The sequence below is a fragment of the Nocardia sp. NPDC055029 genome (assembly GCF_053608525.1).
On the sequence record NZ_JBSGVQ010000015.1, the window covers coordinates 1 to 56271 of the forward strand.

Sequence of the window (56271 nt, forward strand, 5' to 3'; positions counted from 1 at the left end):
GCCCCTGCGGGGCCGACGGCAGTTGCGGTTTCTCCTTCCGCCAGAGCACACGAACGGTTCGCGACCCACCTTCGGTCATCCTGTTTAGGGCCCGGAATCCGCGGTACCGCCACCAGAAGACAATCACCGACGCCCGACCCGGAAGGAATCGACGATGACCGAACGGACGCTCACAGGAAAGCGGGTCGCCATTCTCGCGACCGACGGGGTCGAACAGGTCGAGTTGGTCCGGCCCCGCGCGGCGGTCGAGGAGGCGGGCGCGACAACCACACTGCTTTCGCTGAAATCCGGCAGCATCCAGGCCATGAACCACGACGTCGAGAAGGGCGACACCTTCGCCGTCGACGGGCGCGTCGCCGACACGAGCCCCGACGATTACGACGCCCTGATCCTGCCCGGCGGCACCACCAATCCCGACAAACTCCGCCAGGATCCCGCCGCGGTGCGCTTTGTCAAAGACTTCGCCGCCACCGGCAAACCGATCGGGGTGATCTGCCACGGACCGTGGACCCTTGTCGAAGCCGACGCCGTCCGTGGCCGCACACTCACCTCCTACCCGAGCGTGCGCACCGACATCCGCAACGCCGGTGGCACCGTTGTCGACGAGGAGGTCGTCGTCGACAACGGCTTGGTCTCCAGCCGCAACCCCCGTGATCTGCCCGCGTTCTGCGCCAAGATCGTCGAGGAGTTCGCCGAGGGCAGGCATCTCGCCGCGACCTAGCCGAGCGCGGGTTTCCAGCCCAGCTCGGGAGCGATCAGCTCGACCGTGTCGTGCAGGATCTGCTCGTAGTCCGCACGGTGGAACTCGTAGGGCAGCTCCAGACGTAGTTCGCTGGTCTGCGCGAGGACGGGATCGGCCCGCAGCTGTTCGAGGATCTGCTCGGCGGTCCCGACGACATCGGGGGCGTAGAGCACCCGCCGCTCGCCCTGCGGGCCGAGGGTGCGGTCGTGGCGGCTCGCGGCATAGGCGCGGTACCGCTCGCGGGTCGCGCGATCGGCGCTGTCGAACGGAACGATCACCCGGCCGACCGCGACGCGCGCCGGTCGCGACGGCTCGATCCGCGCGCGGTAGTCGCTGATCAGGCCCAGCTGCGCGGTCGCGAAATCGTCGCTGCGATCGCCGAAGACGATGTTGCCGCTGAGCAGATTCAGCCCGCTTTCCGCGGCCCAGCGCACCGACCGGGTGCTCCCACCGCCGTACCAGACGCGGTCGGCCAGGCCGGGGCTGTGCGGCTGGAGCCGAGGGCGCTGGGTGTTGCCCGGCGAGTGGATGACGGTGTCGGCGTCGCCGAGGTAGGGGCCGCGCAGGTTCTCGACCAGCCGGGCCACCCGGCCGTAGGACAGGTCGAAACTACGCCAGTCGCCGTCGAAGACCAGATCGCCGATCAGGTCGGCATGCGGTGGGGTCCCCGCGCTGAAGCCAGGCTGCAAGCGGCCCTTCGACAGCACATCGGCCAGCGACAGGTCCTCGGCCAGCCGGAACGGGCTCTCGTAACCGATCGGGATGACCGCCGTGCCCAACTCGACCCGGCTCGTACGCTGGGCGGCGGCGGCCAGAAAGACCGCCGCCGAACCCACGCCGTGCTCGAGATGTCGCTGCCGGACCCACGCGCCGTCGAATCCGAGGCGCTCGCCGAACTCGAACAGCTGCAGCGTGTCCTCGAGACCGCTGTACGGATCGTCGTCGAGGTAGTTGCCCGGGGTCAGGAACGCCAGCGTGCTGATCCGCGGCGCGCTCATCCCTGACGCTCGTAGGGGATCCGCACTCCCGCTTCGACGGCGATCGGCAGCCGGTTCTCGGCGGCCGGCGCTACCTGTGTTGCCATGTCATCGATACAAACCGACGCCTCCGCCGACGAACAGGATTCCGCTCAGCCCGAACGCAATTCGCCACCCACCGTCACTGATGGTTCATGCCCCGGAGTAGCGGAGTTCCTTCATGCCCGTATCGGGCGGATGACGAGTTCAGCGCCGGGAGAGGAAGACCCGTTCCAACAGGGTGTACAGGCGGTCGCGGTCCTGGTCGCCGAGGCTGTTCAGGCCATCCTGGGTGGCGTGCATCTTCGCCCGGATCGCGTCGGTGACACGTTCGCCCTCGGGCGTGATGACCAGACGTGTGACGCGCCGGTCGGAGGGGCTGGCCTCGCGGCGCACGAGGTCACGCTTCTCCAGCCGGTTGATGATGCCGGTGACATTGGAGGCGTCGCAGGACAAGACCTTGGCCAGGGTGCGCATCGCGACGGGCCCGCGGCGGAGCACCGTCAATGTCTTGCCCTGGCTCGCGGTGAGGTTCTCACTCGCCGCCGCGGCTGTGAAGTCCCCGTAGTAGGCGCCGAGCGACACCGAGAGCAGCTCCATGAGCTGGGCCGTGTCGACGCGGGGAGCTTCTGTCATGACACCACTTTATCCGCAGAAACTTGACCATCTCAAATAATTACCTCTACGGTGTCGGTATTGCTTGAAGTTCTCAACCATCGACATTGTCAAGTAGCCACAAGGAGCATCCAGTGATCCTCACCGCGTCCGACGCCTCCCGCACCGCCGAGGTCCTGTCACGGCCCGTTACGTTGAACGGCCTGACCGTCCCGAACCGCATCGTGATGGCGCCGATGACGCGCATGTTCTCCCCGGGCGGCGTCCCCGGTGACGACGTGCGGTCCTACTACGCGCGCCGCGCCGCCGCCGGGGTCGGCCTGATCGTCACCGAGGGGACCTACGTCGGCCACGATTCGGCCGGTCAGAGTGACCGGGTGCCGCGCTTCCACGGCGAGGAGCAGCTGGCGGGCTGGGCGAAGGTCGCCGAGGGCGTGCACGCGGCGGGCGGCACGATCGTGCCGCAGCTGTGGCACATCGGTATGGTCCGCAACCAGGGCGAGCAGCCCTACCCCGACGCCCCGGCCATGGGTCCCTCCGGGATCGGCGCCGACGGCACCGAGGGGGCAGGCAAGACGATGACCCAGCGTGACCTCGACGATGTCGTCGGCGCCTTCGCCGAGGCCGCCGCAGCCGCCGAGCGCATCGGTTTCGACGGCGTCGAGCTGCACGGTGCCCACGGCTATCTGCTCGACCAGTTCCTGTGGGCACAGACCAACCGTCGTGACGATGTCTACGGCGGCGACCCGGTGGCCCGCACGAGGTTCGCGGCCGAGATCGTGGCGGCGGTCCGGGCGGTCGTCTCGCCCGATTTCCCGGTGATCTTCCGATACTCGCAGTGGAAGCAGCAGGACTACCGCGCGCGCCTGGCCGAGACCCCGCAGGAGCTCGAGGCGATCCTTGCCCCGCTCGCCGCGGCAGGCGTCGACGCCTTCCATGCCTCCACCCGCCGCTACTGGCTCCCGGAGTTCGACGACTCGGATCTGAACCTGGCGGGCTGGACCAAGAAGCTCACCGGCAAGCCGACCATCACCGTCGGTTCGGTCGGCCTCGACGGCGACTTCCTCCGCGCCTTCACCGGCGAGGGCGCCGAGCTCGGCAACCTCGACAACCTCCTCGACCGCCTCGAGCGCGACGAATTCGACATGGTCGCCGTCGGCCGCGCCCTGCTCCAGGACCCCGAGTGGGCGGCCAAGGTCGTCGGCGGCCGGATCGACGAACTGAAGCCGTACGACGCGGCAACGCTGAAGACGCTCAGCTAGGCGAGTCCCGCTGTGCGGTAAGGATTCTCGCTGCCGCACAGGGGTGCAGCCCCTCCTGCGTTGCCGAAAATCGTTGGCGCACTGCAAACGTCGCCCGATAGCCTGGTGAGACCACGGATGAGCTCGGGGAGGGGCGAAACGATGTGGAACTGGGGAAAATCTGTCGCCGAACACGCTGCCGCTGCCGCCTGGACCACCTGGCCGCCGGTCGATACACCACCGGTCGTCGTCGATCCTCCGACGTGGGGTCGGTCGGCCGGTGGTGCCGGCCCGAGTGGGAAAGAAGCTACCTGCACGGCAAGTCCGTCGAACTAGTCGGCAGGTGGCGTGGGGCAGGCCCGGTGCTTGCCGCGGGTGGGCGTCGGTGTCCCGCTACCCGGTCATCCGGTGTTGCCGAGGGGCGATTCCGTGGGACTGTGAGGGGTCGAGAACAATCGAGCCAGGAGGTCACCGGAGATGCGGGGAATCAACCACATCGTCTTGTTCGTCGCGGATCTGCCGCGCAGTATCGCGTTCTACGAGGACGTGCTCGGATTCGAGCGGCTCGCCGAAGGATTTCCCGGCGGTGCCTTCCTGCGCCATCCCGGCTCGGCCAACGACCACGACCTCGGGCTCTTCCAGGCCAGGATGCCCGCGGCCGGTCCGGCGGGCTCGGTCGGGCTCTATCACGTGGCGTGGGAAGTGGACACTTTGTCCGAGCTCGCGGCCGTCCGGGACCGGCTGACGGCGGCGCACGCGCTGACCGGGGCGAGTGATCATGGGTCGACCAAGGCGCTCTACGCCCGCGACCCCGACGGCATCGAGTTCGAGGTGTGCTGGCTGGTGCCCGACGAACACGTCGAGGACGCACTGGCCCCTGGCACTTCGATGACCGCGCCCCTCGACCTCGACGCCCAGATCCAGCGGTACGGCGCAGCAACTCCGGGCGGACCGCGCACCGATCCGCAGGTGTGGGTGCGTGTCGCGGCGCGGCGGGCAGCGATGTCCTGACCCCGATTCCGCCCACTCGGCGGCAGAGTTGTCGGTGGGGATCGGTAGCGTCGCGTGCTGTGGAAACTGGGGAACGCATCGAAGAACTCGCCGACCGTATCGTGGCGCTGCGCGACGCCTACTATCAAGGCTCGCCGCTGGTCGCCGACGCCGAGTACGACGCGATCGAAGACGAGCTCCGTGCGCTGATCGCGGCACACCCCGACCTCACGCCCGACCCGAATCCGCTCGAGCAGGTCGGCGCGCCCGCGGTGCTGCACGCGCCGGTCCGGCATTCGCGTCCCATGCTGTCGCTCGAGAAAGCGACCAAACCCGAGCAGGTCGAGGCACTGTTCAACCGCTTCCCCGGTCAGCCGGTGGTGGTGATGCCCAAGCTCGACGGCCTCTCGCTGGCCCTGGTCTTCGAAGACGGGCGCTTCGTGCGAGCCGTGACCCGGGGCGACGGCACCACCGGAGACGATGTGACCATGCTGGTCCGTGCCCTGGTCGACGGCGTTCCCGAGCGGATCGATGTTCCGGGCCGGGTGGAGGTGCGTGGCGAGGCGGTGATGCTGCGTTCGACCTTCGCCGCCTACAACACGGCGCATCCGGACAAACCACTGATCAATCCACGCAACGCCGCGGCAGGCACACTGCGGGCGAAGGATCCGGCGACGGTCGCCGAGCGCCGTCTGCAGTTCTTCGGCTTCGACCTGGACACCTCCGCGGGCGGCGCCGCGGTCGACCTCGCGGAAGGGTTGCGGGCGCTGGGGGTCGAGGGTGCGCGGATGCGCTTGTGCATCGATGCCGTACAGGCTCAGGCGGCGATCACCGCGATCGAGCAGGGCCGCAACGAACTGGATTACGACCTCGACGGCGCGGTGCTGCGGCTGGCCGACCGAAATGCCTACGCGGCGGCCGGAACACGGTCGAACTCGCCGCGTGGCGCGCTGGCGTTCAAGTTCGCCGCCGAGGAGAAGACCACGGTGCTGGCCGATGTGGTCTGGGACGTCGGCAAGACCGGCAAGATCGTTCCGGTCGCGTGGCTGGAGCCGGTTTTCGTCGGTGGCACGACGGTCACGAAAGCGACGCTGGCCAACCAGGAGGTCATCCGCGCCCGTGACATCAAGATCGGTGACACCGTGCTGGTGCGCCGCGCGGGCGATGTGATCCCGTTCGTGGCGGGCGTGCTCGACGCGGCGAAGCGGACGGGCCAGGAGCGCGAGATCGTGGCGCCGACCGTCTGTCCCTCGTGCGGGCAGCCGGTGACCGAACAGGGCAACAGCCGAGAGCTGTTCTGCACCAATGTTTCCTGCTCCGCCCAGACGGTGCGGCGGCTGATCCACTGGGCCTCGCGGGCCGCCGCCGATATCGACGCCATCGGGCAGGTGTGGATCGAACGCCTCGCCGAGGCGGGCATCCTGGAGCGTCCTTCGGACTTCTACACCCTCACCCAGGAGCGCCTGCTCGAATTCGACCGCATCGGCGAGGTCTCGGCCGCGCGGATGATCGAGTCGATCGATGCCAGTCGCCAGGTCGGGCTGCGCCGCGCGCTGATCGGCCTTGCCATCCCGATGGCCTCCGACGGCACCGCGGCTCGTTTGGCCCGGGCGGGATTCGGCTCCCTGGAGGAGGTCGCCGACGCGGGCGAGGAACGACTCGTCGCGGTGGAGGACATCGGACCGAAGGTCGCCGCCTCCCTGGTCGCCCACCTGACTCGCCTGCGCCCGGAGCTGGAGCGGTTGCGTGCGGCGGGTGTCGACCTGGACGTGCGCGCGGAGGACCTCGCCCCGGTCGTCGCGGCAGGCGCGCCCCTGGAAGGTAAGACGGTGGTGATCACCGGCGCCATCAGCGACCCGCGTTCGGGTGAGAAGGTCGCCCGCCCGACATTTCAACGCCTGTGTGAGCAGGCGGGTGCGACGGCGGCGTCCTCGGTCTCGGCGAACACCGACCTGCTCATCACCGGTGCGGGAGTCGGTGACAGCAAGCTGACCAAGGCGGAGAAGCTCGGCGTCGAGGTCGTCGACCAGGGCGAGATCTGGAAAATGCTGATCGATGCCAAGGTCGTCTAGCGGTCCCGGCGACTTTCCGTTGTGACGTGCAGCGATAGTTGGCCACTGCAGGGTTTTGCAACCCCCAGCTATAGATGGCGGCCCCCAGATTTTGTTGGCGGCCGAGGATGGGTGGCGTTCAGCGGTGTCGGTCCGCTGTCGATCGTTTCAGCGAGTGATGTTGCGAGAGTGAGAGTTCGGCCTTGAGGCAAATGTAGTGCGGGCGAGGGGCGGCTGCTTCATGGGCCGGTCGGTAATGCCGGGTCAGATCCGTTGCCAGTCAGATCCTGGCTCATGAATATCGCGATCTCGCCCTCGGCGGGCGTTCCGCGGTACAGCGATGTGTCGAGCCCACAGATGGTGAATCCCATACGGAAGTATGCGTGGATGGCGGGCGCGTTGACATTGGTGACCTCCAGCCACAACGTGTGGGCACCCAGTTCACGCCCATGCTCGATGGCGAGACCGACCAGATTACGGCCGAGACCCTGGCCGCGATGGTTCGGGTCGACTTTGACATCGGCTATGGTCAGATGCCGATTCCACTCCTGATAATCGAGGTCGATAGACCCACAGATATTGCTGTGCGGGTCGACGGCGACGAACCGGACCGGCTCATCCTGGTCTTCACCCGTGTCATCCGGGAAATGCTTGATGATCGGGGGGGACACCTCAACCTCGCATAGCGTGAACCCCTCGCCGGTGTCGCGAATATCGAAGATGGTGCCGGTGGTGAACGATCCGTCGATCCTGTCCACCGCACCGTCGTCGTCACGGCCACCTGGACGGAAGGAGACTGCCACCGCTTGTGGTACTCGGCTTTCCCGATGTTCGATCACCCGACGATGCTTACACAGCGCTCCTGTGTCGCCGAACCCGCGTCATGCGATCGGCCGCATCGAGAATGGTCGCCTCCTTGTGGATCATGCCTGCTCCGAACGTCCTGTAGCCACACATCGCGCGTCCGGCACCGGTCGGCGCAGATCCTGGACGTAGCCGCCAAGAAGACCTGGCAACACTCGCCATCTACACCTGGGATCGGGCGGGAAGCAGGCCCTCAGCCCTCTCGCCGCCGCCATCTAAAGCTGGAAGTCGCAGCTTTGCGCGATTCTTCGACTTCGAATCGGGTTGGGCAACACGAGGTTACGGTGTGCGGGTGCGGTCCGACCAGTGCCGAGTGAATGACCTGATCGCCGTGTCCGAATTGCCGGAATCGGTTCGGCAGCGGCTCGGATGCAAGACAGGGTGGACGTCGCGGTGGAGGACAGCTCTTGGCAGTATCAGGGTGACGAGATCTCTTGTGCAGTGCGGGATCTGGCTGCCATGCCGGTAGAGGGTTCGCAGCCGGTTCGGCGGTTCGGCTGGCGTGCGCGTCACAAGGATCGGCCGGGGTTGCAGTTTCTGGTGTCCACGGGCCGTCATCATGGCTTCGACTCTCTCGATGAGCAGCGGCTGCTGTTGGCGCTGGATTTCGCTGGAGCGGTGATTGAGTCTCTGCCGCAACCGTTCCGGTTGTCCTACGAGACCGCGGCCGGTGGTCGCGGTGAACATATTCCGGACTTCCTGGCCGTCTCCGAGGACGGTGGCGGGTGGCTGTTCGATGTCCGGCCCGGCGAGTTGATTGGCGATGACGACGTGACGGAATTCGCGGCCGCGCATGAAACAGCGCTGGCCAACGGCCGGCACTACAGCGTGGTGGCCGGATGGGGCCCGCATGTGGGGAGCGTGCTGGATGCTTTCTCGGCGCAGCGCCGCGAGTTGGTCGACCGCCTCGGTCTCGCGGACCAGTTGCTAAACACTGCGGTGGCCGGTCCTCGTCGTTTCGTGGATCTGGTGAACGCGAACCCATCCCAGCCATGCAGCCCCCGGAAGTCCAGCAAGTCTGGAAACGGAAACTGAAAGGCTTTTGGCACCTTATGCACGGCCGCCGCTCCCTCCCGCATTACATCAACCTCAAAGCCGGACTCGACAGCTTTGCAACCGCGCTCGCCCACCAGATCGACTCGCTTCCAGCCGAGAATCAGCTGGCGACAATGGCTGCCAGCCGCCACCAATAGGGGTTCCGGGCTGGCAAGGGCTCGTAATCAACTGTCGACTTATCTATTCGCAGCGGTTCGTGGTCGAGGTGCCCAACCGGACGGTTTCCGGGCTCGTGGGCCGGAGGCGTAGCGGGTCCAGTCGGCCACAGGGTGGGCAGCGGCGCGAGTAATTGATTTGTGGTGGTAGCCGAGGGCGTCGGCGACGACGGGTGCGGGCAGTTCGAGGACATGCTGGTGCAGCGCGCCGACCCGGCCTGCGATGCTGGGAACGCCGAGGGCTCTGATCAGTGCCCCGAGGGTTTCGGGGTGCATCGGCTGACCGGCGCGGCGCTGGGAACAACCAACGGGATTCGCGATTGGTGGCGGTATTCGGGTTCCGGTAGAACTCGCCGAATTTTGGGCGGATATGAGTCCGCCTGACTGTCCGGTGTCGACTATGGACTCAGCAGAGGCCGGGACATGTCAGAAAGATGCTGGTAGACGGACGGTCAGACTGTCTCCGTCTCTCCGCCGAGGCGGACTCCAGTCCCACCGACTACCAGCTCGGGAACAGGCTCTGACCAGCATTTCCGTTGTATTTTCGGCGAGTTCTACCGGGACCTCAGATACCTCAGCGACCCCCTGGTGTCGTAGGCGCCGACCAGCGGCGCGCCGAGTTCTCTTTGCCCGGTGATCGGTGTCCATGCGCCGATCAGGACGTCCACGGTGTCGCGCAGGGGTGTCTTGATCCACCGGTGAGCGTCTGCCCGGTTGGTAGCGCGAGGACGGGCCGTGTGGAGGTGGCGATGTCGTGAACACCCTCGAACAACGCGTAGACGGCCAGGAGACTTGAATCAGTTCCCGCCGATTGGCGGTTCGTTGCCGGGGACGGGCAGGCAGGTGAACGTAACCAAGCGTTCGGACTCGAACCCAGGGGCGCGCGCGAACAGGGTCAGGCGGTGCGTACCTGGCCCGGGTGCGTCGAACCACTCGTCATCGCCGTCGCCGAGATCCTTCTCGTCGAGCACCCAGTGGTACGAAGCATCGGGGAGTGGTCTGCCGCTTGTATCGGCAACCGACCCCAAGACTCGGAGCGGGCCGCCTGCGACCAGTACCCCGTCCTGTTCTGGCCATAAGATGACGACTTCAGGCGTGCGCAGCGGGACTTGGACCGCGACCGCGTCGGATGCAACCGTATCGAAGCCGTTATGAACCATGATCCGTACAAGTACGCGACCACTGGGCACCGACGCGATATCGACCACCGGATTTGCGCCTCTGATGCCAGTCGCGAGTCCTTCCCAGTTCACACCGTCGTCTGTGGAGTACTGCACCCAGGCCTCCAGCTCTTCGTTCGTCGGGCCGGCCTGCCAATGTATTTCGAGGTTGTCGCCGGTTGCCTTCGCTTCGAATCGCTCGATCGACGGTCGTTGCTGTGGCGCCGTTCGCCGCCACAGGACCGCACCGCCGCCCGCGGTGTCATCGATGACGAGCTCTGCTCCTCGCGCGGCGTCGGGCAGATAGGCTTCGAAGAAGTACCCCGACGAGAAGTCGTCCGAGTTCGCCGCGTCGCAGCAGCAGCTCTGGGAAATCGACCTGAGCAGCTTCCCGCGCGCGAGTGTCTGCCCTTCAGATCCGATCAGACGAGCGATCATGGTTGTGCGTTCGCCGGGTGGGCGTCCGGCCGCGGGAACCCGCACGACCGATCGCACGTCGACATGACCGGCATCGTCCACGATCCCACTGACGGCGATGACTGGATGGAATTGCATTTCAGCCCGAAAATACCGTTCGCCACCCGATCCGGAAACAAGTTCAGCATCGGAGTACCGCTTCAACCGAGGGTCCCACTCCACTGGGATATCGATGTCGACATCTTCCGGCGCCAGGAACTGGTGTCCGATGAGAGCTTTGTGCCGGAAGGTCGACATCCACCGCGTAGTGCACCGCCCCATGAAGTCTCCCGTCGTATCAGGCGGGAGAATCGTTCCGTCGGCTACATCCAGGCCGAATTCCCCGATCGAGCCGATAAAGTACGGCTCGAATTGTGGGAAGTTGGGGTCGGTGGTGCCGGTCATTCCGCAACCGGCTGTGTGTTGGAACCCGCATACGTGCCCCACCTCGTGTAGCAGCGTTCGTTGGTTACCAGCCGCACCCGCGCCGACCGCAGATTGCCGACAACCGACGACGGGGCCGACCGGGGTGCCGGTTGGCAACAAGCCGTAATACACGACATTGGGGCGGTTTCCGTCATTATTGCGAGCGTCTACAAGTTGAGTCATGAGCGCGTTCCAGTTCAGCGAGCATCCACCGACGGACGGAGGTGGATCGTCCAGTGGAAGATTCCACGGAATGCGTCCGGCGAAGCCCAGATCTGCTTCGCTTCGCACCGGCAACGCGCGAGTGGCGAGCGCGGCGGTGGTACGCAGGTCGGCCATGGTCGGAGGCGCGAGGTTGAGAGTGGTTGTCGGAGCCGATGAGGAGTCCGCACCGTTGTAGCTCACCAAAATTCCGCGCAGCCGCAACGTTTGACGCAGTGTCGCGTGGACGAGCAAGGTCTTGGTGTCGTAGGTGTTGCCAGCGAGGTCGGTCAGCGTGAAGGTAAGGCGCATGCGCCCTCGAAACTTGTCCGCTGGGACAACAAAATTCAGTGTGTTAGTGACTGTGCTTCGTCGTGCCACGAAGTCTCTGACGGAGGCATCGACCGAGGCAGGCCACCGTGGTGACAACGTAGCCGTGTGGTGAAAAAGACCATCATTTCCAAGGGTTTCGACTTCCAGGACCCCGCTCAGGCGCAAACCGAGAAGTCCGGGATCAGCGTATACCCGAACCCACGCGGGCTTGGACGCGACCAGACGCAAGGAGTTGTCCGGTCCCCGATCCGATGGATCGGTGAGATGTTGGCTCGCTCGAAAGAACTGGATGGACTGCGTAACCTCGATGCCGTCCACGTAAGGCAGGATGGGGAAAAGGGTCACGGGCCGTATGGCACGAATCAAATCCGGACGCAGCAGGGACTGACGAATAACTCTCGTCGCTCGTGGCAGCGTATGTATCCAGTCCAGCATGTCGACTCCTTGGTCGGGACGTGAGATTTCCGACTCTTCCGCGGGTCGCGCTCAATTGTTGGTCAGGCGACCCAGTTGTGTACTCAGGAGACACTGATCTATCGCGTTTTGCGGCTGGATCTTGCTGGTTCGTGGTGTGTGCATACACAGTACTCGGCGATCGCGTTCGCCGAAACCGGAATCCGAGGCTGCGACGCGCCCACCTTCAGGGCGCGAATCTGCGAAGCGCGACGTTGAAGGACGTGGATTCCAGAGTTCTGCGTGGACTCCGTCACTGGGCCCTGACACAATGTCCTGCCGGATCTTCGACGCGAGTTCTCTCGACCATGGCTCGCGCCGCCAGAACAAATCAGGGGTCGGCATCCGCTGACCGGTGTCCATCGTGGCGATGCCGGTGCTGGCGCGGGCCAAACACAAGGCGGGAGTGGCGATCGGCTCGCTCCTGGTGATGGCCGACGCCGCCGAGACCCGGCTGTGCGCATGGCTGTCGGTGTCGACCTTCGCTGGGCTGGTCGGCTACGCCGTGGCGGGCTGGCTCTGGATCGACCCGGTCGCCGGCTTCGTCATGGCCGCATACGCTCGTGAACCCGGCTGTTTGCCAGTTCAGGCGAACTTCGTTGGTTTTTCCGCGATCTCACCAGTCCGGTACCCCCAAATCTCACCAGAGCGATCCCCACGGTTACGGCCTGATCTTCGCTACGGTGCCCGCCCTTTCCACCGCTGTCGTCACCGTGATCGCGCGGCCGCGGGCTGTTCCACCCCGAGGTTGTCGATCTGTTCGCGGAGGATGTCGCCGTGACCGGCGTGCCTGGCGAACTCCTGGACCATGGCGAGCAGTGTCCAGCGCATGCTGACCTTTCCCTCGCGGGGAATGTCCACGGTGTCGTCGAGGTCGAAACGGGACGCGATCTCCCGTGATCGCCGGCTGGCGCGCTCGAACTCGGCGATGACATCGGCCAGGGACTCGTCGTCGGTGACGGCGAAGGTGCCCTCGTCGCGGCGGGAGTATCCGTCGCATTCGGATTCGTCCAGTCCCGCCCAGAATCGCTGAAACCAGATCCGCTCCGCGGCGGCGGCATGCTTGAGCAAGGAGATCGGTGTCGTCAGCGACGCGACGAGTCGCCTGCGGGCGTCGGCCTCGGACAGGCCGCGTGCGGTCTCGATCAGTGCGGCGCGGTTGCGGTCGAGCATGTTCTCGATGATCGCTCGCTCGGCACCATCGGTAATTCCATGGGTACTCATGGGCTTTCACTCCATTCTGTTGGGGTCGAGGCCGTGCAGTGTGTATCGATCGGCCGACACACGGTGGTGCGGCGATCGATCTCGGGAAAGGGGAGACATCCGGCGTCAGAGAACAACCGGGAAGAAGAAGGCATTCGATCTGGTGGTCGCGCTGATTGCGCAGGGATCGTGCCGAGAGGCGGTGACTCCGCAGCCCAAGCCTGTCAGAAGGCGCTGCTGCCTGGGCCAGCATAGCGCGGTTCCAGCGACCAGACGCCGTCCGATGAAGTTCACCTGACACGGGTGAGGTGGGCGATGTGCGGAACCGGCATCATCGGTCCGAACGCGCCATGTTCGAGGCGGGCCGTGATTGCAAGGACGTGGTCACCCAGCCGGCCACTGTTTCTGCGCCTGTCCTGACCGAAAGGAATCCGCTATGGAGCTGGCCCTGTCGACCACCCTGCACACCACCTTCGACGACGCGATCGAGCGCACCCGAACGGCGTTGGCCGCCCAGGGATTCGGCATCCTCACCGAAATCGATATGCGCGCGACCATGAAAGCCAAACTGGATGAGGAGATGGAGGACTATCTCATTCTCGGCGCCTGCAATCCGGCCCTGGCTCATCGCGCTGTCGACATCGACCGGCAGATCGGACTGCTGCTGCCGTGCAACGTGGTCGTTCGCCGCGACCGCACCGCGAGCGACACCGACACCGTCATCGTCGAGGCCATGAACCCCGAGCTGATGGCGAGGATCACCGGTGAGCCCGCGCTCGATCCCGTCGTCGCCGATGCCACCGCGCGGCTGCGCGCGGCGATCGGCGAGCTTGCCGCGGGTTGAGCACCCAGGGGCAGGACCTGAAGGGCTAGGCCATCATGCTCAGCAGCCCGAGGTTCTCGGCCAGCGCGCCGTCCTGGCCGAGCGCGGTGAAGTCGGCCTCGACGTCGGTGCGGGCGAGCTTGCCCGCCCGTACCGCTCGATAGCGCACAAACGACCAGAGGAAAACGTCGAGGTTGTCGAAACGGGTCCCGCCCTCGAGCACCTCCTCCTCGTGGAACCACACCGCGACTTGGCCGTTGGTGAGCACGACGTAGAGGTTGCCGCCGCCGTCGGCGCCGAGGGAGAACACGTCCTCGTCGGTGAGTTCGGTGGTGTAGTCGGCATCGAGAATGGCGCAGTCGTTGCCGGCGAAGTCGAACGCGTAGGACCAGTCGAAGATGTCGAGGAACTGGGGGAGCGTGCCGGAGCGGACCCGGCGGTCGAAGGCTGCCAGTGCGGCGGCATCGGCAGGGGCCAGCTTCTCGAGAAACGGGGCCACCGAACGGGTTTCGGCGGGGATGACGACGGGGTCGGCGTCAGGGAACCAGCGGGCGAGATCGGTGTCGAGACCGCGATCGGTGTAGCCGACGAGATCGGCGAGGGTGAGCGTCACGCCCCGGAGTGTAGAAACCGGGTCCGACATTCGCGCGCCGCATCGACATCTGACCTTACAGATCGAGAACGAGAGTGTCTCCGTGGCAACGGGATACACACGCGAGTGTGTTTCCCTCGGCACGGTCGGAGTCGGTGAGAACGGTGTCGCGGTGGTCGGGGGAGCCGGCGACGACCCGGACGACGCAGGTGCGGCAGAAGCCCTGGCGGCAGGAGTAGGGCTGGTTCGGGCGGGCTCGCAGGATGGCGGTCAGCAGGGTTTCGTCGGCGCCGACCTCGAGGACCTCGCCGGTGGCGGCGAGGTGCACGGTGAAGGGGTCACCGTCGACGACCGGGGCGGGTGAGAAACGCTCCGAATGGAATTCGACGCCGTCCAAGTCCCGGATCGCGCTCAGGAGCGCGGCGGTCATGACGGTCGGTCCGCAGCAGTACACCGCGGTGTCGCCGTCGACGCCGGCGAGCAGATCGGCGGCGGTGGGGATGCCGTGGTCGGCGTCGGTGCGCACCGTGACGCGGTCACCGAACTCGGCGATCTCGTCGAGGAACGGGATGGTGTCGAGGGTGCGGCCGCAGTAGACCATCGTCCACGGCACGCCGAGCCGGTCGGCGGCCCTGGCCATCGTCAGGATCGGGGTGATGCCGATGCCGCCCGCCACGAAATGCAGTCGGCGCGCGGTGGATCCGCGGCCGGGTGGGGCGAACAGGAAGGCGTTGCGCGGGCCGCGCACCATCAGTTCCGTGCCGACCGCCAGCTCGTCGTGCACCTCGATCGACCCGCCGCCACCGTCGGGGATACGGCGCACCGCGATCCGGTAGGCGCCGCGGTCGGCGGGGTCGCCGCACAGCGAGTACTGGCGGATCCGGCCCGATGGCAGTTCCAGGTCGATGTGCGCGCCGGGCTGCCAGCGCGGCAGGCTGCGCCCCGACGGCGACTCGAGGCGCAGACTCACCACATCGGCGTCGGCCGCGACCAGCACCCGATCGGTGACGACGACCGGAAATCGGTTGTCGTCCACACCGGATTCGAGCCTGCCCCGGTTGATCAGCGTCGACAGACTCACCTTCGCGGTGGCGATCCGGTCGAGGACCCGGGTGGTCGGATCATGGACGTGCTTGCCGTACAGGTCCGGCGGCAGCACGGTGGGCACGGGGCGGGTCACTGGTTCGCCGCCCTGGCCGCGGGAGATTTGGCGAGGTAGGCGATCGCCTGCTCGGTCGACCCGACCGTGTTCGGCGAATAGCGCGGGTTGAACGTCGACAGCGCGCTGATCGCGAGCGCGCGCAGTCGCGGCAGCGCCCCGCGCCGCATCGCGCCCAGGATCCGCCACAGCAGCATCGGGTAGCCGATGTTCGGCATGCCCGGGTCCTGGTTGATCAGGTAGCGGGTGCCGCGCAGGACCAGGACGAGCAGGATCGGGATGACGATCATCATCATCACCGCGCGTCGCAGATAGCCCGCGCCGAAGTAGATCGCCACGTCGTGGGCGACATTGCGGTGTTCGACCTCTTCGGCGCCGTGCCAGCGGAACAGGTCGAGCATGCGCGGGTCGGCGTGGTGTTTCTCCAAGTCGGCGTTGAGGATCCAGTCTCCGAGCCAGGCGAAGAAGTGCTCGAGGCTGGCGATGAAGGTCAGCCGCTCCACCATTCGCGCCTCGGCGGCCGCGGTGCTGCCGTCGCGGGGCCCGAGGGTGTTGCGGAAGACGAATTCCATCTGCCGCACATACGGCGCGGTGTCGATGCCGTGCGCGGCCAGCACACCGGCCAGCACCTTCTGGTGGGTCTCGGCGTGCATCGCCTCCTGGCCGATGAAGCCGAGCATGTCCTCGCGCAGCTTCGCGTCTTCGACGTACGGCAGTGCCTCGCTGTAGGCCGCGCAGAACATCCGTTCCCCTTCGGGGAGCAGCAGATTCAGCGAATTGACGACATGGGAGGCCACCGGCTCGTCCGGCATCCACCGCAGCGCGGTGTCGGTCCAGTCGAACTGCACATTGCGCGCGTGCAGCGCGACGTGGGTGGGCTGGGACCGGTGGCGGCGACGTACCTTCATCGGGACCCTCCGGCCGGTGTGGTGACAGCGGCGGCACCGGCGCGCAGGAAACTGCCGGTGCCCCATGCGGTGCCGAGTCCGTCGGCGAACGCGCCGCGCTCGAACACCCGCTTGCCGCCGACGACGGTGGCGACGACGGCGTCGTCGTTGCGGTTGACCATCCGGTCGAGCCCGAACTCCGGCAGCGGCGCCTCGTGCAGTTCGTGCACCCTGGCGTCGAGCCCGGCCGGATCGAGGACGAGCAGGTCGGCGCGGTCGCCTTCGCGCAGATGGCCGGCGTCGATCTGGAACCAGTCGGCGAGCTCACCGGTGAGACGGTGGACGGCGCGTTCGACGCTCAGGAAGGGCTTGCCCGCCTCCTGGGCGCGCAGGACACGTTCCAGCAGGCGCAGTGGGTAGTTGTAGAAGGACATGTTGCGCAGGTGCGCGCCCGCGTCGCCGAAGCCCATCTGCACGCCGCTGCTGGCGGCGAGCTTGTTCAGGTAGTCGGGCCGGTCGTTGGCGATGGTGGTGCGCCAGCGCAGCGCGGCACCATGCTCGACGACCAGATCGAGGTAGGCGTCGACCGGATGCAGACTCCGGTCCGTGCCGACCTGACCGATCGTCCTGCCGACCACCGCCGCGTCGGGGCAGGCCACGATCTCGGCGTCGAAGAAGTCACGGTGCCAGATGCGCGGGGTGAACTTGTTGTCGTACTGCTTGCGGAACCAGCGCCGGTAGGACTCGTCGCGCAGCAGTTCGTTGCGCTCGACCTGATCCTTCAGATGCAGTGCGGCCGCACCGGCGCCGAACTCTTCGAAGACGACCAGATCGATGCCGTCGGCGTACACCGTGAACGGCACCGGCAGGTGCTGCCAGCGGAAGTCGGTGCGCGCGAAGCGGTTCAGCAGGGGCGCCACCGTCAGCATGAACCACACCAGCGGCGGGTAGGCCTTGGAATCGGCGGCCGAGAGCAGCGAGGTGCGCAGCGGGCGGCGGCCGACCCCGGCGCTGGCCAGGAAGAACTTGGCGATGTTCGGGCGCAGGCTCACCGTCGGCGCGCTCTGCAGGACGCGGCGGTGGCGGCGCAGTACCCGGTTCAGCGCCCGCACCTCCTTGCCGCGCGCGTAGGTCGAGGGCAGCGAGCGCGAGCGGTACTCCTCGCCGTCGATCTTGTCGAGCGGGTTCGACATCGACGACAGGCCGAGGAAGCCCGCGTCGATCGCCTCGCCGAGCAGCTCCTGCATCCGCTCGATCTCGGCGGCGGTCGGCTTGGTGTCACGGGTGACCGCGCGTCCGAGGCCGAGCACATGGGTGCGCAGATCCGAATGACCGAGGAACGCCGCGATATTCGGGCCCAGCGGCAGCTCGTCGATCGCTTTCGTGTATTCGACCGGACTCGACCAGGTGCGGGTGCGGTCGAGCGTCTCGTACACCGCGTCGCGAGGCACGGCTTCGACCCGGCTGAAGATGTCGGCGCAATCGGTGTTGGACGCCAGGACCGTCGACAGCGAGCAGTTTCCGATGACGACGGTGGTGACACCGTGGCGCAACGACTCCGACAGTTCCGGCTTGATCAGCACTTCGGCGTCGTAGTGGGTGTGCACGTCGACGAAGCCGGGCACGACCCACTTGCCGTCGGCGTCGATCACTTCGGTGTCCGGTCCGACGGGCAGTGGTTCGGCCGAAACACGGTGCACGACACCGTCGATGATGCCGAGATGACGCCGGGCGGCAGGCGCGCCGGTGCCGTCGAACCAGGTGCCGCCGGTGATGACGAGATCGAAATCGGTCATGAGGGAACTACTTTCCGCCGGCGGTCGGGTGTGCTGCGATGAACTTCTCTGCGTATCCGGCGATCGCGCCCGGGTCGGAGAAGGGCAGCCAGTGGCCGCGCGGCAGGTCGTGGCGGATCAGATCGTCTGCCCACTGTCCGTAGTCGTCGTAGCCGGCTGGGCGCACGGCGATGTCGCGGGTGTTGACGATCAACTGCACGGGCACCGCGGTGCGCCGGTCCCGCGGGCCGAGCATGCGGGGAAGGATGTTGGCCTGGTAGAAGCGCAGGCCGGAGATCATGTCGCGGCGCAGGGTGTCGGCGACGGTGACCTGGTCGGGCCGGATACCTTCGACCAGGCGCAGGAACAGCCGCCACATCCGGGCCGAACCGGCCACCCGGAAGAACAGGCCGGGCAGCACCGGCAGCATGAAGAACCCGGTGTAGGCCGAGGACAGGCTCTGGGCGAGGGTGTTCCAGATCGCGCGCGGGGTCGGCCTGCGCAGCGGCGCCCGCAGGAACTTGCCGAGGTGATCGAGGTTGGGGCCCGAGATCGAGGTGAAGGACGCGACGAATTCCTCGGCGCCCTGCTCGCAGATCGCCTCCCAGACCTGGACCGATCCCCAGTCGTGCGCGACGACGTGCACCGGCTGCTCCGGGCTGAGCTGGTCGACGACGGCGAAGAAGTCGGTGGCCAGGCGATCGAGGCGGTACGCGGACACCGCGCGCGGAGCGCTGGACTCGCCGTACCCGCGGGTGTCGTAGGCCAGGACCCGGTACTTGTCCGACAGCAGCGCGATCACGCCGTCCCACAGATGGTGGGTATCGGGCCAGCCGTGCACCAGTACCACGGGTACTCCATCGGGCTGTCCGTACTCGAAGACAGCGAGCTCGATCTCACCGTTGCCGACCCGGTGTTGTTGCCTCGGCACAGGCCGGACGCTGGGCTGATTGTCGAGGTGAACCGCCATGGGAATTCCTTCTGGACGCGTGCGCCACTGCACGTTGTACTCCGGGTTCGTTCTATAGTACCGCCGGTACCGGTTGTCGAGTTTCCCGGTACGCCGCCGCCCCTGTCAAGGGTCGACGCGTCCGCAGTCCGGGGATCCGGCGCCGGAACTGCCGGTATGCTGCCGAGACGGCTACGGCGACGCGGAAGAACAGGGAAATGTCGATGACATCGGGGCGTTCGGCCGCGCGGATCCTCTCGCGCGACGACGTCGTCCGGGGTGCGATCCGCGCCATCGGGCGCGACGGCGCGCAGGTGACGATGGGCGCGATCGCGGCCGAGGTCGGCGTCGCGAAACCACGGCTGTACCGCATGTTCGCGGACAAGTCCGATCTGGATCGGGCCGTCGCCGACTGGCTGGTCGACCAGATCTACCGCTCGGTGGCGCCGGATCTGTCGTTGATGATGCAGACCCGCCGTGCCACCGTTCACCAGTTCCTGACCGCGGCCACCGAGGTCGTGCTGACGTACCCGAACGTATTCCGGTACGTCGCGATCACCCAGAGCGTGCCGACCGGTGACAGCTCGGCGCGCCCCCTCGACGTGGGCAGGCGCCTGTCGGGTGATCTCGCCGAGCGGACGAGAACACTGTTCGCCGCGGTCGGCCTCGACACCGACGGTGTGGACCACCTCGCCCGCGGCATCGTCGGTTTCCTCGTCGCGGTCACCGATCTCTGGCTCGATGTGCCGGGCAAACCGGAACCCGCCACGACCGAGGAATTCATCGAGCGCAGTACCGATTCGGTCTGCCAACTGCTCGACGGTTTCCTTCGTGGGAAGGGTGTCGTCGTCGACCCGGACCAGCCGGTCGTCGAAACACTGGCCGCGATCTCCCAGGGGATCACGCCTCCCTGACCGCCGTCACCGTGGGGAGGCGGGGCGCGGAACGGCCGCCGATGTGGCGGCGCCACGTACGTGCGGGTTCCGCGGCCTCCCGGTGCTGAACGGCGATCGACTAGGCGATCCTGACCTGCGGAATCGTTTCCATCAGTCGCGCCCACTCGGGGTACACGGTGAGCTTGTGCTCGTGCAGTGCCTGCAGTTTCGCGGCCAGTTCGGGGTCCGGGTCGTCGGACGCGTCCGGTCCGATGACGAGCGTGTCGAGGTGGGGGATGATCTGCGGGTCGCCCGCGAGGTGAACCGGGTCGTGCATGTACCGCTCCACCGCGTCGAGGTCCGCGAGACCGACGCAGTACGCGTGCGTCAGGCCTTCGGCCGGATCACCCAGATGCCGGCCGACCATCGAGAAGGACACCGATTCCACCGACGCCGTGCGCCGCATGAGTGCCAGCACGGTCTCCCTGTGCTCCTCGGTGGCGTCCTCGCGGAACGTGAACCGTAGCTGGTGAACGATCATCTCTACCTCCTGATGACTACTAAATTGCACTGACTGGTGCAATTTAGTAGTCATCGTAGTGCGTTGGCAAGGGTGAGCCCGGAGGTATGAACACGTAGACGAGCGAATAACATCGGCCCATGACGGCAGCAGCGACCGGGCGAGGTCGGATCGACAAGCGGCGCGCCATTCTCGATTCGGCGTTGACAGTGTTCGCGCACCGCGGCTACGCGCAGGCTTGCGTGCAGGAGATCGCCGATGCGGCCGGTGTCGCCAAACACACCGTCTACAACCACCTCAACGACAAGGAGACGCTGCTACGTCACGCGGTGGAAGCGGCAGCGGACACGGTCGGCGCCGAATGCCTGGACGCCATCGCGGGCTTGCGCGACACCGATCTCAATCCTGAAGCTGCACTACGCGATTCCGCGTTCCGCATGCTGAAGGTCTGTAACAGCGCCCGTGCTCGCGCCTTGCGCACTCTCACCTTCGCCCAGGTGGGAACCTTCCCGGACCTGGCCGACATCGTCCAGGACCGAACCTCCCGCATGCTCGCCGAGACACTGGCCGACCGCATGGCCCGGCTCACGCTGGCCGGCGACCTGCACACCCGCGAGCCGGCGATCGCCGCCGAGCAGTTCCTCGCCCTGCTCACCGGTCCGCTGGAAGCGCGGAGCCGCCTGGGTACCCGCGCAACGTCGAACGCCGAACTGAAGGCCATCGCCGACGCGGCGGTGGATACGTTCCTCGCGGCGTACGCTCCCCGCTAGCTCACCCGTACGTTCCGGCGAGAACCTCCTGGCATCCGGAGCCGCACGATGCTCTCGTACGGTGGACGACATGGGCGAACGCATGGTGGTCATCGGTGGGGATGCGACGGGGATGGCCGCGGCGTCTCAGGCGCGCAGGCTGCGCGGCGCCGACGAGCTCGAGATCGTGGTGTTCGAGAAGGGCAACCACGCCTCGTATTCGGCGTGCGGGATTCCGTACTGGGTGAGCGGGGACGTCGGCGACGCCGACGACCTGATCGCGCGCTCGCCCGCCGAGCACCGCGCTCGCGACATCGATCTGCGCCTGCGGACCGAGGTGATCGAGATCGATCCGGCGAAGCGGCAGGTGCTCTCGCGCGAGCGCGGCACCGGCGCGCAATCGTGGACGAGCTACGACAAGCTCGTCCTGGCTACCGGTGCGACGCCGGTCCGTCCGCCGCTGCCGGGTATCGATGCCGAGGGCGTATACGGCGTGCAAACCCTCGACGACGGGCAGGCCGTCATCGACGGGCTCGCGGCGGCGACCGGGCGGGACGCGGTCGTCGTGGGCGCCGGGTACATCGGTGTGGAGATGGCCGAGGCGCTGGTGCGCCGCGGATTCCGGGTCACCATGGTCACCCGGGGCGCCGAACCCATGTCCACGCTCGATCCCGATATGGGCGCGCTCGTCCGGGAAGCCATGGTGGGAATGGGAATTCGGGTCGTGACGGACGTCGAAGTCACCGGCATGCGGACCGGTTCGGACGGACGTGTCCAGGCGGTGACGACCGCTGACGGCGAGTATCCGGCGGACGTGGTGATCCTGGGAATCGGTGTGCGCCCGGCCACCGACCTCGCGCGCCGCGCCGGGCTGCCACTGGGTGAGGAAGGCGGTCTGCTCACCGATCTCGCCCAGCGGGTGCGTGGATACGACGACATCTGGGCGGGCGGTGACTGCGTGGAGGTGCTGGACCTGGTGTCCGGCACGCTGCGCCACGTTGCGCTCGGTACCCACGCCAACAAGCACGGCCAAGTCATCGGATCGGGCGTCGGCGGCGGATACGCCACCTTCCCCGGCGTGGTCGGCACCGCGATCAGCAAAGTGTGTGATCTCGAGGTGGCCCGCACCGGCCTGGGGGAGAAGGACGCCCGGCGCGCCGGACTGCAGTTCCACTCCGTCACCATCGAATCCACCGGCCGGGCAGGCTATTTCCCCGGCGCCGAGCCCATGACGGTGAAGATGCTCGCCGAACGCCGCACCGGTCGGCTACTCGGCGTACAGATCGTCGGCCGCGACGGCGCCGCCAAACGCATCGACACCGCCGCGGTCGCCCTCACCGCGAGAATGACAGTGGAGCAGGTGATCTCGCTCGACCTCGGCTACGCACCCCCGTTCTCGCCGGTCTGGGATCCGGTCCTGGTCGCCGCCCGCGCAGCGGCCCGCGCGGTAGCCCGCGGCCACTGATTCAGTGGCGCCCGCTAGGGAGCCGAGGCGGGCATCGAGAGCGGCCGAAGCACGCGCTGCACGGCCGCCGCTCAGATCAAGGCTGCGGCGAGCCGGTCGGTCGCGGACACCAGCCAGGCCGGATCACCGTTGGCTCGGCCCCACAGCGCTTCCTTGACCGCGCCCGCCTGAGTCCAGCGGCGGGCGCGGATCGGATCGATCTGCGCCGCCTCGCAATAGATGTCGAGGAGCCGCAGGATCGTCGTTTTCGGGTTCGCCGAGCGGAGCAGGTCGTCGAATCGGGGGCTGCGGATGACATTCAGTGCGTCAGATGCGGGGTCGCCGATGTAGCACTTGGGGTCGATCGCGAGCCACGGTTCTCGATCGGACGACAGGACATTGGCGTCGTGGAGGTCGCCATGGACGAGGGTGTTCGGCTGGTCGCGGCCGAGCTCGCGGAGGGTGTCGAGCGCCGCGTCGAGGACTCGGCGCGGCAACGGTTGGCCGAATTCGGCTGCCGTGGTGCGGATCTCGTGCTCCCAGTCGTCCATGTGATCGGCGAGCCGGGGGAGTCCGGCGGGGGCTTCCACGGCCAGCCTGCGCGTGAGGCCGCCCTGGATCGCGACGGCTCGTTCCGGGTCGGTCACGGTGGCCAGGGTGTTGTCGGCGCGTTCGAGCAGCATCGCGTAGCGGGCGTCGTCGCGTGCGTAAATGCGCACGGCGCCGCGGCCGTTCCATGCCATGAAGGCGTCGGGTTCGTGGCGGTTGCCGGGATGGGGGAACGAGACCTTGATGACCGCGGGTGGCAGGTGATGCGGCCGCACCGGCACCACGATGCCGACTTCGCCGTGCATGACCGGGCCGTCGGGTGTGCAGGACCACCGTCGCAGCAGGTCGTCGACCATGCCGGGCAATGCCTCGAGCCATGTGCGACCATGGTCGCCCGCGGCGGTCAATCTCTTGCGGGCGAACACTTCCGGCACGGTGATCATGATCGCGCTACCCCCGCCGTCCTGTATTGCTTCACGGTCCTGGCGAGGGCCCTCGCCGGGTGCGGTCGGCCGCACGGTATCGAAGCTATCGCGAATTACTCGCGGGCCCGATGCACGTCGTGGCTCCCGCGGTTGCGCAAATGTTCAGCTATGTTACTTTTCCTTCGGCGAGATCGCTGGGCAGCAGGCGGTCGCGTATGGGTCGGCTGCTGGGTCTAGGGAGAGTCGGATGGTGTCGAGTGGCCTGGCCGGGGCTCGTTCCGTCGTGGACCAGCGCAGGCCGTTCTCCGATCCACGATTCGATCGCTTTATAGCGCTGATCGATGGCCTGTCCGTCGAGTCGCACGAGATTCTGACCGGGTTCGCCGAGCGGCTGCGTGCCGTTGAGCGAATGCCTGGCGACTCGCTGGTCGACTAGCCGATTCTTTCGGGAGCTTGCTCCCTTCTGTCCATGTATCTGGGACGTATGCCTCACTAAATCTGTGCTGGTCAGCGCGCCGAATGTGGCCGCGCTCGCGTCCGCCTGTCCGAAATCGGTCTTTGCCGGGGTATTGACCTGGACTCGGTGTCCAACCTAAATTGCAGGGACACCGTGTCCCACATAAACGGGACGCGCGGCACACAGGAGTGCGTACATGACACAGAAGGTGTTCGTCGTCGGCGTCGGGATGACGAAGTTCGAGAAGCCGGGCGAACTGGAATGGGACTACCCCGACATGGCCAGGGAGGCGGGCACCAAGGCGCTCGCGGACGCGGGCATCGACTACGACCGCGTCGAACAGGCCTACGTCGGCTATGTGTACGGCGAGTCCACCTCGGGTCAGCGCGCGGTCTACGAGCTCGGGCTGACCGGCATTCCGGTGGTGAACGTCAACAACAACTGCTCCACCGGATCGACCGCGCTCTACCTCGCGGCGCAGGCGATCCGCGGCGGCCTGGCCGAATGCACGCTGGCGCTGGGTTTCGAGAAGATGCAGAAGGGTTCGCTCGGTTCGACATTCGACGACCGTGAGCAGCCGATGATGCGCCACCTGCTCGCGCTGGCCGAACTGCAGGAATTCGCGATGCCGCCCGCGCCGTACATGTTCGGCGCCGCGGGCACAGAGCACATGGAGCGCTACGGCACCACCGCCGAGCAGTTCGCCAAGATCGGCGTGAAGAACCACAGGCACTCGGTGAACAACCCGTACGCGCAGTTCCAGAAGGAATACAGCCTCGAGGAAGTGCTCGCCGCCAAGCAGATCTACGGCCCGCTCACCAAGCTGCAGTGCTCACCGACCTCCGACGGCTCCGGTGCGGTCATCCTCGCCGGTGAGGACTTCGTCGATCGGCACAACCTGGCCGATCGCGCGGTCGAGATGGTCGGGCAGGCGATGGTCACCGACCTCGAGTCCACCTTCTCGACCCAGAGCGCGATCAACCTCGTCGGCGCCGACATGTCGCGCACCGCGGCGCTGAAGGTCTACGAGCAGGCGGGCATCGCACCCGAGGACGTCGACGTCATCGAGCTGCACGACTGCTTCTCCACCAACGAACTGCTGACCTACGAGGCGCTCGGCCTGTGCGCACCCGGGGAGGGCGGTCGGCTCGTCGACGACAACGCCACCACCTACGGCGGCAAATGGGTCGTCAACCCGTCCGGGGGCCTGATCTCCAAGGGGCACCCCCTCGGCGCCACCGGCCTGGCCCAGTGCAGCGAACTCACCTGGCAGCTGCGCGGCGATGCCGACGCCCGCCAGGTCGACAACGCGCGAATCGCTCTGCAGCACAACATCGGTCTGGGTGGCGCGGTCGTGGTGACCGCCTACCGCCCGGCCAACCGCTGACTTCCCCCACGAAACCCGAGGAGTAACCCCATGGCATCTGTGTCCGTTTCCACCGATCTTCCCGTCACCCCCGAGCAGGCGTGGGCCCGCCTGAGCGACCTCGCGAACTGGGAGGACTGGCTGACCATCCACCAGGGCTGGCGCAGCGAGCTCCCCACCGAGCTGACCGCGGGCTCGCGCTTCATCGAGGTGGTGTCGGTGATGAACATGGCCAACAAGATCGAGTGGACCGTGGCCGAGGTCGACCCGAACAAGTACCTGCGCATCACCGGCACCGGAATGGCAGGTGTCACTGTGGAATTCGCGCTCAAAGTAGAGCCGACCGAGTCCGGCTCCAGTGCCGCGTTCGACGCGAGCTTCAAGGGCACCATGATCGTCGGCCCGATCGGCAAGGCCGTCGCCAAGCACGCCGAAGCCGACCTGAAGGCCTCGATGGCCAAGTTCACCGAGCTCGTCGGATCGGCCGCATGACCACTTCGGAATCGGCCGGGGTCGTCTTCGACGGCTCCGGCCTGGGGGAGTGGACCGACGAGGAGCGGTTCTCGGTCACCGCGGAACGGATCGCGGAATACGCCGCGGCGACCAATGATCCGATCGACGCTCACCGCAGCGGCGAGATCGCTCCGCCGGTGTTCGCGGTCGTCCCGGTGTTCACCTCGATGGCACCGGCCGCCCTGTCGGTCGCGCCGGTGGAACTGCTGATGAAGCTCGTGCACGGTGAGCAGGACTTCCTGTTCCACCGGCCGATCCGGGCAGGCGACGAACTGGTGGTGCGCGCCAAGCCGATCGGCTACCTGGGCAAGCCGAACGGTTCGACCGTGGTCGTCTACGCCGAAACCCGGGACGCCGCAGGCGAACTCGTCAACGAGCAGTGGATGACGGCGTTCTTCCGCAAGGTCGACGCCGGTCCAGGCGTCGGGGAGCAGGCGCCCGAGCACCGGATCACCGACGCCGACCGGGCGAGCGAACCGGTCGCGCAGGTCACCGCGCACATCGACAGCGACCAGACCTTCCGCTACTCGCCCGCCTCCGGCGATCCGATGCCGATCCACCTCGACGACGAAATCGCCAGGATGGCAGGCCTTCCCGGCATCATCAACCACGGGCTGTGCACCATGGCGTTCACGTCGTGGGCCGCGCTGACCGAACTCGCCGGCGGTGACACCGCTCGCCTGCGCCGCCTCGCCGTGCGTTTCGCCAAGCCGGTGCTGCCGGGCCAGGACATCACCACGACCCTGTGGCGCACCGCCGCCGCACCGGGCGTCGCCGCCTACGCCTTCGAGACCGAGGCCGCGGGTCAGATCGCGATCACCGACGGCCGCGTCGAAATCAACGAGGAGAACTGAACTCATGGGAAAGCTTGACGGTCGCGTCGCAGTCGTCACCGGCGCCGGGCGCGGTATCGGCCGCGAACACGCGCTGCTGTTCGCCCGCGAAGGCGCGAAGGTCGTGGTCAACGATCTCGGCGGCGCCAACGACGGCTCCGGCAGCGATGCCGGACCCGCGCAGCAAGTGGTCGACGAGATCGTCGCCGCCGGTGGCCAGGCGGTCGCCAACACCGATAACATCGCCACCTGGGATGGCGCGAAAGCCCTTGTCGACCAGGCGATCAACGAGTACGGCACGCTCGATGTGCTGGTGAACAACGCGGGCATCCTGCGCGACGCGTTCATCGCGGGCATGGAGGAATCCCAGTGGGATGCCGTCATCGCCGTGCACCTCAAAGGCCACGCCGCGACCCTGCACCACGCCGCGGCGTACTGGAAGGCACAGACCAAGGCGGGTGTGCCCGTCAACGCGGCGGTGATCAACACCGCCTCGGCCTCGGGCACCTTCATGCCCAACGCGGGACAGGGCAACTACGGCGCCGCCAAGGCGGGCATCGCCGCACTGACCCTCGTCGCCGCCGACGAGCTCGAGCGCTACGGCGTGCGGGTCAACGCGATCGCCCCGATCGCGCGCACCCGCCTGACCCTGGCCACCCCCGGCATGGGCGCGCTGTTCGCCGCCGAGGTGCCCGAGGGCGAGTTCGACGCGTTCGCCCCGGCCAACATCTCGCCGCTGGTCGCGCACCTGGCCGAGGCCGACTGCCCGCTCACCGGCAAGGTGTTCGCCGTGCAGGGCGGCGCGATCGTCGAACTGGCCGGCTGGCACGACGTGCGCACGGTCGAGACCGACGGCCCGTGGACCATCGACGAGGTCGCCGCCCAGCTGAAGGAGACCAGCTAGCCATGGCACGCACCAGCTATGAGCTCGGCGTCGGCGTCAGCGAGGACCACCTGGCCCTCGCCGACGCGGTGCACGGGTTCGTCGAACGCACCATCACCGCCGAGATCGTCCGCGCGGCAGTCGAAGCCGGCGAGCCGGGCAAACAGCTGCCCTACTGGGACGCGCTGGTGGCGCAGGATCTGCTGAGCCTGCACGTCGCCGAGGACCTGGGCGGGCAGGGTGCGGGTCTGCTGACCCTGGCCGTCGCGCTCGAGCCGCTCGGTCGTGGCCTGCACACCGGTCCGTTCGTGCCGACGGCACTGGCGAGCGCGGTGCTCGCCCAGGACGGTGGGGCATGGGCGCGGGCACAACTGCCCGGTCTGGCGGACGGGTCGCGCACCGGTGCGGTCGCGCTGTCGTCGAGCCTGACCGGCGTGCTGCGTGACGGCGCGCTGGTCGTGGACGGCACCGCCGACGGCGTGGTCGGTGCGGTGTCGGCGGATGTGATCATCGCGCCGGTCACCGTCGTCGGCGAGCAGCGGTGGGTCGCGTTCGAGAACGCCGATCTGACCGTCGCCGCGCAGGACAATGTCGACGTGCTGCGCGCAGCGGCTCGGCTGCACGCGGATTCGGTCGAGGTGTCGGCGGCACGGGTGCTCACGGTCACCTCGGCGCGGGTGCGCTCGGTCGCGGCGGTCGTGCTGGGCGCCGAGGCGGTCGGCGTGATGTCGTGGTGTGTCTCGACCGCGGCCGAATACGCCAAGACCCGCGTGCAGTTCGGCAGGCCGATCGGGCAGTTCCAGGGCGTCAAGCACAAGTGCGCGCACATGGGCATCGCGCTGGAGAAGGCACGAGCCGTGCTGTGGGACGCGGCCTATGCCCTCGATCGTGACGACGAGACCGCCGACTACGCGGCCGCGGTCGCCGCGCTGATCATTCCCGACGCCGCGGTGCAGGTCGCCCAGGATTGCATCCAGGTCCACGGCGGCATCGGCTTCACCTGGGAACACGACGCGCACCTGTACTACCGCCGCGCACTCGCGCTGCGCGGTCAGCTGGGTGTGCGCGACGAACGCGCCGAGGCGGTCGCCGGCTACGCGCTGTCGGGGCTGACGCTGTCCAGTGAACTGGAGTTGCCCGCCGAGGCCGAGCGGATCCGGGCCGGTATCCGGGCCGAACTCGCCGAGATCGCGACGATCGACGACGAGGACGACCAGCTCGTCGCCCTCGGCGACGGCGGCTGGAACCTGCCACATCTGCCCCGTCCGTACGGTCGCTCGGCCTCGCCGCTCGAGCAGGTGGTGATCTCGCAGGAGATCAAGGCCTCCGGTATCCCGATGCCGCAGCTGCTGATGGGGACCTGGGCGGTCGGCGCGATCGTCCCGCACGGCGACGAACGGCAGAAGCGGGAGCTGGTCGTGCCGACGCTGCGCGGCGAGGTCGTGTGGTGCCAGCTGTTCAGCGAACCGGGCGCGGGCTCGGACCTGGCGAGCCTGACCACCAAGGCGACCAAGGTCGACGGTGGCTGGCGGGTCACCGGGCAGAAAATCTGGACCACGGTCGCGCAGTTCGCGGAATGGGCGATGCTGATCGCGCGCACCAGCCCGGACAAGCCCAAGCACGAGGGCGTCACCTACTTCGTGCTCGACATGTCCAGCCCCGGCATCACGGTGCGGCCGCTGCGGGAGATGACCGGATCGGCGCTGTTCAACGAGGTGTTCCTCGACGACGTGTTCATCCCCGACGAGAACGTGGTCGGCGCGGTCGACGACGGCTGGCACGTGGCGCGCACGACGCTGGCCGGTGAACGGGTGGCGCTGAGCCAGAAGATGGAGGCCTACGCCACCGACGCCGACCTGCTGCGGTTCGCGGTCGGGCGGGACCTGTCACCGGTGGCGCGCTACCACGTCGGCGAGCTCATGGCCGAGAGCCGGGCGGTGGACGTGATCGGTTCCCGGGTGGTGCTCAAGCAGCTGTCCGGCATCGATGTCTCGACCACCTCCAGTGTCGGCAAGCTGCTGGGTATGGCACTGGGACAGGCGATTTCGGAGTTCGTCGTCGCCGAACTCGGCATCGCCGGCGTCGTCTCGGTGCCGGGGGAGCGCAGTGATCACGCGATGGAACAGCTGATCGCCGGGCGCGCCACCACCATCTACGGTGGCACGACCGAGGTGCAGCTCAATGTCATCGGTGAACGCATGCTGGGGCTGCCCCGCGACGCGTCGGTGACCGCCTGAGGGTGCTCACGGCCGCCCGCCGAAGGCGTCGGGGCGCGGCGACAGACAGGTGGTCGCGGCACGCACCCGCGACCACCTGCACACCGGCGGTTGATTCAGGGCACGCTGTGGGCGAAGACCAGAATCCCGCCGACCAGCAGGGCGACGACCTTCCCCACCTCGAGCGCGATGTAGGCGTGATGACTGTGCGACCGTGGCGCGTCGATGCCCGCGAGCACGGCATCGCTGCGGCGGGACAATCGCGGGCGCACCGCGACGACCTGGACAGCGAAGGCCACCATGGCCACGGTGAGCGCCCGCGTGGCGGCGGTGCCGGGGGAGTCGACAAGGATCGCGACGAGAATCGTTGCGGCGAGGACGAGTTCGGCGATGTTGAGCGCGCGGAAGACCAACCGGCCGATGCCGAGCCCGATCGGCACGGTCACTCCGGGCGCCCGGAACTTCAGTGGCGCCTCCAGGAACGAGATGGCCAGCACCATGCCCAGCCAGCAGAACGTCGCCGCGGCGATCACAGCCCACGCGGTGGTCATGTCGATCAGGTCCTCTCCGTCGGTGTCGGTACCCGACCCGAACAGGATCGCCGATGGATCGTGATCTGTCCCGAGTCCGCGTCGGCAGGGCGCCGGACCCGGCTGGGATACTGTCCCCGCCGGATCGCGCCGATCCGGCGCCCGATGGGAGGAATGTGACCGCACAGCGCGCCGATGGCAGGGCCAGCCGATGGGACCGGCATCGCGCCGAGCGCCGGGACCGGATTCTCGCCGCTGCGCTCGAGGCTGTGCAGGCGCAGGGCGCCTCGGTGGGCGTGCAGGAGATCGCCGATCTCGCGGAGATACCGAGGTCGGTGCTGTACCGGTTGTTCAAGGATCGCCAGGACCTCGACGAACAGTTGCGTGCCCGCATCGTCGACGACCTGATGGCGGTGCTCGCGCCCACCCTGAATCCCGAAGGCACCGTGGCCGAGGCCATCGCGCGGTCGGTCGACACCTATGTGGGGTGGATCGCCGCCAATCCCCGGCTGCACTACTTCCTCGGCGCCGGGTCCGAGGGCAAGCAGCGGCACAATTCACCGATCGTCTCCGGCACCAAGATCGCGATCGCAGGCACCGTGCGCGAGGTGTTCGAGAACGCGTTGCGCGCCCAGTCGGCCCCGGTGACGATCGCCGAGCCGATGGCCTTCGGCCTGGTCGGGTTCGTCGACGGCAGCGTGAACCGGTGGCTGAGCCGCTCGATGCAGCCGATGGACGCGGCCGAGCTGTCGTCCTACCTGCAGGGGGCGATCTGGGCGATCGTGGACAGCAGCCTGCGCAAGGTCGGGGTCATGCTCAATCCGCTGACGCCGATGGCCGATCTCGTGGCGCCGCCGAGCGATACCCTTGAGCAAGGGAGTCTTGATGGAAGGAGCTGACGTGGGGCAACCAGTCCGCATCGCGTGTAGCCGCCGCGTGATCGCCCGAGGCTGATCTCGAGCGACCGATGTCCGAGCAGCCGATCGACCTGGTCGATTCAGCCGAACGAACCCGCACCGCGCTCGCCAGTGCCGTGGCGCTGCTCTCGCAGGCTTGGGCAACCGGTTCACCACCCGATCTCGCGGTCTTCCTCCCCGGGGAACCGGCGGCGCGGCGCACGATCCTGATCGAACTGATCAAGATCGACCTCGAATACCGCTGGCTTCGGTATCACTTTCCCAAACGACTGCTCGAATACCGCGCCGAATTCCCCGAGCTGCGCGATGGCCCCCTGCCCGCCGAGCTCGTCTACGAGGAATTCCATGCCGTGCGCCGCGGATCGTGGGCAACCGATGCGGCTCCCACCGCCGGTGCGGCGACCGCGGCGGCGACCGGCCCCGAGCCGACGAGCGACGACTACCAGAGCACGATCATCGCTCGTCCCGGCGCGCAGGCTCTGCTCGACACCATCGATGTCGGCGATCGCGTCGACGACTTCGACCTCCTGATGAGGATCGGCTCCGGTGCCTTCGCCCAGGTCTATCTCGCCCGGCAGCAATCGATGCAGCGACTCGTCGCGGTCAAGATCTCCCACAACCACGGCATCGAGCCGCAGACCCTCGCCCAGCTGGACCACGAGTACATCGTGCGCATCTTCGACCAGCGGCTCATCGCCGACGGCCAGCTGAAGCTGCTCTACATGCAGTACCTACCGGGCGGGACACTGCTCGACGTGCTGCGGCTGCGGCGCTCGACGCCGCCCGAACGCCACGACGGGCAACTGCTGCTCGACGCCGTCGACGAGGTACTCGCCGAGAAGGGTGAGGTCAGGCCGACCGAATCGGCGATCCGGACCAGGACCGCGGCACTGACCTGGCCGGAGACCGTCGCCTGGCTGGGCCGCCGGCTCGCGGACGCGCTGCAGCACGCGTCCGAACGCGGGGTGTTGCATCGCGATATCAAGCCAGCGAATGTGCTGCTCAGCGCCGAGGGCGTGCCGAAGCTGGCCGACTTCAACGTCAGCTTCAGCAAACGGATCAAGGGCACCAGTCCGCTGGCCTACTTCGGCGGATCACTGGCGTACATGTCGCCCGAACAGCTCGAAGCCTGCCATCCCGAGCTGCCCGCGACCGCCCTCGACCTCGACACCCGCAGCGACATCTTCGCGCTGGCCGTCATGCTGTGGGAATTGCTCACGGGGCGGCGGCCCTTCCCGGACGAGTCGTCGGCGGGTGAGTCCGAGACGTCGCTGGCCCGCATGCTCGAATTGCGGCGCAGACCGGTCGAGTCGACATTCCTGTCGGAGCTTCCGCCGGATTGCCCCATGGCGCTGCGCCGCGTGCTGTTGAAATGCCTGTCGCCCGATCGCGATGACCGGTATTCGTCCGGCTCGGAATTGGCCCAGCAGTTCGATCTGTGCCTCGAGAAAAGGGCCCGCGACCTCGTGTATCCGCCGCCGGACAGTTGGCGAACGCGACTGTCGCGGTGGCCAACCCCTGTCCTCTGGTTGTCGTCGATGGTCGGTGTCGGCCTGGCGACGGTGTACTTGGCTGTGCACGCCCAGGAACTGATCAGACAGCGCCTGCCCGACGCCACGAACGCGCAGATCGACAAGGGCATCCTGGTGTGCATTCTCGGTGGCTTGCTGTTGGCCATCGTCATCTACATCTACATCTCGCGCGATCAGCTCGAGGTTCTTCGCGGCTTGCGCAAAGACAGACGCTACGGCGAGGCACGGCTCGCGCGAGTGCGGTCGCGGACACTGGTGTGGGGCGACCTGTGTGCGCTCAACACCCTGCTGTCCGCGCTGATCGCCACCGTGACGGCCGTGCTGCTGCTGCGCTGGTTCACCGACCTCCCGGTGCGGCTGCAGATCCACGCGGCGATGACTGTTCTGGTGGCGGGCACCATCTCGGTCGCCTACACCTTCTTCCTTTCCACGTTCTACCTCGTCCGCTGCGTCTATCCCCGCTACCTGCGCCACGGACGCACGACGGAGCGCGACGCCGCCGACCTGCGCTGGCTGCGCCGGCGAACCACGGTCTACCTCGCGGTGACGGCGTCGGTGCCGGTGGTCGGGGTGCTGGCCGGATTCAGCTTTCTCGAACCAGAGGAGCTGTGGCTCGTGCGCGACTCGGTGCTGGGGCTGTGCGCGGCCGCCGGGCTCGCCTTCGTCGCCGTGTACTGGTTGTTCCGCAAGCTGGACGCCGACCTGCGCGCGCTCAGCCGGGTGGTCTAGCGCTCGACGCGCCGGCCGCCGAATTCCGTGGGCTCCGTAGGGAGGTAATGGGCCTATGCTGAATTCAAGGCCGCCGAGCTCGGCGGTGGTGCCAACCAGCTGATGGAGGTTCCGCCATGGCCATGTCACCCACCGTGCACACGTGCCTACTGGATGCGGGTGTGGAGTATGAGACTGTGCGGCATCCGCACAGCCATAGCAGTACCGAGACCGCCGAAACAGCGTCCATCCCCGGCGACCGGCTCGCCAAGACGGTCCTCCTCGAAGACGACCAGGGCTACGTCGGCGCCGTGCTGCCATCCACTCATCACCTGCGGCTGCCGAAACTGTGGGACCAGACCGGGCGACGACTGTCGTTCGCTCACGAGTCGGACATGCGCGAAGTCTTCAAGGACTGCGAAGTCGGCGCGATCCCTCCCGTGTGCACCGCTTACGGCATGACAACACTGATGGACGAAAGCCTGAGCACTCAACCCGACATCTATTTCGAGGCCGGGGACCACGAGACGCTCATCCACATGCGCACCGAACAGTTCCTGCGCTTGATGGAACACGCGCAGAAGGGACGGTTCTCCTAGCCGGGCTCCTCGACGTGGACCTTCTGACCGAGCAGGAACGTCGTCACCGCTCCCACCACGCCAGTAGCGTCGCCGCGGCGCTGCACGACCGTGGAATCGTCGCGGTTGCCCTGACCTGGGTGGACACCAGCGGCATCACCCGGACCAAAGCCGTCCCGCTCGAACGGCTACCCCACGCCGCGGCGTGGGGCGTGGGAGCCTCCCCCGTATTCGACGCGTTCCTGCTCGACGACTCGATTCTGTCCGGGCATTTCGCCGGCGGGCCCACCGGCGACCTGCGGCTCCACCCCGACCTGGCACGCATCGCACCGCTCGCCGCTCTCCCCGGCTGGGCGATCGCCCCTGCCGACCGGTATAGCCAGGACGGCGCACCGCACCCACGCGACCCCCGGTTGCTGCTGCGCCGCATCGTCGACGAACTCGCCGCCGACGGCTTCGTGGTGCGCGCCGCGATCGAATTCGAATGGGTCGTCTCGCGGACCGACCCCGCCGACCCCGACGCGTTCCACCCGGCTTCCACCGCGCCCGCCTACGGTGCCGCCAAGCTCGTCGAGCTCGGCGGCTACCTGCGCGATCTCCTCACCGCGCTGCGAGACAGCGGCATCGCCGTCGAGCAGATCCATCCGGAATACGCGGTCAGCCAGTTCGAATTGTCCATTGCCGCCGCTGATCCGCTGGCCACCGCCGACACCGCGATCGTGGTCCGCGAGACCATTCGTGCGGCCGGCGCCGCACATGGCCTACGCGCATGCTTCGCACCGATGGTCGACGTCGACGGAGTGGGCAACGGCGGCCACATCCACCTCAGCCTGTGGGCCGACGGGCGCAACATGATGGCAGGTGGCTCTGGGCCGTTCGGTCTCACCGACCCGGGCCACCGCTTCGCCGCAGGCATCCTGAAACACCTGCCCGGGCTTCTCGCGATCGGCTGCCCGTCGATGGCCAGTTACCTGCGACTGCGCCCCAGTCACTGGGCCGGGATCTACGCGTGCTGGGGGCTGGAGAACCGTGAGGCCGCACTGCGTTTCATCACCGGGGCCGATGGCGAACGTGCGGACGCCGCCAACTTCGAGGTCAAGTGCTTCGATCCGGCGGCCAATCCTTATCTGGCGCTCGCCGGCCTGCTGATCGCAGGCCGGGCGGGCCTGGCCACCGACCTCGCGCTGCCGAAACCGGTCGCCGTCGATCCCGCCGGCCTCGATCAACACACCCGCGACGCCGAAGGGATCAGCACGCTGCCGAGAACCCTGCACGATGCGGTCGCCGCCTTCGAAGGAGACCCGGTGCTCTGTGGCGCGTTCGGCGCGGAACTGGCCGACACGATCAGCAGCGTCCGCCGCGGCGAGATCGCACTCTTCGCCGACGCCACTCCCGCACAGATCGCCACCGCGACCCGGTGGCGGTTTTGACCTGCTGTGCCATCCAGCGGGATGATCCGGGTGAAATCCCGCGGCGACCGGGCATGCTCGGTGTCACTCTGATCGACAGTCCACCACAGTGGAGGTGCCGAATGGATGAGCCCGAGCCGACCGCTGACCTGATGCGGATCGTCGAGTACTTCGATCGCTTCGCCGAATCCGACGCCAATGCCGATACGGTGGTCCGCGCGGCCGCGGTCCTGGCCGAATGCCCGGCGGGCGCGCGCTGGCCGTCGGGCACCACCATTCGGTATGACGCGGCGGGCCGACTGCTTCCCACCGCCGCACCACCGCCGGGAGCATTCGGCACGGAGCCCGCGGTGTGGCTGGAGCGGTCCGGCGCCCCGCACCCCCTGGACGGCGTGCTGGTCGGCCGGTTGCGGCACTGTCTGCTGGTGATATCGCGCCGGGGTGCGGCCGGGCCGACCGGGCTGGCCGACCCGGCCCTGCTCGAAGTGGTGCTGTCGGAGGAACAGCGGCGCGCGGATCGGGTCCGCGCGATGCGCCTGCTCGGCGTCGATCCCGGGCGGCCGATGTGCCTGCTGGCGGTATCCGGACCGGGCACGGCGGACGCGGTGCGCATCATCGCCGAGCATGTCCCGGTGGTCCGCTCGACGATCCTCGGCACGACCACCGCGGTGCTGATACAGGACGCCGGCGCCTGCCGGGAGGTGTCGGATGTGTTGAATATGGCTGTCGTGCAGGCATTTCCGGCATCACGACGAGGCGCCGACGGTCCCTGGGTCGGAATGGGCGAACGGCTGCCCGCGCTGGCGGCCGCCACCTCCTGGGAGCAGGCGCGGCGCGCGCTGCGATTCGCGTCGTCGACCTGGCACGGACGCCGGGTGATCGCCTTCGAACGGCTCGGGTCTCTCGCCCTGCTCGGGGAACTGCCGGTTTCCCGGATCCTCGGCGCGCCGGATGTGGTGCGGCTCAACGACTTCGCCGCGACGGAGGCCGGCGGCCAGGCCGTCGACACACTGGAGGCATTCTGCGTGTTCGGATCGCTGCGGCGCACCGCGGACGAACTGCACCTGCACCACAGCACTGTCGCGGCACGGATCGCCCAGGTCGAGACGGTGATGGGCTGGCATGTCGGCGAGGCGCTGGACCGGTTCATGGCCACCTTGGCGCTGACGATGCGCCGGATCGCCCTGTCGTCGGCTGAATTGTCCCCGGACCCGCCGACCGGACCCGACGCGCGTCGGGCGGTTCGGAACCATCCACCGACGGATGTCGGGTGATCTGGATCACTGCTGTCGGCGACGATCGACGGGCACCGGGTAGGTGCGACCGGGAAACCCGGTGTACGAGAAGGAGTCTCCACCATGGCGGTCATCGATCCGAACAACACCTGGGCGCCGCTCGAACAGCGCCTGGCCGTCACCACGAACGAACGGCACCGCACGGTGCTCGGCATCGTCATCGAACACATGAAGGCCGAAGCCGCACCCGATCTCGACGGGCTCATGCGGACCCTGGTCCCCGAACCGGCCTACCACTTCTGGAACGAAGGCAATGACGTCGGCCCGAAGGGCCGCGACGTGGTGCACACCTACTACTCCGACTTCGTCGCCAGCCGCAGCAACGTGCTCGAGTACCAGCTGGACCGGCTGGTCGTCGACGACCACTGTGTGGTGACCGAGGGCTTCCTCAAGCAGATCTACCCGGGTGCGTACGCCGCGCAGATCGGCATCCCCGTCGACGATCCGGCCGCCGACTACCTGGTCGTGTTCCGTCAGCTGCTGCTGTGGCCGATCGATGCCGAGGGCCGTATCGAAGGTGAGGATTCGTATCACTCCGGCCCCGCGGAGATCCGCAAGCTGACCTTCGACGAATTGCCGCGCGAATACGTCGAACTCGTGCACCCGGGCGCGTGACGATGACGGAACGAACGGACGCGATCCCGGGCGCGCACCGGGCCGATATCGCGAGCATGCTGCTCGACCGGCTCGGTGACCAGCGGCTCGGCCTGCGCACCCGCGACACCGACTGGACCTGGGACGCGGTCGTCCACGAGTCGGCCGCCCGCGCGGAACTGGCCCGCGCCCTGCGCCGCGACGGCCCGTTCCACATCGGCGTGCTGCTGGACAACGTGCCCGATTTCGTGTTCTGGCTCGGCGCGGCGGCGCTGGCGGGCGCGACGGTGGCGGGTCTCAATCCGACCAGGAGCACCACCCAGCTGGCCGCCGATGTGCGGTATGTCGACTGCCAGCTGATCGTCACCGACGCCGTGGGGATGGCTCGTCTGCGGCAGCTGGACCTCGGCCTCACCGCAGATCGGTTCCTGCTGGTCGACGACCCCGGCTACGCCACCCGGATCGATGCCCACCGCGTGCCGCCCACGGCGGCGGGCGGGCCGGAGCAATTGCTGCTGCTGTTGTTCACCTCGGGTACCACCGGCACGTCGAAGGCGGTGCGGTGCACCCAGCGCCGCCTCGCCGTGGTCGCGCACGCCGCGGCGGCGAAGTTCGGGCACGTCCGTGACGACGTGGACTACTGCTGTATGCCGCTGTTCCACGGCAATGCCATCATGGCGCTGTGGGCGCCTGCCCTGTCGGTCGGCGCGACGATCTGCCTGACCCCGAAATTCTCTGCGTCGCAGTTCCTTCCGGATGTGCGGCACTTCGGCGCGACCTACTTCACCTACGTCGGCAAAGCACTGGGATACCTGCTGGCCACGCCCGAAGCCGCGACGGATTCGGACAATACGCTGGTGCGGGGGTTCGGCACCGAGGCGTCGGTGGCCGATCAGGACGAGTTCCGCCACCGCTTCGGCGCGGAACTGTTCGAGGGGTACGGCTCCAGCGAGGGCCCGAGTCTGGCGGCCTTGGATCCCGCCGCACCGCCCGCCGCCCTCGGCAGGCCGGCGCATCCCGGTGTGGCGGTGGTGAATCCGGACACCCTGCAGGAGTGCGCGCGGGCCGAACTCGACGAGCACGGCCGGGTCCGCAATCCCGACGAGGCCATCGGGGAAATGATCGACAAAGCGGGCGCACTCGCCTTCGAGGGCTACTACAAGAACGAGGTCGCCGACGCCGACCGCATTCGCAACGGCTGGTACTGGACCGGGGATCTGGGCTACCTCGACACCGACGGATACCTGTACTTCGCCGGCCGCAAGGGCGACTGGATCCGGGTCGACGGCGAGAACACCTCGGCACTCATGATCGAACAGGTCCTGCGCCGTCACCCCGCGGTCATCGCCGCCGCCGTGTTCGGGGTGCCCGATCCACGCTCGGGCGATCAGGTCATGGCCGCCGTCGAAGTCGCCGATCCGGCCTGCTTCGATGTCTCCGAGTTCACCGAATTCCTCCGCACCCAGGACGACCTCGGCAGCAAAGGCACACCCCGATTCCTGCGCGTCTCGGCCGACCTCCCGGTGACCGGGTCGAACAAGGTGCTCAAGCGCGAACTCCAGGAGCAGGCCTGGCGCACCGACGAACCTGTCCACCGGTGGGCAGGCCGGGGCGTACCGCACTACCGCCGCATGAGCGAAGCGGACAAACAGGCGCTGGAGTCGGAATTCGCCGTGTACGGCAGGCAGCGCATGCTGTAGCTGTCCGTGCGCCTGGTGGTGTCGCGCACCGTCGAACAGGTAGTCCGCGTCGTTCGGTGCCCGTCGCATCAGTCGGCGGTGTGCGGCAGGGCTCCAGGGCCGTACCGTCGGCAGGTCGTCGGCCTCGTGGTACCAGCTCTGGCAGCCGGTCGGGGCGAACGCGTCGTGCGCATCACAGTGTCCGGTCAGCCCTGTGGCATCGGCAGGGGAATGCTGACGCCCAGCGGCAGCGTGATCTGCGGGCCGGGTGTCGGGTCGGGTTCGGTCGGTGGCCGCTGCGTTCCCGTCGGCTGGTCACCGCACAGGATTCCGCACTCGATGGCGCCGATCACCGGCAGCGACACCAGGATCACCGGCTCGGGCGATGGAGTCGGGGCCGGTGCCATGGGTTCGAGCGTCAGGGGGGCTTCGACTGCGGGGGAGGGAGTTTCGGGTGCGGTGTCGTCCAGGGGCAGGGTGGGGGCGGACGGCACGGCGACGAGGTCGACGTGGACCGGGGACCCGCCCGTGCGGTAACGCTCCGACCAGCCGAGTACGTCGGCGGCGTAACTCGCTGAATAGTTGTAGCGGAGTACCGCACGCTGCCGCGCGGCGGGATCGCGCAGATCGGTCCCGTCGGCGCACAGGTAGCGGGCCGCGGCCAGGCTGGCGTCGAAGACATTGTGCGGGTCGGCCGTGCCGTCGCCGTTTCCGTCGGTGGCGTATCGGCTCCAGGTGCTCGGCAGGAATTGCATCGGGCCGACCGCGCGCACGAATCCACCCTCGGCGGCGGGGATCACCTCGTTGCCCGGCAGCGTGCCGTCGAGCGCGGGCCCGAAGATCGGCCGCATCGTCGTGCCCGCGGCGTCGGTGTTTCCCCGGTCGGCGTGGTCGGACTCGATCTTGCCGATCCCGGCAAGCAGATGCCAGCTCACACCGCATCCTGGCGCCGAGAGTTGCAGGGACAGTTCGGCATTGCGGTAGGCGGCAAGGACCGTCTCGGGGATCCCGAGCCCGCCCGTGGCAGCGACCGGAGTGACCGCGACGGGCGGCGTCGGATCGATCGGCGGCGCCGCTGTGCGCAGCTTGCGCGGGACGGGCGGAGTGGGCGCCAGCAGACCGACGACCGTCGACTCCGCAGGCATCGACGCGACAGCGACAGGCGGAGTGGGCAATTCGCGCGCCGCCGGTGCGGTGACACGCGCCGAACCGGAGACGAGCAGACCTGCCGCGAGGATCGTGGTCGCGGCGAGAGGGGTGGGGCGCATGGTGATGCCACCTTCTGTTGTCTTGTCCAGTCGTCTGCCCGGACGCTCCGGCGTGTGCGCGCCGGGGCTGGGTTCCGATACCCCGAGAATTATGTTACTGATGGTTCTGGCGAAATGGCATGCTAATCGGCGATATTCACGCAATACAAGTGATCTGACAATCAAGATAAGTGGATGATAATTCTCATCCAATCCGGTACCGTTCGAAGTGCCCGACGACGACGTGGGCGGCGTATTTACCCCACGCCGCACAGCGATCGCGCGTCGTGCCTCCCTCGCGCGCCCACGCGGCAGCCCGGCGAACTCACTGCCGCGGCGGACGGGCGATCGAGTAGTCGCGGCGTCCGGATTCGATGTGCAGGTCCGGACGCCGCGCACCGGGCACCGGGTGGCGCCTATCGCGACAGCGGCCGACCGAGGATGATGGTCTCGAGAAGTTGAATCACGGTGTCCTGCGGGCAGATTCCGTCGTCGCCGAAGGTGCGTCCCAGATCGACGACCAGGCTGAACGCGGCGTGCACCAGGACTCGCGCCTCGCTGATCGACAGTTCCGGCCTGGCCCCGACCACCAGCCGCGCCCACTCGGTGACGATCAACTGCTGGAGGTGGCGCAGGGTCACCTGATCCGTCTGCTCCACATGGCGGAACTCGGCGTAGTAGACGAAGGTCAGCGCGCGTTCGGCGAACGAGCCGGACACATACAGGCCGATCAGCGTGCCCAGTGCCCCGGCCGGGGTGTTGGCGGCGGCTGTCGCGGGCCTGATCGCCGCGGAGACCCTGTCCGCCGCCCGTCGGAAGGCCGCCACCAGCAGATCGCTCTTGCTGCGGTGGTAGCGGTAGACCGCCGACGCGGAGGACAGCTCGGCGGCCGCGGCGATGTCCTCCACACTGACGTTCGGATACCCGCGCTCGTGGAACAGCTCGACCGCCTTGTGCAGCACCAGTTCGTGCTTGAAGGGCTGAGCCCGCCCTGTGCTCCGGTGGGCCGCCGCACTGGCGTGCCGATCGGTCAGATCGGCGTCGACCAGCGTCCAGCTCGTCGAACGGAGCAGCGCGGCAAGAGCTTTCGCGGGGACGGTCGCATGGTGATCGCCGATGCTGCTGATCACGGCGAAGATCGACACCGCCCGCGCCGCGCGATCGTGGCCGTCCAACTCGGGCCTGACCTCGCCGATGCGTGCCCGCAGGCTCGCGATCGCCGCGGCGAACTGGTCGCTGAACTCCTGATGGTCGTCGGGTTCGAGGTAGCGGCGTTCCCAGCGAGCCAGCGCTGCGGTGGGCCGGTTGGCGATGGTCGCGGCGACGATGGCGCCCAGCACATGGTCCAGGCGCTGCCGCGGAGACCAGCCCGCCGCGTCCTCGGGCAGTTCGACGGCTCGCAGGGCGAGTCCGGACAGGCGCAGCAGTTCGGCGCGGAACAGCGCGTACTTGCTCGGAAAGTGCCGGTACAGCGCGGTCGAACTGATGTCGAGACGCCGGGCGATGTCGTCCATGCTCACGCCGTGATAGCCGTGTGCGCCGAACGCGGCCGCCGATTCCGCGGCGATCTGCGCCCGCCGGTTCTTCGGCCTGCGCCGGACCGCGCGCGCCGCGGAATCCGCGGCCGGTTCGTCGGCGTGCTTGCCCGCCGTCCTGGCCTTCGCCGCGCGCGGGGAGCGGCCGGTGTGCCGGGGGGATAGCGCGCCGGGTTCGGTCACTGCGCGGGCGCCGTCGTCAGCGGGGAATTCACTTTCTCGACCAGCCACCGGCCGTCGTCGTTGCGCAGGCTGAGCACCATCGACAACTGGCCGGGCTTGGCCTTGTGCTCGGTGCCGAGGCTCGAGATGGTCGTTCCGATCACCACGATCGCCTCGGCGGAGGTCTCGTCGCCGGTGCGCAGTGCGCACTGGGTGTCGGTGGTCTTGGAGACGACTTCTCCCTGCGTGAGGGCATCGCGCAGTTCGGTGCTGGTCGACTCGAACTGCTTTTTCCAGTCACCGGTCGCCCCATCGAGAACGGCCTTGAAGTAGGTGTCGAGGCTCTTGCTGTCGTAGTCGGCCAGAATCGGGCCATAGTGGCAGGCGGCCTCGCGGGCCCGCTGCTGAGCGGCGAGGAGATCTTTGCTGTCCTTGTTCTCCAGGAACAGCACCAGCGAGGTCGCCACCGATGCGCCGAGCACGACCGCCGCGGCGCCGCGCAGGCCGAGCGTTTTCCGGTCGATCTCCCACCACCTGCCGGGCTCGGTCGTCTTCTGCTCGATCGTGGGCACCGCCGCAGCGGGCTCGTCGACTTCGGATGCCCTTGTGGTCGAGGTGTTTTCGTCGTTGCTCATCGGGACTCCTAACGGGGTGCTGGCACCGCGGGCTGGGACAGTTCGTTGCCGGTCACGCCGGGCGGCGGGCCCGCTCCGTTGTCAGGGCCCGCCGGTCGCGGCGCGTTGGCCGAACCGCGGATCTGCAGGGCGGGATTGTCGGTGACGCAGTAGTTGTAGAGCCGCACCCTGGTGTCGGTAGTGGGGGTGGTCGGCACGGTCGGGACGGTCTCGTAGTCACACGTCGGGCGCGGCCACGGATCGACGAGGGTGTAGTACGCGTTGTGATGGGCGGGGACGCCGACTGCTTCCGCGAAACGGCTCAGCGAGGGGAACAGCACCTCGATGGCGGGCTGGCGTAGCTTGGCCGCCCGGGTGATGGCCACCAAGTTGGTCACCAGATCGGTGATCGGGTTCTGGGTGCGCGAGATGAAACCGCCGAGGGTGGCGAGCTGTCCCGGACCCTGCTCGAGCAGATGGCGCAGTTCGGCGTCGGCGGCGGTGAACTGCTGGAACAGGGCGCTCCCCGCCTGGGTGACGGTGCCGAGGTCCGGTTGCGCGTGCGCGGTCGTGGCGGCGATGACCTCGAGGTTGCGCAGCAGGTGCTCGGTCTGGGGGAGCAGGTCGGTGAGTCCGGCCATCGCCCTGCTGATCCCGGAGATCATGTTGCGCAAGCCGTCGGGCCCGCCTGCCAGCGCCTTGTCGAGTTCGTCGACGATCACGGTGAGCCGTTCGGGATTCATACCGCCGACCAGGCCGCCCAGATTGCCGAGCACCGACTGCATCTGCACCGGCACCGCCGTCGAGGCACGGTCGATCACCGCGCCGTCGCGCAGGAAGGGACCGGATTCGGACACGGGCCGGAAATCCAGGTACTGCTCGCCTGCCGCGGACAACCGGGCGACCGCCACCGTGCCGCCGACCGGAATCCGGACGTCGTCGGAGATCTCGGCGACCGCGGCGATCCCGTCACCGGCGACCCGCACGTCCTCGACCCGGCCGACCCGGACGCCGCGGAAGGTCACATCGCTGCCGACGGTGAGCCCGCCGGAGGTCGCCAGGTGCACGGTGACCGCGAAATCGGACCTGGTCGGGTCGATCCGCAGCACCGCACCGCCCAGATACAGGCTGCCCAGCACGAGCACCACGATCAGGCCGAGATTGGCGACCGCGACGCGGCGGCGCACCAGCCATTGCCACAACGGTGAATTCATCGGGGTCCCTCCTGCGCCGGGGGTCGTGGCGTGCTGTTGAGCCGACCGGTGACCTTGGCGATCACCTCGGCGATGCTGCCGAGGAACATCGGCACGTCACCGGTCTCCGGCCAGCGGCTGCCGATCGGATCGCTCAGTGCGCCGATGTCGAGGTAGGACAGGGTTCCGCCGACGGCCAGGTTCGGGCCGCGCAGGCTGTCCATCACGTGCGGATACATCTGATGGAATCCCTCGAGCGTGCCGGTGAGATCGTCGCCCATCTGGGAGAACCCCGACATCAGGTTCTGCACGCTCTGGAAGAGGCTCACGAATTGCGCTCCGTTGGAGGTGCTGAAATCGCCGAGCGCGTCGGTGGTCACCGCCAGCTTGTCGATCAGGTCGACGATGGCCTGATTGTTCTCGGCGAACAACCCGATCAACTGCGGGAAGCTGTCGGCGGCGGCGCCGAGTTCGGTTTTGCGCCTGGCCAGTTCGCCGGTCAGCACCGACAGTCCGGACAGGGTGGCGTCCAGATCGCCGGTGCGCGCGTTGAGCGCGGCGATGACCGCGGTCATCTCGCCGATCAGATGCTGCAACTGCGGGGCCTTGCCTGCGAAGATGGAGTTGAGTTCGGCGGTGGCCCTTGCCGCCTGGTTGAGCCCGCCGCCGTTGATGAGCATCGAGATCGACATCATCAGCTGCTCGACCGAGGCCGCCGAGGCAGTGTGCTCGGTGCCGATGGTCGCGCCCTCGCGCAACGGCGGTCCGGCCTGGTCGGCGCTGGGCAGTGTCATGGCGACGAAGATGTCGCCCAGCGGGGTCGCCTGGCGCAGTTCGACGGTGGTGCCCGCGGGCAACTGGATGTCCTCGCGGATCAGCATTTCGACATCGGCCAGGAACGAGGTGGTCGAAATCCCGGTGACCACACCGATATCGGTTCCGCCGATCTTCACATGCGCGCGATCGGGCAGGTTGAGCGCGTCGCGGAAGGTGGCGTGCACGGTGTAGCCGGGCCCGCCGATGCCGGGCTCGGGCATCGGCAGCTCGGCCACGGTCAGGCCGCACGCACTGGTGGAGGCCACGGCGACGGTGCACAGGACCGCCGCGGTGGTGGAGCGCAGGTTCATTTCGTCAGTCCCAGCAGCGCGGCGGTCAACCCGAAGTCGGGGCCCAGGTCGGAGATCTTGCCGGTTCGGCAACCGTCCAGACGCATCTGGACCCGCTCGCAGAACAGCGACAGCGCCTCGCCGTCGAGGATCACCTTGTCGAGCAGACCGTGCAGGCGCAGGGCCTGGTGTTCGCGGCTGATGGCATTGTCGAAGTTCTGGAACATCAGCGGACCGACGTCGATGACCTCGGTGAGATTGCGTGCGTTGGCGCGCATCTGGGCCGCGATCGCGACGAACTTGGTCACCGCGCCCGCCAGCTGGTCCTCGTTCTGACCGACCACCGAGGAGGTGTTGGTGATGAAGTCGTCGAGCTGGGCCAGCACCGCCTGCAGACCGGGGGACTGCTGACCGAACAGGGCGATCAGCTCGGTGAGGCGGCCGCTGAAATCGCGAACGGTCTGATCGTTCTCGGCGATGATCTGGGTGATCTCGCCGAGCTTCACGATGGTGTTGGAGATCTGATCCTTGTTGGCGAAGGTGAGCTCGAAGGCCGCCGAGAGTTCGTCGAGGGTCTCGCGCAGCCGGTCACCGTTGCCGTCGAGCAGCGGGTACAGCACCCGGCTGGCCATCGGCCCGGTCTGGTTGTCGCCCTTCAGCGCCTCGCCCAGCTGATCGAAATTCGCCAGGATCCGGTCGAGTTCGACCGGTGTCCTGGTGCGGGTCAGCGGCAGATGCGCGCCGTCGGCGAGTTCGGGACCCGACCCGGTGTAGGCCGGTGCCAGCTCGACGTGCCGATTGGTGATCAACTGCGGTGACACCAGCGCCGCCATCGCGTCCGCGGGAATTCGCACCTCGCGGTCGACCGACATCACCACCTCGACGTAGCTGCCGCGCGGGGTCACCGAATCGACCACGCCGACCGGTACCCCGAGCACGGCTACTTCGTTGCCCGCGTACAGGCCTGCCACGTTCTCGAAGTCGGCGCTGATCCGCTTGCGCTCGCTCAGCACCTGATCGCCGAATCGGGTCACACTGTCGGGCAGCAGCGAGCAGCCCGATACCAGCGCGGCGGCCAGGCACACCGCCGCGAGCTTGTTTCTGCGAGTGAAAGTCATCAGTTGCACCCCTGCACGGCCTGCGCGAAGCACAGCCAGTTGTCCGGAAAGAGCCACGGCGCCCAGATATCGCCATAGGGTCCGTTGCCCAGCACGTTGTTGAACTGGCGCAAGGTCACCGGGGCGATCTCATAGATCCGGTCCAGGTTCTCCTTGTTCTTGGTCAGGCCGTCGGCCATGGTGTTCAGGTTCTGGATCAGCGGGGCGAGCTCACCGTTGTTCTCGATGCCCATCTCCTGCAGCAAGGCCGACATCGCCGCGACGTTGTCGAGCAGTTGGGTGAGCAGGGTCTGCCGTTGCTGCACCGCGGCGCCGATCGCCTCGCCCCTGGTCAGCAGCACGAGCACGCTGTTGCGGTTGTCGGAAACCAGTTGCGAGACCTGATCCATGCTCTTCAACAAGGTGTCGACCTCGTCGCGCCTGCTGTTGATCACCTGGGCCAGCGCGCCGATGCTGTCGAGCGCCTGGACCGCCATGGCGGGGGAGTCGCCCAGCTGCTGGGTGAGGACATCGAGAGCGGTGCGCAGTTTCTGGGGGTCGATGCGTTCGATCCGCTCGAACGAGGAACTGTACTGCGGGTCCCGGATGACCTTGCTCAGGTTGTAGGGGACCGTGGTGTTCTCGATCCGAATACGGTTGTCCGGCAGTCCCTTTCCATCGCCCGGGTGCAGGTCGACGTGCAATCGGCCGAGAATGGTCGACATCTCGATCGATGCCTGGGCGTTGGGGCCGAGACGGATGTCGTCGCGGATGCGCAGGGCCACATCGACCTTGTCGTCGACCAGCTTCACCTCCTGAACCTCGCCCACCTCGATCCCGGAGATGTCCACGGTCGCGCCGGGCCGCAGGCCCGCCGCCTGGGCGAATTCGGCGTGAACGGTCTTGTCACCCAGCTGGATCCGGGACAGCACGCTCGACCCGCCCAGCAACAGCACCACGGTGGACGCGGCGATCAGGCCGAGCCGCAGCTGGCGATTGCCACGCGGGAATCCTGGTATACGTGGCCGGATCATCGGCACACCCCCGAATGCGCATTGCCGCCGACCTGCGAGAACAGGCCTTCGGGGAGCAGGACGCCCCACAGGGAGACGTCGAGACCACAGAAGTAGGCGTTGCCGTAGGCGCCATAGCCGGTGAATCGGGCGACACCGTTGAGGAAGTCGGGAAGTTCGACCGCGCCGCGATCGAGGGCGGCGCCGTTGTAGAGCAGCATCATCACCCCGGTGGTCGCGTTGCGCTGGGCCTCGGCCACGCCGGGCTGAACCTGCCCGATGAGCGAGACCAGCGAGTTCGTCGCCCCGGACACCCGTTCGACCGAGCTCTTGAGCGACTCGCCCTCGGCGTAGAAGCCGTCCATCAGGCTGCGGGTCTGGGTGATCAGGGTTTCCAGCTCGTCGCTGCGGTTGGCCAGACCGGCCAGCACACTGCTGAGATTGGTGAGCACGTCGCCGAGGATCTGATCGCGCGCCCCGAAGGTACCGGCCAGCTCGGCGGCCTGGGTGATCAGCGCCGACAGCGACACCTCGTTGCCCTGCAACGCCTGGATCAGCGTCTCGGACAGCGAATTGATCTGATCGGGCTGCAACACACTGAACAGCGGTTCGAAGCCCGACAGCAGGGCCGAGACGTCGAAGGACGGTTCGGTGTTCGCCAGCGGAATCTGGTAGCCGGTCGGCACCGTCGCGCCCGCTTCGGCGCCGGGCGCCAGCGCGATGTAGCGTTGGCCGATCAGATTCTGATACCGCACCAGCGCTTTGGTGGTGTCGGTGAGGTGCTGGCGTGACTGGATCCGGAAATCGACCCTGGCGGTGTAGTTGTCGTCGAAGTCGATCGCCTCGACCCGGCCCACCCGGACACCGGCCATCCGCACGTCATCGCCGACCCGCAGGCCGAGCACATCGGTGAAGACGGCGGAGTAGTCGTCGGTGTCGCCGGGGACGGTGCGTTGCAGGGTGGACCAGATCGTGTAGGTGAGCACCGTGGCGAGCACGACGAACAAGCTGAAACCGACTGCTGCCTTGGTGTATTTCACTGTTGGACACCACCTTCGGTAGCGGGGACGAGTGGCAGGTTGCCCAGGATCGACCCGAGCAGCAGCAGCTGGGTGAAGTTCGGCGCGCCGCCGACGATCGCGGACACCGCGGCGATCCCGGTGAGTGAGCGCGGCTGCGCCGCGGGCGTGCCTGCGGGGGCCGGATCGACGGCCGCCGCGGGCGCGGTGATGCCCGGAATGGCGGGCAGGCCGGGAATCATGGGAAGCCCGGGCAGCGTCGGCACGGTGACCTCGGGCAGCGTGGGCAGTCCCGGGATCGGCAGGGTGGGCACCACCGGGGCGGGCCCGGCCGACTCCAGCCGCCGCGGAATCATGCTGTCCGGGTATTCCTGTGGCGGCGCCACCTCCGGCACCGTCGGACCGCCGCAGCGGGGACCGGTCATCTCGCCGTAGCGCGGGCAGTCCTGCGCGGTGTACTGCTGGAACGGCGTGAACGAGACATTCAGGCGCCAGGCCATCTGCCTGCGCGGACCGAAAGTGAATGTCTGCTGCAGTTTCTGGATCGAGGCATTGAGGTTGGCCGCCGTCGACTGCAGTGCGCCGGGATCCTTGGCGATGCCGCCGAAGAGCCCGTCCAGACCAGCGACCAGCTCCTTGCCGGAATCGGGGTTCGCGGCGAAGAGCGCGTTCACCGAGTCGACCGCGGTGTTGCCCTGTACCAGCAGCTCCACCAACTGGGCCCGGTGTTCGTTGAGGGTGCGGGCCGAGGTGACCGAGTCCGCCAGCACGCCGACCAGTTCCGGCGCCGACTGGCTCAATGCCGTGGTGGCGCGGCCGAGGTTGCCCAGCAGGTCGCCGATCTCGGGAATCTGATGCACCGCGGTGAGCCACTGGTCGAGGCGCTCGATAGTGGAGCCGGGTACCCGGGAATTCGGGTCGAGTGCCGCCGAGAGGGTGGCCAGTACCCGGCCGAGCTTCTCGGGCTGGATGTTGTCGAGCACATCGCGCAGGGTGTTGAGGGTGGACTGCAGCTGGATCGTCGCCTCGCTGGTGTCCTCCGCGATGGTGGCGCCCGCACGCAAGCCGGTGGCGGTGCCGCCGTTGTCGACGAGCTGGATGGAGGAGACGCCGAAGATGTTGTCGGGGACAACGCGCGCGGTCACCGTGTCCGGGATCGTCTCGGCCAGTCCGGGTTTCAATTCGAGGGTGGCGTGCTGGCGTTCGCCTTTGGCGACCATCTCCACGGAGGCGACGGCGCCGACGACCATGCCGCGGAATTTGACGTCGGCGCGCTGGGGTAGCCCGTCGCCGGTGCTGGTGAGGTCGGCACCGACCACCACGGTGTCCTCGAACTCGCCGTTGTAGCGCAGTGCGAGCAGATACAGCGCGACCGCGAACGCGGTGATCACCGCCAGCCCCGCCAGCGTGAGCTGGACGGGTCTGGGGCCGCGCCCACTGGGATCGAGAATCATGCGACCTATCCCGAAATCCGGAATCCGGGGTCGATGCCCCAGATAGCAAGGGTGAGAAACAGATTGGTGAAGACCATCACGACGATGACCATCTTGATGGCCCGGCCGGCCGCGACCCCGACACCTTCGGGGCCGCCGGAGGCGACGAAACCGTAGTAGCACTGGATGAAGGCGGCGAGCAGGACGAACACCACCACCTTGAACAGCGAGAAGAACAGGTCCCCGCCGACCAGGAACTGGAAGAAGTAGTGGTCGTAGGTGCCCGCGGTGGTGCCACCAAGGACCAGCACCGACAGCTTGGTGGCGAGGTAGGACACCGCCAGGCCCATCGTGTAGAGCGGCACGATGGTGACGGTGGCCGCGATCATCCTGGTGGTCACCAGGTAGGGCAGCGGCCGGATGGCGATCGATTCCAGCGCGTCGATCTCCTCGGAGATCCGCATCGAGCCGAGCTGGGCGGTGAACCGGCACCCGGACTGGATCGCGAAGGCCAGCGTCGCCAGGATCGGCGCGATCTCGCGGGTGGTGGCGAAGCCCGAGATCGCGCCGGTGAGCGGACCCATCGTCAGCAGGTTGAGCGCGGAGTAGGACTCCATGCCGACCGTGATGCCGCCGAAGGCACACAGCACGACGACGACACCGACGGTGCCCCCGCCGACGATCACCGAGCCATTGCCCCAGCCGACGTCGGCGACCAGACGCGCGACCTCCTTGCGGTAGTGGCGCAGGGTGAACGGGATGGCGATCAGGGCCTGGAAGAAGACGATGGCCTGGTGGCCGATGCGCTGGTTCGCCTGGACCGGGATCTTGGCGGCCGCGCCGACGGCACGGACCGGACGCAGCGCGGGCGGAATGTATTCGGCAGCCACGTCACACCACCTTCGCGGGGAACAGCGTGTTATAGAGCTGGGTGATGATGATGTTGGTGGCGAACAGCATCAGCGCCGAGGTGACGACCGCCGAGTTGACCGCGTTCGCGACCCCGCCCGGGCCGCCCTTGGTGTGCAACCCGGTGTCGCAGGCGATGATCGCGGTGAGTACACCGAAGATCGCCGCCTTCACCAGCGCGACGAGCAGATCGTTGGCGACGGCGAAGGAGGCGAAGGAGCTGATGAACGAGCCGGGGGTGCCGCGCTGGGCGTAGACGTTGAACATGTACGCGGTCGCGAAACCGACGAACACGATGAACCCGCACAGCAGCATGCTCACCAGGACCGCCGCGGCCAGTCGCGGGGCGACCAGCCTGCGTACCGGATCGACGCCCATCACCTTCATGGCGTCGATCTCCTCCCGGATCGTGCGTGAGCCGAGGTCGGCGCAGATGGCCGAGCCGACCGCGCCGGCGATCATCAGCGAGGTCACCAGCGGCGCGCCCTGGCGGATGATGCCGAGCCCGGCGACGGCACCGATGAAGGTGGTGGCGCCGACTTGGTTGACCAGCGCGCCGACCTGGATGGACACGACGACCGCGACCGGAATCGCGACGAACGCGGTCGGCACGGCCGAGACATTGGCCATGAAGGCGCACTGGCGGACGAACTCCTGGAACGGGAAGCGTCGCTGCACGATCGACAGGAACAGCTGTACGATCGCGGCCCGGCCGAGCAGGACCTGCCTGCCCAGGGTTTCGACGGATTGCTGGGGGTGGCGTTGCCAGAGCCCGGAGACGCTGTCGGCGATCCGGCCGATTTCGGACGGTTCGGTGGCCGGTCCCGGCGGCGCGGTGCCCGCCGGTGGATGCTGGGTGGAGCTCACGCTGCACCGGTCCTTTCTTGCTGCGCGTGGAGTTCGCAGCTGCTCTACAGCGTGCTCAGCCAGCGTTCGAGGAGGATGACGAATCCGGCGACGCCGGCGATGCCGACGGCGACGACGCACAGCAGCGCGACCCACATGCCCACGCGCAGAACGGGATTGACCTGTGTCCGCCCGCCCAGGATCTTGACGACGGTCACCACGATGTCGATGACCCAGACCAGTGCCATCATCAGGTCATCGTCACATTCGCGAAGGTGAGCACCGGCCAGCAGACGATCGATCCGAGGAACGAGATGACCAGATCGACGCCGTGGAGATTGCGCAGGTGCGAGGTGTGGGTAAGCGTCCAGACGACACCGACGAGTCCGTACGGGATGCCGATGATGATCAGGGTGCCGAGGAACTCGGAGACCTTCATCTCGTAGCTCAGTAGCCTGTCGAGCCGTCGCAACATGGTGTACCGGTGTTCCTTTCCGCAGGACCGGTGGCATCGACGGCTGGTGGCCGACGTCGCTGACGGTCCGATGATGTTGCCAAGCATTCTGTCGCTGGCAGGTACCTCTATGGGCGGATCCCCCAGTGAACGCACTGTTTATCCGCAGAGTTCACAGTGTTCCGCGTTGATCGCCATCGTTAAGTTACTATGGATTCTGGAAAATGTGAGCAAAATCGCCGGTTATGTTTTCGGGGTTCGGCGACCGCTCGGCCGGTGGCCGCATCGGCGCCGCGGCTGCGTTGCCCGGCGCCGATGCAACCTCCGCATCGCGTCCCCGACCCCAGTCGAACGATGCGGAATGGACAGTAACATGACCCACCGATTGCAATCTACTGCGCATGAAGCAGTCGAAACATCGATAAGAATCGACGGAATCATGATTAACTTATGGCCTTGAGGCCGCCGACGGTCGGCGGTTGCGCAGGAGGATCATGATGTCCGCGGTCATCGTCGATGTTGTCCGAACGCCGTCCGGACGGGGAAAGCCCGGCGGCGGCCTGTCGTCGGTCCACCCGGCGACCCTGCTGGCCGGAGTGCTGGCCGAACTGGTCGACCGGACCGGGATCGACCCCGCCCTGGTCGACGATGTGATCGGCGGGTGTGTCACCCAGAGTGGTGAGCAGTCGAGCAACATCACCCGCACGGCCGTGCTGGCGGCGGACTTCCCGGAGTCCGTGCCTGCCACCACGGTCGACCGGCAGTGCGGCTCCAGCCAGCAGGCCGTGCACTTCGCGGCTCAGGGCGTGCTCGCCGGCGCGTACGACGTGGCGATCGCCTGCGGCGTGGAGTCGATGAGCCGGGCGCCGATGTTCTCCAACGCGCAGGGCAAGGACGCGCTGCGCGGCCCGCTCGCGGTGCGCTACCCGGCCGGTCTGATCGGCCAGGGCATCGCCGCCGAAATCCTGTCCGCCCGATGGAAATTGGATCGCACCACGCTCGACGAGTTCGCGGCCCGCTCGCACCGGCTGGCGGCGGCCACCGCCGCGGCGGGCGGTTTCGACGCGGAGCTGACCTCCGCCGGTGTCCTCGACGCCGACGAGACGATCCGGCCCGGCACCACCGTCGAGAGTCTGGCGAACCTGCGTCCGGCGTTCACCGATCCCGCTGCGCTGGAACGATTTCCGGAGATCTCCTGGTCGGTGACCCCGGGCAACTCCTCGCCGCTGACCGATGGCGCGTCGGCGGCGCTCATCATGAGCGAGCGGGCCGCGGCGAAGCTGGGGCTGACCCCGCGCGCGCGGTTCCATTCGTTCGCGGTGGCCGGCGACGACCCGACGCTCATGCTGACCGCGGTCGTCCCGGCGACCCGCAAGGCACTCGAGCGGGTCTCGCTCACGGTCGACGACATCGACTCCTTCGAGGTCAACGAGGCGTTCGCGCCGGTTCCGCTGGTGTGGCAGCACGAGCTCGGCGCCGATCCGGACCGGGTGAATCCTCGCGGCGGTGCGATCGCGCTCGGCCATCCGCTCGGCGGATCGGGCACCCGGCTGCTCGCCACCATGGTCAACCATCTCGAGCAGACCGGCGGTCGCTACGGGTTGCAGACGATGTGCGAGGCGGGCGGCATGGCCAACGCGACGATCATCGAAAGGCTGTGACGGCGATGAACACGGCAGCCAAGTCCGGCGAACCCGACTACGACGACCCGACCAGCGAGAGGTACGTGGCCGAGGGTCCGGGCCACGTCCCCAGGCCGGGCACAAGCATCCTGTCCGAGCCGGATCCGGCGACGCACCCGCCGCTGACGCTCGCGCAGGTGCGGATCCCGCTGCCCGACAGCCACCGTTCGCCGCGCAAACGGCCCGCGCAACTGGCGGACGCGCTCGACTTCTGGGCGTTCGCGGGCGCGGCGGCGAATGTCGCGATGCAGTTCGCGCATCGCGGAGTCGCGGCGGGTGTGATGGAGAGCCCCGTCGAGTCTGGGGCGCTGATGGTGCATCCGTGGAAACGGTTGCGTACCACCGCGTCCTATCTGGCGGTCGCGGTGCTCGGCTCCGACGAGGAGAAGCGGGCAATGCGCGAGGCGGTGAACGTCGCCCACCGCCAGGTTCGATCGGGACCGAACTCGAAGCTGAAGTACAACGCCTTCGACCGCAACCTGCAGCTGTATGTGGCGGCGGCGATCTACATCGGCTACGAGGACACCCACCAGCTGCTGTGCGGCAAGATGACCGAGGCGGAGCTCGAGCAGTTCTATCAGGGCGCGGACACTTTCGGCACCACCTTGCAGGTCCATCCGGACATGTGGCCCAAGACCCACGCCGAGTTCGACGCGTATTGGGTCCAGGCGTGTCGAGAGGTGGTGTGCGACGACGATTTCCGGGCCTACATCGATGACCTGCTGCACCTGCGGATGATCCACTGGTCGCTGCGCCTGCTGCTGGGTGGGCTGCTCAGGTTCCTGACGGCGGGATTTTTGCCACCGCACTTCCAGGAGCAGATGGGCGTCGAGTGGAGTGCGTCGGATCAGCGGCGGTTCGAGAATCTGTTCCTCTTCGTCGGATTCGTCAACCGGTTCATCCCGCGGTTCATCCGGTTCTCCGGCACCAACGCGATGATGGCCGACGTGCGGCGCCGGATCCGTCAGCACAAGGCGATCATCTGACCCGCCAGGGGGAGGGGGCCGCCGGCTCGTCGAGCAGGCGGCCCCGGTCGCCGCACGGTCCGGGCACGGGTCACTGACTGGTCAGCCACTCCGGCAACCGCGTCTGCGCGAGGCTCGCGCCCGCGCTGGGCAGCAGCTCGCGGTCCGGCACCGCCCCGAAGTAGCGCGCCCGCGGATCGGTGATCACCTCGCGCGGATCGTGGCGTGCGGCAAGCACCGTACCGATCCATTGGTCGAGGCCGAACACCTCCGGTCCCGCGATCTCGACGGTGCCGTTCAGCGGGGCGCCCACCGCGGTCTCGCCGACGGCAGCGGCCACATCGTCGGCAGCCATCGGCTGCACCGCAGCGCCGGACAGCCGCACAGTGCCCGAGACGGTCGCGGAGTCGGCAATCCTGCCTGCGAATTCGAAGAACTGCGTGGCGCGCACGATCGAGTACGGCAGCCCCGAACCCTTGATCAGCTCCTCCTGCGCCACCTTCGCCCGGAGGTAGCCGGACTCGGGCAATCGCTCGGTACCCACGACCGACAACGCCACGTAGTGCCCGACCCCAGCCGCGCCGGCGGCGTCGAGCAGATTCGTGGTGGAGGTCCGGAAGAACTCCATGACATCGTCGTCCTCGAACGACGGCGAATTGGAGACATCGACCACCACATTCGCATCCTGAAGCACCTCCTTCACTCCCTGACCGGTGAGCGTGTTCACTCCCGTGCTCGGCGCGGCCGGAACCGCCTCGTGGCCGTGTTCACCGATCCGAACGACGAGCTTCGAGCCGATCAGCCCGGTGCCGCCGATGACGACGATCTTCATGCTCGTTCCTTCCATTCGAGTGTTCGCTGGTCGATGCGCTCGGATGTTCCAGCGGCGCCGAACCAGTCAGCAGCTGACGGATCACCGGCCCGGCCCAGCGGACGAGTTCGTCGTGGCCGAGGTTCGCCACGGCGGGGTTGGCCAGAACGTACCGCGTCGTGGCCAATCCGATGACGAACGCGCCCATCAATCCGGCCCGCTGTTCGGGGTGATCGGGCGTGACGGCAGCCAGCTTCGGCGCCACCTGCGAGGCGAAAACACGCCGCATGGTGTCGGCGGCCGCCGGACTGGTCATCGCCGCGCGCAACAACGCGACGAAGGTGGTGTCCTCCTCCCAGACCGCAAAGAATCTGGACAGCAATGCCTCTGCCACGTCATCGGATTTGATCTTGGTCAGGTCAGGCAGGTCGAGGGTGAACTCGGCCGCGGCGGCGAAGAGATCCTGTTTGCTGCCGAAGTACCGCACGACCAGGGCTGGGTCGATGCCGACATCGGCGGCGACCGCGCGCAGGGTGGTGCGTTCGTAGCCGTCGGACCCGAAGCGCCGTCGAGCCGCCACCAGAATGTCGGCGCGTGTCTGCTGGGCGTTGCGCGCCCGCGGAGATGCCATGCGATGAGCGTAAGTCACCGACTGTTGACATGGCTAGCGTCGCCGCCTATCGTCTAAGTCACCACTTGTTGACATAGCGGCGAGGAGTGGGAGATGAACCATGATGTGCCTGTCCTGATCGTCGGAGCCGGACCGACCGGACTCACCGCCGCCGTGGAGCTGTCGCGGCTCGGTATCGGCGTCCGAATCATCGACCGGGCGCCCGAACGTTCACTGACATCCCGCGCACTCGGCGTCCAGGCCCGCACCATCGAACTGCTTCGCGGCCGCGGTGTCGGCGACGAGATGCTGAGGCTGGGCAACCGCGCGAGTGCAACCACGCTGTACTCCGGCGG

At 67.6% G+C, this 56271-nt stretch carries 53 protein-coding genes and 1 pseudogene (1 of these 54 only partly in view); 26 read left to right on the forward strand and 28 right to left on the reverse strand.

Going from position 1 to position 56271, the window contains the following annotated elements:
- Positions 1 to 154 precede the first annotated feature (154 nt).
- The gene (locus ACWF9G_RS15520) at positions 155 to 721 is read left to right on the forward strand and encodes a type 1 glutamine amidotransferase domain-containing protein (RefSeq protein ID WP_452515944.1); all 567 of its coding nucleotides are present in this window, start codon (positions 155 to 157) and stop codon (positions 719 to 721) included.
- Here the strand turns inward: ACWF9G_RS15520 and ACWF9G_RS15525 are convergent.
- Entirely contained in the window at positions 718 to 1740 is a 1023-nt protein-coding gene (locus ACWF9G_RS15525) for an LLM class flavin-dependent oxidoreductase (protein WP_452515946.1), read from the reverse strand. The two genes, ACWF9G_RS15520 and ACWF9G_RS15525, sit on opposite strands and share 4 nt — an antisense overlap.
- A gap of 225 nt (positions 1741 to 1965) precedes the next feature.
- Positions 1966 to 2394: a MarR family winged helix-turn-helix transcriptional regulator gene (locus ACWF9G_RS15530; protein ID WP_379311305.1), complete on the reverse strand. Its 429-nt coding sequence runs from the start codon at positions 2392 to 2394 to the stop codon at positions 1966 to 1968.
- A gap of 113 nt (positions 2395 to 2507) precedes the next feature.
- Here ACWF9G_RS15530 and ACWF9G_RS15535 point away from each other — a divergent pair, with 113 nt between their 5' ends.
- The 3 genes from ACWF9G_RS15535 to ligA all read left to right on the forward strand — a co-directional run bounded on the left by ACWF9G_RS15535 (position 2508) and on the right by ligA (position 6676).
- Positions 2508 to 3635: an NADH:flavin oxidoreductase gene (locus ACWF9G_RS15535; RefSeq protein ID WP_452515948.1), complete on the forward strand. Its 1128-nt coding sequence runs from the start codon at positions 2508 to 2510 to the stop codon at positions 3633 to 3635.
- Positions 3636 to 4091: 456 nt separating this feature from the next.
- Entirely contained in the window at positions 4092 to 4625 is a 534-nt protein-coding gene (locus ACWF9G_RS15540) for a VOC family protein (RefSeq protein ID WP_452515949.1), read from the forward strand.
- 59 nt (positions 4626 to 4684) lie between these two features.
- Positions 4685 to 6676, forward strand: a complete 1992-nt coding sequence (gene ligA / locus ACWF9G_RS15545) for an NAD-dependent DNA ligase LigA (protein ID WP_452515951.1) — start codon at positions 4685 to 4687, stop codon at positions 6674 to 6676.
- A 218-nt stretch (positions 6677 to 6894) separates the two neighbouring features.
- Here ligA and ACWF9G_RS15550 read toward each other — a convergent pair whose 3' ends face one another.
- Positions 6895 to 7494 carry a GNAT family N-acetyltransferase gene (locus ACWF9G_RS15550; protein WP_452515953.1) on the reverse strand — a complete coding sequence of 200 codons (600 nt, stop codon included), beginning with the start codon at positions 7492 to 7494 and terminating at the stop codon, positions 6895 to 6897.
- 406 nt (positions 7495 to 7900) lie between these two features.
- Here ACWF9G_RS15550 and ACWF9G_RS15555 point away from each other — a divergent pair, with 406 nt between their 5' ends.
- Both ACWF9G_RS15555 and ACWF9G_RS15560 read left to right on the forward strand, forming a co-directional pair.
- Complete coding sequence (locus ACWF9G_RS15555) at positions 7901 to 8554, forward strand: hypothetical protein (RefSeq protein WP_452515955.1); 654 nt, start codon at positions 7901 to 7903, stop codon at positions 8552 to 8554.
- Positions 8555 to 8871: 317 nt separating this feature from the next.
- Positions 8872 to 9114 carry a hypothetical protein gene (locus ACWF9G_RS15560; protein ID WP_452515956.1) on the forward strand — a complete coding sequence of 81 codons (243 nt, stop codon included), beginning with the start codon at positions 8872 to 8874 and terminating at the stop codon, positions 9112 to 9114.
- Between the two features lie 413 nt (positions 9115 to 9527).
- Here ACWF9G_RS15560 and ACWF9G_RS15565 read toward each other — a convergent pair whose 3' ends face one another.
- The gene (locus ACWF9G_RS15565) at positions 9528 to 11741 is read right to left on the reverse strand and encodes a hypothetical protein (protein WP_452515958.1); all 2214 of its coding nucleotides are present in this window, start codon (positions 11739 to 11741) and stop codon (positions 9528 to 9530) included.
- 726 nt (positions 11742 to 12467) lie between these two features.
- Positions 12468 to 12983 carry a DinB family protein gene (locus ACWF9G_RS15570; protein WP_452515959.1) on the reverse strand — a complete coding sequence of 172 codons (516 nt, stop codon included), beginning with the start codon at positions 12981 to 12983 and terminating at the stop codon, positions 12468 to 12470.
- Positions 12984 to 13398: 415 nt separating this feature from the next.
- On the opposite strand from ACWF9G_RS15570, the gene ACWF9G_RS15575 reads away from it, so the two are divergent.
- On the forward strand, positions 13399 to 13806 hold the full coding sequence (locus tag ACWF9G_RS15575) for a DUF302 domain-containing protein (RefSeq protein ID WP_452515961.1): 408 nt from the start codon (positions 13399 to 13401) through the stop codon (positions 13804 to 13806).
- A 25-nt stretch (positions 13807 to 13831) separates the two neighbouring features.
- Here the strand turns inward: ACWF9G_RS15575 and ACWF9G_RS15580 are convergent, their stop codons facing one another.
- The 5 genes from ACWF9G_RS15580 to ACWF9G_RS15600 are packed head-to-tail and all read right to left on the reverse strand — an operon-like array spanning position 13832 to position 19168.
- On the reverse strand, positions 13832 to 14398 hold the full coding sequence (locus tag ACWF9G_RS15580) for a hypothetical protein (RefSeq protein WP_452515962.1): 567 nt from the start codon (positions 14396 to 14398) through the stop codon (positions 13832 to 13834).
- A gap of 55 nt (positions 14399 to 14453) precedes the next feature.
- Entirely contained in the window at positions 14454 to 15557 is a 1104-nt protein-coding gene (locus ACWF9G_RS15585; protein WP_452515963.1) for a PDR/VanB family oxidoreductase, read from the reverse strand.
- Positions 15554 to 16444: a metal-dependent hydrolase gene (locus ACWF9G_RS15590; RefSeq protein ID WP_452515965.1), complete on the reverse strand. Its 891-nt coding sequence runs from the start codon at positions 16442 to 16444 to the stop codon at positions 15554 to 15556. Before ACWF9G_RS15590 ends, ACWF9G_RS15585 begins: the two co-directional genes overlap by 4 nt.
- A complete protein-coding gene (locus tag ACWF9G_RS15595) occupies positions 16441 to 18219 on the reverse strand; it encodes an N-acyl-D-amino-acid deacylase family protein (protein WP_452515966.1) in 1779 nt (592 codons plus the stop codon). The genes ACWF9G_RS15590 and ACWF9G_RS15595 overlap by 4 nt, the downstream gene beginning before the upstream one ends.
- Positions 18220 to 18226: 7 nt before the next feature.
- Positions 18227 to 19168 carry an alpha/beta fold hydrolase gene (locus ACWF9G_RS15600; protein ID WP_452515968.1) on the reverse strand — a complete coding sequence of 314 codons (942 nt, stop codon included), beginning with the start codon at positions 19166 to 19168 and terminating at the stop codon, positions 18227 to 18229.
- Between the two features lie 203 nt (positions 19169 to 19371).
- Between ACWF9G_RS15600 and ACWF9G_RS15605 the strand changes: the two genes are divergently transcribed.
- On the forward strand, positions 19372 to 20061 hold the full coding sequence (locus tag ACWF9G_RS15605; protein ID WP_452515970.1) for a TetR/AcrR family transcriptional regulator: 690 nt from the start codon (positions 19372 to 19374) through the stop codon (positions 20059 to 20061).
- Between the two features lie 100 nt (positions 20062 to 20161).
- On the opposite strand, the gene ACWF9G_RS15610 is transcribed toward ACWF9G_RS15605, so the two are convergent.
- Complete coding sequence (locus tag ACWF9G_RS15610; protein WP_452515971.1) at positions 20162 to 20563, reverse strand: Dabb family protein; 402 nt, start codon at positions 20561 to 20563, stop codon at positions 20162 to 20164.
- A 119-nt stretch (positions 20564 to 20682) separates the two neighbouring features.
- Between ACWF9G_RS15610 and ACWF9G_RS15615 the strand changes: the two genes are divergently transcribed.
- Entirely contained in the window at positions 20683 to 21312 is a 630-nt protein-coding gene (locus ACWF9G_RS15615) for a TetR/AcrR family transcriptional regulator C-terminal domain-containing protein (RefSeq protein WP_452515973.1), read from the forward strand.
- A gap of 70 nt (positions 21313 to 21382) precedes the next feature.
- The gene (locus ACWF9G_RS15620; protein ID WP_452515975.1) at positions 21383 to 22756 is read left to right on the forward strand and encodes an FAD-dependent oxidoreductase; all 1374 of its coding nucleotides are present in this window, start codon (positions 21383 to 21385) and stop codon (positions 22754 to 22756) included.
- A 71-nt stretch (positions 22757 to 22827) separates the two neighbouring features.
- Here the strand turns inward: ACWF9G_RS15620 and ACWF9G_RS15625 are convergent, their stop codons facing one another.
- Entirely contained in the window at positions 22828 to 23727 is a 900-nt protein-coding gene (locus ACWF9G_RS15625) for an aminoglycoside phosphotransferase family protein (protein WP_452515977.1), read from the reverse strand.
- A 229-nt stretch (positions 23728 to 23956) separates the two neighbouring features.
- Between ACWF9G_RS15625 and ACWF9G_RS15630 the strand changes: the two genes are divergently transcribed.
- From ACWF9G_RS15630 to ACWF9G_RS15655, 6 genes are all read left to right on the forward strand, one after another.
- Entirely contained in the window at positions 23957 to 24145 is a 189-nt protein-coding gene (locus tag ACWF9G_RS15630) for a hypothetical protein (RefSeq protein WP_452515979.1), read from the forward strand.
- Positions 24146 to 24362: 217 nt separating this feature from the next.
- Positions 24363 to 25553 (forward strand): lipid-transfer protein, encoded by a 1191-nt coding sequence (locus ACWF9G_RS15635; RefSeq protein ID WP_452515980.1) that lies wholly within the window; start codon positions 24363 to 24365, stop codon positions 25551 to 25553.
- 30 nt (positions 25554 to 25583) lie between these two features.
- The gene (locus tag ACWF9G_RS15640) at positions 25584 to 26024 is read left to right on the forward strand and encodes a type II toxin-antitoxin system Rv0910 family toxin (protein ID WP_452515982.1); all 441 of its coding nucleotides are present in this window, start codon (positions 25584 to 25586) and stop codon (positions 26022 to 26024) included.
- Positions 26021 to 26899, forward strand: coding sequence for a MaoC/PaaZ C-terminal domain-containing protein (locus ACWF9G_RS15645; protein WP_452515984.1), 879 nt, complete (start codon positions 26021 to 26023; stop codon positions 26897 to 26899). The genes ACWF9G_RS15640 and ACWF9G_RS15645 overlap by 4 nt, the downstream gene beginning before the upstream one ends.
- 4 nt (positions 26900 to 26903) lie before the next feature.
- A complete protein-coding gene (locus ACWF9G_RS15650; protein ID WP_452515986.1) occupies positions 26904 to 27782 on the forward strand; it encodes an SDR family oxidoreductase in 879 nt (292 codons plus the stop codon).
- Positions 27783 to 27784: 2 nt separating this feature from the next.
- Positions 27785 to 29998: an acyl-CoA dehydrogenase gene (locus ACWF9G_RS15655; RefSeq protein ID WP_452515988.1), complete on the forward strand. Its 2214-nt coding sequence runs from the start codon at positions 27785 to 27787 to the stop codon at positions 29996 to 29998.
- A gap of 95 nt (positions 29999 to 30093) precedes the next feature.
- Here the strand turns inward: ACWF9G_RS15655 and ACWF9G_RS15660 are convergent, their stop codons facing one another.
- Entirely contained in the window at positions 30094 to 30528 is a 435-nt protein-coding gene (locus ACWF9G_RS15660; RefSeq protein ID WP_452515990.1) for a hypothetical protein, read from the reverse strand.
- Between the two features lie 155 nt (positions 30529 to 30683).
- Between ACWF9G_RS15660 and ACWF9G_RS15665 the strand changes: the two genes are divergently transcribed.
- From ACWF9G_RS15665 to ACWF9G_RS15695, 7 genes are all read left to right on the forward strand, one after another.
- A complete protein-coding gene (locus ACWF9G_RS15665) occupies positions 30684 to 31406 on the forward strand; it encodes a TetR/AcrR family transcriptional regulator (protein WP_452515991.1) in 723 nt (240 codons plus the stop codon).
- Positions 31407 to 31474: 68 nt separating this feature from the next.
- Entirely contained in the window at positions 31475 to 33685 is a 2211-nt protein-coding gene (locus tag ACWF9G_RS15670; protein ID WP_452515993.1) for a serine/threonine-protein kinase, read from the forward strand.
- Between the two features lie 116 nt (positions 33686 to 33801).
- Complete coding sequence (locus tag ACWF9G_RS15675) at positions 33802 to 34263, forward strand: aminoacyl-tRNA deacylase (protein WP_379309090.1); 462 nt, start codon at positions 33802 to 33804, stop codon at positions 34261 to 34263.
- Positions 34264 to 34277: 14 nt separating this feature from the next.
- Positions 34278 to 35672 carry a glutamine synthetase family protein gene (locus tag ACWF9G_RS15680; protein WP_452515995.1) on the forward strand — a complete coding sequence of 465 codons (1395 nt, stop codon included), beginning with the start codon at positions 34278 to 34280 and terminating at the stop codon, positions 35670 to 35672.
- Between the two features lie 101 nt (positions 35673 to 35773).
- Positions 35774 to 36925, forward strand: coding sequence for a PucR family transcriptional regulator (locus ACWF9G_RS15685; RefSeq protein ID WP_452515996.1), 1152 nt, complete (start codon positions 35774 to 35776; stop codon positions 36923 to 36925).
- 84 nt (positions 36926 to 37009) lie between these two features.
- Positions 37010 to 37561, forward strand: coding sequence for a nuclear transport factor 2 family protein (locus tag ACWF9G_RS15690; protein ID WP_379309086.1), 552 nt, complete (start codon positions 37010 to 37012; stop codon positions 37559 to 37561).
- 2 nt (positions 37562 to 37563) lie between these two features.
- Positions 37564 to 39240: an AMP-binding protein gene (locus ACWF9G_RS15695; RefSeq protein ID WP_452515998.1), complete on the forward strand. Its 1677-nt coding sequence runs from the start codon at positions 37564 to 37566 to the stop codon at positions 39238 to 39240.
- Between the two features lie 185 nt (positions 39241 to 39425).
- Here the strand turns inward: ACWF9G_RS15695 and ACWF9G_RS15700 are convergent, their stop codons facing one another.
- From ACWF9G_RS15700 to ACWF9G_RS15760, 13 genes are all read right to left on the reverse strand, one after another.
- Positions 39426 to 40487, reverse strand: a complete 1062-nt coding sequence (locus ACWF9G_RS15700) for a lytic murein transglycosylase (protein ID WP_452515999.1) — start codon at positions 40485 to 40487, stop codon at positions 39426 to 39428.
- A 395-nt stretch (positions 40488 to 40882) separates the two neighbouring features.
- A complete protein-coding gene (locus tag ACWF9G_RS15705) occupies positions 40883 to 42184 on the reverse strand; it encodes a TetR/AcrR family transcriptional regulator (protein WP_452516000.1) in 1302 nt (433 codons plus the stop codon).
- Entirely contained in the window at positions 42181 to 42798 is a 618-nt protein-coding gene (locus ACWF9G_RS15710; RefSeq protein ID WP_379309081.1) for a hypothetical protein, read from the reverse strand. The genes ACWF9G_RS15705 and ACWF9G_RS15710 overlap by 4 nt, the downstream gene beginning before the upstream one ends.
- Before the next feature lie 8 nt (positions 42799 to 42806).
- Positions 42807 to 43991 (reverse strand): MCE family protein, encoded by a 1185-nt coding sequence (locus ACWF9G_RS15715; RefSeq protein WP_379309080.1) that lies wholly within the window; start codon positions 43989 to 43991, stop codon positions 42807 to 42809.
- A complete protein-coding gene (locus ACWF9G_RS15720) occupies positions 43988 to 45097 on the reverse strand; it encodes an MCE family protein (protein WP_452516001.1) in 1110 nt (369 codons plus the stop codon). Before ACWF9G_RS15720 ends, ACWF9G_RS15715 begins: the two co-directional genes overlap by 4 nt.
- Positions 45094 to 46194 (reverse strand): MCE family protein, encoded by a 1101-nt coding sequence (locus ACWF9G_RS15725; RefSeq protein WP_452516003.1) that lies wholly within the window; start codon positions 46192 to 46194, stop codon positions 45094 to 45096. Before ACWF9G_RS15725 ends, ACWF9G_RS15720 begins: the two co-directional genes overlap by 4 nt.
- Complete coding sequence (locus tag ACWF9G_RS15730) at positions 46194 to 47207, reverse strand: MCE family protein (RefSeq protein WP_452516005.1); 1014 nt, start codon at positions 47205 to 47207, stop codon at positions 46194 to 46196. The genes ACWF9G_RS15725 and ACWF9G_RS15730 overlap by 1 nt, the downstream gene beginning before the upstream one ends.
- A complete protein-coding gene (locus tag ACWF9G_RS15735) occupies positions 47204 to 48226 on the reverse strand; it encodes an MCE family protein (protein WP_452516007.1) in 1023 nt (340 codons plus the stop codon). The genes ACWF9G_RS15730 and ACWF9G_RS15735 overlap by 4 nt, the downstream gene beginning before the upstream one ends.
- A complete protein-coding gene (locus ACWF9G_RS15740; protein ID WP_452516009.1) occupies positions 48223 to 49659 on the reverse strand; it encodes an MCE family protein in 1437 nt (478 codons plus the stop codon). Before ACWF9G_RS15740 ends, ACWF9G_RS15735 begins: the two co-directional genes overlap by 4 nt.
- A 5-nt stretch (positions 49660 to 49664) precedes the next feature.
- The gene (locus ACWF9G_RS15745) at positions 49665 to 50528 is read right to left on the reverse strand and encodes an ABC transporter permease (RefSeq protein WP_379309074.1); all 864 of its coding nucleotides are present in this window, start codon (positions 50526 to 50528) and stop codon (positions 49665 to 49667) included.
- 1 nt (position 50529) lies between these two features.
- A complete protein-coding gene (locus ACWF9G_RS15750) occupies positions 50530 to 51414 on the reverse strand; it encodes an MlaE family ABC transporter permease (RefSeq protein ID WP_379309073.1) in 885 nt (294 codons plus the stop codon).
- A 44-nt stretch (positions 51415 to 51458) separates the two neighbouring features.
- The gene (locus tag ACWF9G_RS15755) at positions 51459 to 51644 is read right to left on the reverse strand and encodes a hypothetical protein (protein ID WP_189033405.1); all 186 of its coding nucleotides are present in this window, start codon (positions 51642 to 51644) and stop codon (positions 51459 to 51461) included.
- Positions 51644 to 51868 carry a hypothetical protein gene (locus ACWF9G_RS15760; RefSeq protein WP_379309072.1) on the reverse strand — a complete coding sequence of 75 codons (225 nt, stop codon included), beginning with the start codon at positions 51866 to 51868 and terminating at the stop codon, positions 51644 to 51646. The genes ACWF9G_RS15755 and ACWF9G_RS15760 overlap by 1 nt, the downstream gene beginning before the upstream one ends.
- 473 nt (positions 51869 to 52341) lie before the next feature.
- Here ACWF9G_RS15760 and ACWF9G_RS15765 point away from each other — a divergent pair, with 473 nt between their 5' ends.
- Together ACWF9G_RS15765 and ACWF9G_RS15770 are read left to right on the forward strand one after the other, a co-directional pair.
- The gene (locus ACWF9G_RS15765) at positions 52342 to 53508 is read left to right on the forward strand and encodes a thiolase family protein (RefSeq protein ID WP_452516011.1); all 1167 of its coding nucleotides are present in this window, start codon (positions 52342 to 52344) and stop codon (positions 53506 to 53508) included.
- A gap of 5 nt (positions 53509 to 53513) precedes the next feature.
- Positions 53514 to 54515 carry an oxygenase MpaB family protein gene (locus ACWF9G_RS15770; RefSeq protein WP_452516013.1) on the forward strand — a complete coding sequence of 334 codons (1002 nt, stop codon included), beginning with the start codon at positions 53514 to 53516 and terminating at the stop codon, positions 54513 to 54515.
- Positions 54516 to 54585: 70 nt separating this feature from the next.
- Here the strand turns inward: ACWF9G_RS15770 and ACWF9G_RS15775 are convergent, their stop codons facing one another.
- Both ACWF9G_RS15775 and ACWF9G_RS15780 read right to left on the reverse strand, forming a co-directional pair.
- Positions 54586 to 55326: an SDR family oxidoreductase gene (locus ACWF9G_RS15775; protein WP_452516014.1), complete on the reverse strand. Its 741-nt coding sequence runs from the start codon at positions 55324 to 55326 to the stop codon at positions 54586 to 54588.
- A 64-nt stretch (positions 55327 to 55390) separates the two neighbouring features.
- Positions 55391 to 55936: pseudogene (locus ACWF9G_RS15780) on the reverse strand (TetR/AcrR family transcriptional regulator); the annotation flags it as partial.
- 93 nt (positions 55937 to 56029) lie between these two features.
- Here ACWF9G_RS15780 and ACWF9G_RS15785 point away from each other — a divergent pair.
- Positions 56030 to 56271, forward strand: the 5' portion of a protein-coding gene (locus ACWF9G_RS15785) for an FAD-dependent monooxygenase (protein ID WP_452516015.1). It continues 1261 nt past the right edge of the window; the window shows 242 of its 1503 coding nt (coding positions 1-242); it begins with the start codon at positions 56030 to 56032; the stop codon falls past the right edge of the window.

Excerpts from the sequence above, each read along its gene's own strand:
- ACWF9G_RS15765 (WP_452516011.1), top strand. The coding sequence starts at position 52,342 with ATGATGTCCGCGGTCATCGTCGATGTTGTCCGAACGCCGTCCGGACGG.
- ACWF9G_RS15770 (WP_452516013.1), top strand. The coding sequence starts at position 53,514 with ATGAACACGGCAGCCAAGTCCGGCGAACCCGACTACGACGACCCGACC.
- ACWF9G_RS15635 (WP_452515980.1), top strand. The coding sequence starts at position 24,363 with ATGACACAGAAGGTGTTCGTCGTCGGCGTCGGGATGACGAAGTTCGAG.
- ACWF9G_RS15690 (WP_379309086.1), top strand. The coding sequence starts at position 37,010 with ATGGCGGTCATCGATCCGAACAACACCTGGGCGCCGCTCGAACAGCGC.
- ACWF9G_RS15725 (WP_452516003.1), bottom strand. The coding sequence starts at position 46,194 with ATGACTTTCACTCGCAGAAACAAGCTCGCGGCGGTGTGCCTGGCCGCC.
- ACWF9G_RS15595 (WP_452515966.1), bottom strand. The coding sequence starts at position 18,219 with ATGACCGATTTCGATCTCGTCATCACCGGCGGCACCTGGTTCGACGGC.
- ACWF9G_RS15710 (WP_379309081.1), bottom strand. The coding sequence starts at position 42,798 with ATGAGCAACGACGAAAACACCTCGACCACAAGGGCATCCGAAGTCGAC.
- ACWF9G_RS15685 (WP_452515996.1), top strand. The coding sequence starts at position 35,774 with ATGGATGAGCCCGAGCCGACCGCTGACCTGATGCGGATCGTCGAGTAC.
- ACWF9G_RS15660 (WP_452515990.1), bottom strand. The coding sequence starts at position 30,528 with ATGACCACCGCGTGGGCTGTGATCGCCGCGGCGACGTTCTGCTGGCTG.
- ACWF9G_RS15755 (WP_189033405.1), bottom strand. The coding sequence starts at position 51,644 with ATGATGGCACTGGTCTGGGTCATCGACATCGTGGTGACCGTCGTCAAG.
- ACWF9G_RS15700 (WP_452515999.1), bottom strand. The coding sequence starts at position 40,487 with ATGCGCCCCACCCCTCTCGCCGCGACCACGATCCTCGCGGCAGGTCTG.
- ACWF9G_RS15720 (WP_452516001.1), bottom strand. The coding sequence starts at position 45,097 with ATGAACCTGCGCTCCACCACCGCGGCGGTCCTGTGCACCGTCGCCGTG.
- ACWF9G_RS15575 (WP_452515961.1), top strand. The coding sequence starts at position 13,399 with ATGGAGCTGGCCCTGTCGACCACCCTGCACACCACCTTCGACGACGCG.
- ACWF9G_RS15695 (WP_452515998.1), top strand. The coding sequence starts at position 37,564 with ATGACGGAACGAACGGACGCGATCCCGGGCGCGCACCGGGCCGATATC.
- ACWF9G_RS15600 (WP_452515968.1), bottom strand. The coding sequence starts at position 19,168 with ATGGCGGTTCACCTCGACAATCAGCCCAGCGTCCGGCCTGTGCCGAGG.
- ACWF9G_RS15605 (WP_452515970.1), top strand. The coding sequence starts at position 19,372 with ATGACATCGGGGCGTTCGGCCGCGCGGATCCTCTCGCGCGACGACGTC.
- ACWF9G_RS15740 (WP_452516009.1), bottom strand. The coding sequence starts at position 49,659 with ATGATTCTCGATCCCAGTGGGCGCGGCCCCAGACCCGTCCAGCTCACG.
- ACWF9G_RS15610 (WP_452515971.1), bottom strand. The coding sequence starts at position 20,563 with ATGATCGTTCACCAGCTACGGTTCACGTTCCGCGAGGACGCCACCGAG.
- ACWF9G_RS15675 (WP_379309090.1), top strand. The coding sequence starts at position 33,802 with ATGGCCATGTCACCCACCGTGCACACGTGCCTACTGGATGCGGGTGTG.
- ACWF9G_RS15620 (WP_452515975.1), top strand. The coding sequence starts at position 21,383 with ATGGGCGAACGCATGGTGGTCATCGGTGGGGATGCGACGGGGATGGCC.
- ACWF9G_RS15645 (WP_452515984.1), top strand. The coding sequence starts at position 26,021 with ATGACCACTTCGGAATCGGCCGGGGTCGTCTTCGACGGCTCCGGCCTG.
- ACWF9G_RS15715 (WP_379309080.1), bottom strand. The coding sequence starts at position 43,991 with ATGAATTCACCGTTGTGGCAATGGCTGGTGCGCCGCCGCGTCGCGGTC.
- ACWF9G_RS15520 (WP_452515944.1), top strand. The coding sequence starts at position 155 with ATGACCGAACGGACGCTCACAGGAAAGCGGGTCGCCATTCTCGCGACC.
- ACWF9G_RS15570 (WP_452515959.1), bottom strand. The coding sequence starts at position 12,983 with ATGAGTACCCATGGAATTACCGATGGTGCCGAGCGAGCGATCATCGAG.
- ACWF9G_RS15565 (WP_452515958.1), bottom strand. The coding sequence starts at position 11,741 with ATGCTGGACTGGATACATACGCTGCCACGAGCGACGAGAGTTATTCGT.
- ACWF9G_RS15655 (WP_452515988.1), top strand. The coding sequence starts at position 27,785 with ATGGCACGCACCAGCTATGAGCTCGGCGTCGGCGTCAGCGAGGACCAC.
- ACWF9G_RS15760 (WP_379309072.1), bottom strand. The coding sequence starts at position 51,868 with ATGTTGCGACGGCTCGACAGGCTACTGAGCTACGAGATGAAGGTCTCC.
- ACWF9G_RS15590 (WP_452515965.1), bottom strand. The coding sequence starts at position 16,444 with ATGAAGGTACGTCGCCGCCACCGGTCCCAGCCCACCCACGTCGCGCTG.
- ACWF9G_RS15540 (WP_452515949.1), top strand. The coding sequence starts at position 4,092 with ATGCGGGGAATCAACCACATCGTCTTGTTCGTCGCGGATCTGCCGCGC.
- ACWF9G_RS15525 (WP_452515946.1), bottom strand. The coding sequence starts at position 1,740 with ATGAGCGCGCCGCGGATCAGCACGCTGGCGTTCCTGACCCCGGGCAAC.
- ACWF9G_RS15730 (WP_452516005.1), bottom strand. The coding sequence starts at position 47,207 with ATGATCCGGCCACGTATACCAGGATTCCCGCGTGGCAATCGCCAGCTG.
- ACWF9G_RS15775 (WP_452516014.1), bottom strand. The coding sequence starts at position 55,326 with ATGAAGATCGTCGTCATCGGCGGCACCGGGCTGATCGGCTCGAAGCTC.
- ACWF9G_RS15670 (WP_452515993.1), top strand. The coding sequence starts at position 31,475 with ATGTCCGAGCAGCCGATCGACCTGGTCGATTCAGCCGAACGAACCCGC.
- ACWF9G_RS15625 (WP_452515977.1), bottom strand. The coding sequence starts at position 23,727 with ATGATCACCGTGCCGGAAGTGTTCGCCCGCAAGAGATTGACCGCCGCG.
- ACWF9G_RS15650 (WP_452515986.1), top strand. The coding sequence starts at position 26,904 with ATGGGAAAGCTTGACGGTCGCGTCGCAGTCGTCACCGGCGCCGGGCGC.
- ACWF9G_RS15640 (WP_452515982.1), top strand. The coding sequence starts at position 25,584 with ATGGCATCTGTGTCCGTTTCCACCGATCTTCCCGTCACCCCCGAGCAG.
- ACWF9G_RS15615 (WP_452515973.1), top strand. The coding sequence starts at position 20,683 with ATGACGGCAGCAGCGACCGGGCGAGGTCGGATCGACAAGCGGCGCGCC.
- ACWF9G_RS15630 (WP_452515979.1), top strand. The coding sequence starts at position 23,957 with ATGGTGTCGAGTGGCCTGGCCGGGGCTCGTTCCGTCGTGGACCAGCGC.
- ACWF9G_RS15530 (WP_379311305.1), bottom strand. The coding sequence starts at position 2,394 with ATGACAGAAGCTCCCCGCGTCGACACGGCCCAGCTCATGGAGCTGCTC.